A 56,098-nucleotide genomic window follows, 5' to 3' on the forward strand; every position below is an offset into this window, starting at 1 on the left:
CGATGGAAGTAGTGGACGTCGGAGCGCAGGTGGCTGGCCGCATCCAGTCCTTCGGAACCGACACGGAAGGCAAACCGGTTGATTACGGCTCGGTAGTCGAGCAAGGAGCGGTGTTGGCAAAAATAGACGACTCAGTCTATGGAGCCGACCTCGCCGTGGCCAAGGCGCAGCTCGAGCAGGCCGCCGCCGGGGAAATGAGCGCCGCCGCAAATCTCGAGCAGATAAAGGCAAAACGCGTTCAAGCCGATGCAGAATGGAGACGGTCGCAGGTGCTCTACGATTCCAAATTGATTGCTTGCGGGCCTGCAGGCGCGGGACTTGTTTTTTCAGATTTGCGCAATAAACTGTGGGTATGAAGAACGATGTTGTGCCGGTTCAAATACGCGGAATCCTGCCGGCGAACAGCGGGTGCGCGCTGTTTGTGGGCAATGACGAAAAGGTATTCGTCATTAACGTCGAGCCGAACATGGGCGCCATCATCGGCATGTTTCTGCGGGAAACCCCCAAAGAGCGCCCTCTGACGCATGACCTCATTCAAAGCATCTTTAAGGGCTTCAGCATCAATGTCGAGCGGGTCGTCATTACCGAATTGCGCAATTCCACGTATTTTGCGCGCCTCATCTTGCAGCAGCAAAACGAACTCGCTCGGAAGATCGTCGAAATCGACGCGCGCCCAAGCGATTGCCTGGCCCTGGCGACAGCGCAGAAGAAGCCGATTTACGTGGCCTCATCGCTCTTCGAGCAGGTCGAGGACATGAGCGAGGTGCTCGACCGCATCAATGAGAGCGGCAGCGCCGAGGCCGAGTAGGACATGCCTGCTGCCGTTGCCAGGAATACCGCTCCTTTCCTGCTGGTCTGCGGGGAGGATGAGTTTGCCGTCAAGCGGCGGGCCAAGGAGATTTACCTCGAGTGGACTCAGGAACTGGGAGGAATGGACCATGAAATCATCAACGGCACGGTCTCGAATAGCGGCGAGGCCCTGAAGGCCCTTGGCCGCCTGAGGGAATCCATCCAGACCCTGCCATTTTTCGGAAGCGCCAAAGTTATTTGGCTGCAGAATTGCAATTTCCTGGGTGACGAGCGGGCAGCCACCGCCCAGGCGGTGACCGAAGCCCTCAGTAGCCTGGCTCAGGAACTCAAGGAGTTCTCGTGGGAATCGGTTCGGCTGCTCGTCAGCGCCACGAAAACTGACAAACGGAAAGTGTTTTATAAAACCGCCGATAAAATCGGCAAGGTCGAGAGTTTCGCCGGGTGGTCTGTGGATGATCGGGACTGGGCCGAGCAGGCGGAGGTTTGGGCCAGGCGAGGGTTGCGAAGCCGTGGCAAGGAGGTTTCCGACGAAGCGCTAGCCGAATTGGTCAGCCGGGTCGGGCCCAATGCGCGCCAACTTGATAATGAAATCGAGAAAGTGGCGCTGTACGTGGGCGACCGCAAGGAGGTCAGACTAGAAGATGTAATGGACATCTGCACGCAGAACAAGACGGCCCGTGCCTTCGCGCTGGGTGACGCCCTGGGCGACCGGGATTTGCCTCGTTTGCTGCGCCGGCTGGACGAGGAGTTGTGGGAAGTAAAGCTGGACCCGCAAAAATCGGAGATCGGCCTTCTCTATGGACTGATCTCGAAAATTCGGGCGATGCTTCTACTCAAAGAAATGGTGCGCGAAGGTTGGGTGAAGCCCGATGTCGATTATGGCCGCTTCAAGGCTCAACTTGAACGGGTGCCGGCGGAGCAAATGCCGCAGGACCGGCGTCTCAATCCATTGTCTATCAATCCGTATGTGCTGTACAAGGCCCTGCCGCAGACCAAGCGCTACACCCAGGCGGAATTGGTGCGGGCAATGGAAGTTTTGTTGAACTGCAACCAACAGTTGGTTTCCAGCGGGCTCGATGAATCATTGGTGCTGCAACAGGCCTTGGTCCAGGTCGCAGGAAGCGGGCTTGTATGAGCACACCGTCAGCCCGAATGCTTGTGTTGGTGGGAGAGCGCTTTGCCTGCATTAAGATTCAGGGCCGGGCAAATTTTTCTTCCAGCATCGATTTCAGGACGCTGCTCAATGAGCTGCATCAAAAGGGCTACAATTATTTCGTGCTCGACCTTTCCGAGTGCCTGCTGATGGATAGCACCTTCCTAGGTGTGTTGGCCGGATTCGGTCTCAAAATGCGGACTGGACCGAAGGAAGCTTCGGTCCCGCAAATCGAGTTGATGAATCCCAATGCGCGGATTACGGAGTTGCTGGAAAACCTGGGTGTTCTTCACCTCTTTAGGGTTAATCAGGGCTCTTTGCCCAAGTGCGCCGAGGCCCCGGCCCCGGAAGCGGCCTCTTCCACCCGCGAAGAGGTCACGCGCGCCTGCCTCGAGGCCCATGAGATTTTGATGGCGATAAACCCCCAAAACATCTCAAAGTTCAAAGACCTCACCCAATTCCTGGCTGAGGACCTGAAGAAAATGAGCGCAGGCCGCCAGGAGGGGGCTTAATCGCACAATCGCAATTATGCGCGCTCAGGCAGCCATCGCGGATGGTCATGGCCGCTTCACCCTCGAAAGCATTGAGGTGGCAAACCCTGTCCAAGACGAGGTTCTCGTCGAAATCCGTGCAGCAGGGATTTGCCACACAGACCACGCGTCGTTGAACTGGAAGAGGCCCCTGGTGATGGGCCACGAAGGGGCCGGCGTGGTCCGGGCCGTGGGCCCTTTGGTTCGGCATGTCCGTTCCGGGGATGCCGTTGTCTTGAATTGGGCGGTTCCTTGTGGGGCCTGTTTCCAATGCCTGCGCGGCGAGGCCGTCTTATGCGAAGAGAGCAGACCCGCTTATGTGATGGAACAATCCAGCGCCCATGCCCATCCGGAAGGAACCTTTTGGAACGGAAGACCGGTCGAACGGTCCTTCAATCTCGGGACCCTCTCGAGCCTGGCCCTGGTGCGCGCCCCGGCCGTTACCTTGCTGCCACCCGATGTGCCCTTTACCTCGGCGTGCATCGTCGGTTGCGGTGTCATGACCGGTTTTGGCTCCGCAATTAATGTGGCCAAGATTGTGCCGGGGAGTTCAGTGGCTGTTATCGGCTGCGGCGGTGTGGGACTCAACATTATTCAGGCGGCGCGCTTGAGCGGCGCCGAGCGCATCGTGGCTATTGATTTGAGCCAATCCCGGCTCGACCAGGCCAAGCGCTTTGGCGCAACAGACACCCTGGTCGCCGGCTCATTGGATGCTCAATTCGAGGGGCTGACCCGGAAAGTCAAAGCGATGACAGGCGGGCGCGGCGTGGATTACGCATTCGAAGCGACCGCGGCGCCCGCGATGGCCTTTGCCCCGCTGCGCCTGGCGCGCAATGGCGGCATGGCCCTGCAGGTCAGCGGCATCAACGAGGCCGTCTCGGTGCCGATGCCCTGGTTTATGTGGAACAAAACCTACGTAACACCTCTCTATGGCAACTGCGTGCCGGGCCGCGATTTTCCGAAGATTTTCGAATATTACCGCAGGGGCCAGCTCAAGCTGGATGAGCTGATCACCCGGACCTATGCCCTCGAAAACCTGGCCGATGCCCTCGATGACATGATTGCGGGCCGCAACGCCAAGGGCGTTATCGAGTTCCGCTAGTGTGCCAACCGGTAGAACCGTTGTTGGACGGAGGGAACTATGGTTACGGTCACTTGTCCACCGCTGGTAACCTGGGTTCCAGTCGCCGGGCTCCACGAGACTGGCGGGGTCAGGCTGTCGGTATATTCAAGCTGATTCGTGGAGGTTGAATCCGGCCATGAAACCACAAGGCTGTTGTTGGCGCTGATGAGTTTAATTGGAGGGGGCAGCACGGTGAATTGAACAGCAGCCGACGTGGTCATTAGGCCCACATTATCTGTCGCCTGCGCCGTCAGGCTGTATTGTCCAGCACCCAGATTTGTCCAAACCAGGTCGTAAGGGGCCAAGGAGGCCTGTCCCAGACGGTTGGTCCCGTTCCAATAAGTGACCCCGCTGATCGCCCCATCGTCCGAAGCAAACACACGCAGCGTGAGGTTTGTAGGCGCCACAAAAACATCGTTATTGGCGGGGGATGTGATGGCGACGGTAGGCGGGGCATCCACGGTGACCGTGACGGAATTAGTGGCGGTAAGCCCGTGATTCTCGGTTGCCACAGCAGAGAGGATGTAAACACCAGGGTTCACATTGAACAGGCTGACTGAATAAGGCGGTGTGATCGCAGTCGCCAGCAAGGAGGAATTCTTATAAAAGTCCACATTTGTCACGGTGCCATCCAGGTCCGAAACCGCTGTCTGAATGGTGATGTTTGCCGGGGCCGCGAAAAGAGTGCTGTTGGTGGGAGCGGTGATGGTGACAGTGGGCGGTGCGTTGGTGCTCCAGGGGTAAAGTTGAGTTTGAGGAATAATGGCCAGAGCTGTCGAGGGGCTGGCCCAGGACAACGTAGCCGAAGCGCTGCCGCCATGTTCGTAGTAGGCCATGACGATATCGTAACGATGGCCTGCCGTTAGATTGATCGTGCCAGTCCAAGCCGTGGCGCCCTGATCCTGCCATTTATTGATGATATTCTGGCCGTTGACCCACAACCGGACGCCATCATCTGTGACTGTCTGAAATGTGTAGGTCTCAGAAAATTCTGGCTGAACTTTCCCTGACCAGACGGCAGTGAAATCGTCCACCGAGATGCTTGGGTCCGGGGAACCGCTCCCCCAATTAAAGTTAACCGTCGGGTCGATGCGCACCAGAGTCGGCGTTCCGTTGGTGGTCATGAGCTGATTGGACCAATACTGCCCCGTCAAACCGCTGCCGTGCCCAACCACCAGGCTGTCAATAAAAGTCGCGCTCGCAACGGGACTATCAACCAGGCCCGTTTTAGTAGCAAATGCCTTCACGGCCCCGGAGTTGGTGACAACAAATGGAGCCGTATAAAGGGTGGACTGCGCTGTCGGGGTCGAACCGTCCAGCGTGAAGTAGATGGAAGAGCCGGGCGTAGTGCTCGATAAGGTGACCGTCGCGGAATTGGTGAAAACACCACCATTAGGAGAAATACTGGGCGTGGCGACCCATCCGGCTGCCAGGCCAAAGGCGGCGACCTGATAAGCCGAGCCGACGTACACCTTCCCATTCACAACAGTAGGCACGGTAAATTTAACGGCGACGCCTAATTGGTCGCGGGCGCCCGCCATCGAGCTGTTGTAGAGTTCGGTTGCCAGATTGGCAGCGTTATAGGCATGAAGCACGCTGGAACCGCCGCTGTTATAGCCATCGGTTTGCAGCGCCCAAGCGATAGCATTACCGGTTCCGTTGGCCGAAATGACCGGCGTCGCCCCCGGAAAACCATAGCCATTGGACGCTTTCGACGTGGGGGTGCTCACCAGCAATCCGCCGGAGAACTGAAAGGCCTTCATCACATCGCCGCTCCCGAGATAATAAATCTGATTGTTAAAATAGGCAGGCGAACTCCACGTGCCATTGATTGCCCCGGAGACTTCCTGGACAATCTGGCTGTCATTGAGCGGATTGAAATGACCCATGTTGTCCCGGTCGAGCAGGTAAATGAGCCCTTGCTTTCCACAGCCCACCAGCAAGTGCGGATGCAAGGCGCCGCCCACTGAATCCGGCAGAACCAAATTGCCGCCTGAGCCCAGGTCAGTATCGCCGTTGTTCAGGTTGGTTTCGTTAAAAGGGGTGAAATAATCGACCATCTGAAGTCCGCTGCCGGTCGAGACTTTGACGAAGCTGTCGCCCAAACTGTAATTGTTCGGGTTCGCATAGTTTGTGTTGAAGGTGCCGTTGCCGGTTTCAAAGTAGATGTTGCCCGAACTGTCCACCGCCGGGCCATTGCCGCTCTGCCAAATGCCGGTTAAACCGCCATTGGGGCAGGTGTTATAGACGGCGACATTCTGCAGCGTCGATGCGCTATAACCCAGGACCCATCCATGATAAGGGCCGTTATCCCCATGAGAGGCAAAAGCAATGTAAACCACGCCATTGAGCAACAGAAGCGCCGGGCGGTTCATCTGCCGCAGGGCATTAAAATGAACGACACCACTTTGGTTGCCGTCGCCGGTGCCGGCCACCGAGGGCCCTGAAACGTAGGTATAATTCCCGTTAAAAATCGTATCGCCAATGACCGCCGGGCCTCCGAACTTCTCCGCGCCAGTCGTGATGTCGAGCGCGTGCAACCGCTGCACGTAATGCGAAGAGCCGCTGATAACCTCCTTGGTCTTGGCCACCACGTAAATTGTGCCGGTATTGGTATCGATGACCGGCGTGCTGGTAACGCCAACCTCGGGCACAATATCGCCGGTGTTGACATCACCGTTGGGAACTGAAGTGACGTTATTGCCGTTAGTGAAGCTGACCTGCCAGAGAGGGACCGAATTTGATCCGGCAGCGGTGTCGGCATCAAAGGCATAAACGCTGTCATGTTGCGTGGCCACGAAAATCACGTTGTGGGCGCCTTTGGCCGGAATGGCGACGCTCGGAACATAGAGCGGCTCGGCATAGACGTAACCGTCCACCGCGTGGGAAAAAAGCCGGCCAAAGGTGGTGGTATTGACGTTGGCTGGCGTGAGGGTTGTTTCGTTGGTGTTTTGCCCCCACCGGGCATTGTCGTAATGATAGGTCCAAACCGCCGCGGGGGCGGCAGAGGAACAAACAGGGGAGCTAACGGCGAGGATGGAAAAAATGAAAAAGCCGAGAGCACAACGAGGGATGGAACAGGGACACATCATGAGTCGCATACACCGATCACAGTAGTCGATTGACAATACTTTGGCAAGGAGCGCTGATTATTGAAATGATTTTGGTGAATGGGGTTCGGCGGAAGAACCTCTCAGGGCGATTGAAAAGCAGGAAAGACCCAAAAGAAGATAACGAGCCACATCCGCGAACACCCGGAATAGGTCATCGCGGTAACGCTGGCCTGCGCGCTGCCAGGCTCCTTGAATGGATTGAGTTTCCCAGGGACACCGCGAGGGAGCCGGCATAGGAGCCTGTGTCAAGCGGGAGAGATAAAAAATACCCACTTGAGTTTTGCTTGCGGTTTAAGCATTGCGCAGCATATTGGCATCAACGTGAATTGCACGGGGGCGCGCGACCCGGGCAGAATTTTTTGCAGATCGAAAGGATTAGCCGGTTATGAAGGTTCGAAAAAACGGGTCGCGCGTGTTGTGGTATGAAAGTTTCGGGTTTGGTTTGATCCTGCTGCTCTCTTGGCTGAATGAGGCGGTGGACTTGCCGCACTTGCTTATTGGCGGGGAGGCTCACATGTCCAAATGGCGGTCCGGTGCGATGGAGACCGTTCTCATTCTTCTGATCTGGGCCTTCGTGCATTCACTGACAAAGCGGCTGGTGGACCGCCTGCACTATCTGGAAGGCATGCTGCGCGTTTGCGCCTGGTGCCGCAAGGTCGGCTATGGCGAGAAATGGATGCGCCTGGAAGAGTATTTCGCCGAAGGCTTCCAAGTCCGCACGACCCATGGTGTTTGTCCTGAGTGCCTGAAAAAGCTGGAAGATGACACCAAAGAATTCCATCGCGCGCAACTTCAGGCTCAGCCGAAAGCTGGCTGAGAACGAGCCTCCCAGAGCTGCTCAATCGCTTGGAGCCGCTCCGCCACCGGCATTTTGTCAATTGGGATGACTCGCGCGGTTGAGAGGTGCATCCCACAACAAATATGCAAATGCCTGCCCCATCTGAAAGGAGCGCGGTTTTACGAGTGCGCATAGCTTAGCTGTCCCAGTTGGCTCAAGAGCACGGCGGTCTCCCTGAATTTCGAGGACAAAAATGCTTGTCCTTGCGGCTGGTGCGCGTTTTGGATTTCAGATTTTGACCATGGATCGGGTCCTTCTTTGCTTGGCTTCTTTTCTCGCTTCCGAAACAGAAGGCTGTATGGGGTCGTTGCTGCTGCGCTTTTAGGGCGGCACCTCCATTGAGCAACTCGATCAACCGAGGTTGGTTTGATGCGTGCATCGTGGGGAGGAGTGAAACCGGAGGTTACAAGGAGGGCTTGATGAATGCTGAAGAAAGATTTGGGTCCAGTTCTTCGACAAACGGCCATGCGCTTGAACTCGAGCGAGACGAGTCAAGCGGTGCGACGCCGCCCGAGCAGCAACCCGAGATAAGGATCGGAAAGGCGCCGGTCCCCGCCGAGATAGGCGGTCGAGCCACCACCATCGAGCTCTTCACGATGTCTTTGGGTGAAGAGGCCATTTATTTGGCGCCTCTCAAAACCTGGAGCCAGTTGGACATTTTCAAGTGGCGCGTTCAGGGAAAGCTCCCCGGCACGCCGCTCGGTTTGGAGATTGCTGCCGACCACGTAAAGATTGCTGATCAAATCGTAGCCATCAACGACTCGGATGGCTGTCAGAAATTGGAACGGGCTTTCAATGAGTGGCTGGCGCTCGAACGCCAGGCGCTGGAAACAGCCAAACAAAAGGCCCAAGCCACCGCAGCCCCGAATCCCTCGCCATCCGCAAAAGAGCACCCATTCCGGTTTCACGTCGAACTCGACAAGGCCGGCCAGCGGCACATCCAGTGCCTGGATGGCAAGGAGACCGTCGCGAGCGTCGCTGTCACGGTTCCCGGCCTCAACAGTCTGATCAACCAGGGTTTGATGCGCAAACCCGGCGCCTGGAAAATAGGCGCGCTGCGCGATTGGGTCGAACTGGACGGCGAGGTATTTCATCTTAAGGACGGTGGCGACGACGACGCGAGGCTCGAACAGGCGCTGAACGAGAGATACGTCCCCAAGGCGGACCCGGGCGCGGCGCCGGACGTGCTGGTTTTTGCCAACCCGGCCTCGCCGAGCGGCTTTGATATTGAATTCCCCGCTGTGGTGAGCGGGTTGGCGGACAATCGCAAACGGCATTTGGACCCCCAAGCGATGGAATTGCTTTCAGACCCTCGGCAATCCCGTGTTCTGCGAAAAGGGATTCTTGTGAAGCTGGCCCCGCCCAACCTGGTTTTTAAACAGCAGTTGTCCGATGGCACGGAACGTCCTTTGGATCAAGTCCCGGAGAACACGCTTTTGGTGACGGGCGCGGACGGACAGGGCAAGACCATCGATTTGAGTCAGCCCGTGAGCCACCTCGGGCTGGGTCCCACGGAGTTGACGGCGATTTTCAATCACCCCGCCATTAACCGCCGGGCCAGGTTGCGCGAACAGAGCCTGGGCGAATAGCGAGAGGAGATTTTCGTGAAACGTTGTCGGTGATAATATCGCCAGCGATTGGAGGCGAGACGCGCGAATTCGACCGCATTCAATATCCCGTTGCTATCCCGCGTTTGCTTTTGCCTGGACGCTTACTTCGCGGCGGGCAGGCGGGAGATGGCCCGCATGTATTGGGCGCGCTCGAAGGCGCTGGGGTCGGCGCAGTTTTTCTGGCTGAGGCTGCCTTTGAGTTGAGTGACCGATGTGTATTCATGCTCTTCCATCCAGGCGACCATGTCGCGTTCGATGACCCCAATTTGCCGCACGCCATGGCGGATGATGGCCGAGCAGAGCATCGTCACGTCCGCCCCTGCCATGAGCATCTTGAGGACATCCGAAGCGCGGTGGATGCCGCTGGTAGCGGCGAGGCTGGCCCGCAGTTTGCCGTAGAGCAAAGCAATCCAGCGCAGCGGCAGGCGCATGGCCATCGGTGTGCTCAGGAGAATGTTGGGTTTGATTTCCAGGGTTTCGAGGTCAATGTCAGGCTGATAAAACCGGTTGAAGAGCACCAAGCCATTAGCCCCTGCCTTGTCGAGACGCTTGGCCATATTGGCGAAGTTGGTGAAAAAGGGGCTGAGCTTGACCGCTACAGGGATACTCACGGCGGCCCTAACGGCTTTCACAATGGCGATGTAATTCTGCTCGATGCGGGTAGATGTCAATTCCACGTCGGTGGGGATATAGTAGATGTTCAGTTCGAGGGCATCGGCGCCCGCCTCCTGGACACCCTTGGCATACTCAGTCCATCCGCCGCCCGAGGAGCAATTCAGGCTGGCTATGACAGGAATGGCCACCGCCGCCTTGGCCTTGGAGATGTGCTTGAGGTATTCGTCTGGTCCGAGTCGGAACTCTTCCGGCTCCGGGAAATAAGTCAGGGCTTCCGGAGTGCTGAAGGTGCCCTGTTCGAGGTTCTTGGCTAGCTCGGCACTCTCCTGCCGGAGTTGTTCTTCAAAAAGCGAATAGAGGACAACCGCCGAGGCTCCGTTGTCTTCCATTTGTTTAATGGAGTCGATCTCCTCGGACAACGGAGAAGCGGCCAGAACGAGCGGGGTGCGCAGTTTGAGGCCGAGATAAGTAGTGGATAGGTCCATAGGTTTTATGGATGCTGATCGATGGATGCCTGGGGTTTGGATGCTGCCGCCGGAGCGGTGGCTGGTTTCAAATCACGCCCGGCCATGAATTGATAATGTTTCCAACGGCGGTCGGCATCGGCTTGAGCCTGGGTGAAGAGGCGCCGCGCATCCTCCGGTTTGCTCTTGGTGAGCATTTTGAATCGGTTCTCGGAGAGCAAATAGTCCTGCACCTTGGCCTTGGCAGCCGGTGAATCGAGCTGAAGCGGGTTTTCGCCGCGATCCGTTCTGCGGGGGTCGAAGCGGTAGAGCAGCCATTGGCCGGACTCGACGGCGAGTTTCTGCTGGCGCGCGCCGATGCCGGCATCCAGGGCGATGCCGTGGGCAATGCAATGGCTGTAAGCGATGATCAGCGAGGGACCGGGGTAAGACTCTGCTTCCAAGAATGCCTTGAGGGTATGTTCATCTTTATGCCCCATAGCAACGCTGGCCACGTAGATATGCCCGTATGTCATGGCAATTAGACCCAGGTCTTTCTTGCCGCCTGGTTTGCCGCCGGCGGCAAACTTCGCCACGGCGCCGCGTGGGGTCGATTTCGAGCATTGACCACCCGTATTCGAATAGACCTCGGTATCGAGCACCAGGACGTTCACATCCCTGCCGCTGGCCAGAACATGGTCCAGGCCGCCATAACCGATGTCATACGCCCAGCCGTCCCCGCCAATTATCCAAACACTTTTGCGTACAAGCTGGTCGGCCAGCGGTAGGAGCAATTTGGCTCCAGGCCCGTCGATGGTGTGGAGTTTTGCTTTCAGTGCGGCGACTCGCTCGCGTTGATCGTAAATGCCGGCCTCATCGGCCTGGATGGCCTCCAGGATGCCGGCCACCAGGTCTTGCCCGATTGTCCCCGCCAATTTCCGAAGAAGTTCACCGGCCATTTCCTTCTGCTTGTCGATAGAGACACGGAAACCGAGGCCGAACTCGGCATTATCCTCGAAGAGGGAATTGCACCAGGTCGGTCCCCTGCCCTGCGCATTTTTGGCATAAGGTGTCGTCGGCAAATTGCCGCCATAAATTGAAGAACAGCCGGTGGCATTGGCGATGACAGCGCGGTCGCCGAATAACTGGGTCAACAGCTTCAGATAAGGCGTCTCACCGCAGCCGGCGCAGGCCCCGGAGAACTCGAAGAGCGGTTGCATGACCTGTTGCTGGCGCAAGGTGGTGAGTTTGAGCTTGCGCCGATCGAACTCCGGCAGCCCGAGGAAGAAATCCCAATTCTCGCGCTCCTGCAGGCGCAATGGGGCTTGAGGGCGCATATTGATCGCCTTGAGTTTGCTCTCGGTCTTATTGCGAGCGGGACACACCTCGACGCACAAGGTGCAGCCGGTGCAGTCTTCCGCCGCAACTTGCAACGTCCACTTCATCCCCTTCCATTCCGGAGCGCGGGCATCGGTGGATTTAAAATCAGCCGGGGCTGTGGCCAGGTCTTTGGGTTCATAGACCTTGGCGCGGATGGTGGCATGGGGGCAGATGGCAACGCATTTCATGCATTGGATGCACACCACCGGGTCCCACACGGGAATCTCGAGGGCCAGATTGCGCTTTTCGTACTGCGCTGTAGCCGTGGGGAAAGTGCCGTCGCATGAAAAGGCGCTGACGGGCAGATCATCGCCGCGCCCGCCGGCCAAAGCGCCCAGCACCGTGCGGACATAAGGCGGCGCATTTTGAGTAACGCCCGGCAGAAGGGGCCCGGTCCCGTTGACCGAACTAGTGGGCGACACTTCGTGCAGATGGGCTAGTGTGTTATCCACCGCCTTGAGGTTCATTTGGACGACCTCCTCGCCCTTCCTGCCGTAGGTCTTGCGAATGGATTCTTTGATGGCGTCAATGGCCTCAGCCTTAGGCAGAACGCCTGAAAGCGCGAAGAAGCACACCTGCATGATGGTATTAATGCGCCCACCCATTCCGCTGTCGCGAGCCACGCGGGTGGCGTCAATGACATAGAGGCGGGCCTTGCGATCAATCAAGGTTTGCTGGACCGGGGTTGGCAATCGCGCCCAGACTTCGTCCTTGGAGAATGGCGTATTGAGCAGAAGAGTCCCGCCGGGGACAAGGTTCCTGGCCATTTCATAGCGTTCGAGGAACACCGGTTGATGGCAGGCAACGAAGTTGGCCTTGGTGATGAGGTAGGTGGAGCGAATCGGCTCGGGGCCAAAGCGCAGATGGGAGACAGTCATGGACCCGGATTTTTTCGAGTCATAGACGAAATACCCCTGGGCAAAGTTTGGAGTCTCTTCACCGATAATTTTTATCGAATTCTTGTTGGCGCCCACCGTCCCATCAGCGCCCAGGCCGTAGAACATCGCCCGGATGACGTGGTCCGGTTCGGTGGAAAAGTCCTCATCCCAGGGGAGGCTGGTATGAGACACGTCGTCGGTGATACCGACGGTGAAGTGGTTCTTGGGAGCCGCTTGCTTGAGGTTGTCGAAAACGGCCTTCACCATTGCGGGTGTAAATTCTTTCGAGGACAGGCCGTAGCGGCCACCAAAGACCTTCGGCAAACCCTTGAGCCGGCCCCAGCCACTGGCCTGGGCCTCGAACAACGCGGCGATGACATCCTGATAGAGCGGTTCGCCTGAGGCACCCGGCTCCTTGGTGCGGTCCAGCACCGCGATGGATTTAACGCTCGCCGGCAAAGATTCGACGAACCGTTTGCCGTCGAATGGCCGGTACAACCGGACTTTAACCAAACCGATTTTCTCGCCGCGTTTGGCGAGGTGCTCGACTGCCTCGTGAGCTGCTTCGCAACCGGAGCCCATCAGCACCAAAACGCGTTCGGCATCCGGCGCGCCAACATATTCGAAGAGTTCATAGTGCCGGCCCACGCGCGCGCCAAACTCCTTCATGACCTTCTCGGTGATGTCCGCGCAGGCGGCGTAGAATGGGTTGACGGTCTCGCGGGCCTGGAAAAAGGCATCCGGGTTTTGGGCCGTGCCGCGGAGCACTGGCCGGTCGGGAGTCATGGCGCGCCCGCGATGGGCAGCGATCAATTCGTCATCAATCAGGGCGGCTAAATCGTCCTTGGACAGAAGCTGAATCTTCGAGACCTCGTGTGAGGTGCGAAAGCCGTCAAAGAAATGAACGAAGGGAATGCGTGAGCGGAGCGAAGCGGCCTGGGAAATCAATGCGAAGTCCATTGTCTCTTGAACGGAGGCGGCGGCGAGCATGCCCCACCCAGTCGAGCGGCAGGCCATGACGTCGCTGTGATCGCCAAAGATCGAAAGGGCGTGGGTGGCCACCGTCCGGGCAGTTACGTGGAAAACCGTCGGCAGCAGTTCACCGGCAATTTTGAACATGTTGGGGATCATCAACAGCAGACCTTGGGAAGCGGTGAAGGTGGTGCTGAGGGTCCCGGTTTGCAGCGCGCCATGCACAGCCCCCACCGCGCCGCCTTCGCTTTGCATCTCGACAATAGCCGGGATGGTGTCCCAGAGATTGGTTTTGCCCTCGGAAGCCCATTGGTCGCACCACTCGGCGATAGGCGAGGAGGGGGTGATGGGATAAATTGCCATTACCTCATTGAGCTGATAGGCAACGTACGCAGCCGCTTCGTTCCCATCGAGGGTCTTGAAATGCGCCGGCGTGGCCTTGTGCCCCTTGCTATTAGGCTGGACGGCGGGTTCGGCACGACGTTTGTTGAGAACGGGTGAGGTCTTATTCATAGCCATTAAAGATAAGGTAATTGTGCGCCCGGTTGCTGGACCGGACTTCACCCTCTTTGGCAAAAGTTCACCCTATTTTGCGGGAGCCTGAACTTTTATTGTGTCACTCGATATCCGCCTCGATTGGTTCTGTTTCCGAGGCATTGAGGGCCTGTCGGTTGGCGCGCGCTTCCTTGGCTCTTTCCAGAGCGGCCCAGAGCCCGGAGCGGGTTATCAACCCGATAGGGCAATCGGGATTTTTACGCGTCACCACAGGCAGATTGCCGACATCTTTGGCCGCAAATCGCTTTAAGATGATAAACAGGTCTTCATCAGGATAAGCCGCGCTGGATTCAAGCAGCCGCAGGTCCTTGGCACGGACGGATTGTTGCTGTTGTTGTGGCAGCCGGTGTATGGCCAGCAGCGTGATGCGACCGGAGAGCTTATTCTCTTCGACCACCGGCAGGCTGGCTAAACCGTAATCGCCCATCAAAGTCATTGCTTCAGCCACGGGCGCATTGGCGTGGACATAAACCGGCAAGTGGATCATCACGTCAGCGGTCTTAACTCGCCGAAGGGCGATGGGCTCGAACTCATCGGCGTGGAACGGCGAGGCCAGGCGGTTATCGACCTGGGCGGAAAAAATCGTTCTCTTTCCCGAAAGAATGAACGCGGTGACCACGGCGAACATCGCCGGGGCTAACAGGCCATAGCCACCCGTCATCTCCGAAATCATGATGATGGTTGAAATCGGCGCTTTGGCTGACGCCGCAAAAAAGGCAATCATCCCGACAATTGCGTAAATGCCGGGATAAGGCACGACGGATGGGAAAAGGTACGCTGCTCCGTAACCGAAGGCGCCTCCGAACATTCCCCCCGTAACCACGCTCGGTCCGAAGACGCCGCCTGAATTGCCGGAGCCGAGAGTCAATGACGCCCCCACGATTTCGGCGATCGCCGCTCCAAGCAGCAATAAAGGCGGCAACATATGCACATTCTGAGAGATAGCAAATTGCGCCCAACCGTATCCCGTTCCAATTACCGACGGAAAGACGAGTCCGATGAGGCCCGTGCAACCGCCGCCAATGGCGGTCGCGACCCATAACGGGAAGCGTTTGAAAAACTTCTCAATGCGGAAAAAGACAGCAAACAAAAATCGAGCGAGCAGGGCGCAGCCGACTCCCAGGAGGGCAAAGAGGACCAGGGACAAGGGGTGGTCAAATTGAGTTGCTTGAATCGGCAGATCGAAAATGGGCTGAAACCCGGTAGCACCTCCAACAATCGTGTAACCGATGACGGACGCTATCAGACCTGGCACCAGCGCTTCGACTTCGAAATCTTCTTTATAAAAAATCTCCGCGGCAATAATCGCGCCCGCCAGCGGCGCTTTGAATATAGCGGCAATTCCGGCCCCCAATCCTGCAGCAAGGGCAAGGTTGCGTTCTCGCGCGGTGAGTTTAAGAGCGCCGGCAATACTGGCTCCGGTCGTGGCCCCGATCTGAGCGATTGGGCCTTCGCGTCCTGAAGTCAGCCCTCCGCCAATGGTGATGGCCGACGTAATCAGTTTAAAGAGGGAGATTTTAAAACTGAGTTTCTCGTTATTGTGAAATGCGCGAATTGCCGCATTCGTGCCAATGCCGGCAGTCTGGGGGGCGAATTTCCAAGTCAGCAGTCCCCCGACCAAACCGGCTGCTGTGGTCACCAGCGGGAGCAGCCACGGACGGCTCACATGAAACGTGTAATGGCTCACGGCGCCTTCCCCGCCGGGAAGCGGCGGCGTGTAGCCGACAATCGAGCCAAGAAGGGATTGAGTAATCAGGTGAATCGACCAACTTAATGCCAAGGCCCCCAGCCCGGCGCCGATGCCAATCAGGATTCCAATAAATCCCCATTTCCTCAGGAACGTGGCGCCCTGGCCAAGTTCCGGAATATGCTTAAACCAACGTTGTTCAATCATCCGCTTCGACATATCACCTGTAAAATCCGCAATGGCTGCCCAACTTTCGGCGTCACGGTAATTAAAGGAGGTCACCCCTGCACGGTAAATCAGGCTACAGCCGGCGCTTCGCCAAGTTCCGGCTGCTGGCTTTAGAACCTGTTTTAGTGTGTCATTGTCAGGCGCACAAAACGGATTCTTATAACAGCGTAGAGGATACGGTTTGGTGAGGAGGAAGCGCTGTTGGCCCGTTGGCCCTTGGCCTATTGACCATTGTGACGATGGCGTTGGGAAGGTATTCTCAGGGCTGTGAACGATGGGTCAAACGAGGATTCTTCAACCGCGCCGCCCGGCGTCAGAGGCCGAAGCCCGGTCTTTGTCACCACGCATTGGTCACTGGTGCTGACGGCGCGGGGCAACGATTCCACCCAGGCGGCTTTGGCACTGGCCAGCCTGTGCCAAACTTATTGGTATCCTCTGTACGCCTACGTGCGCCGCCGCGGTTACCCAACAGAGGATGCGCAGGATTTGACCCAGGAGTTTTTTGCGCGTCTGCTGGGGGAATGCTGGCTGACTCAGGCCGATCCCCAGCGCGGACGCTTTCGCACTTTCCTCTTGAGCGCCATGAGCCATTTCCTGGCCAATGAATGGGACAAGGCTCGCGCGCAAAAGCGCGGCGGCGGCGTTCAATTGGTTCCACTGCAGCTCGATGCGGCTGAAACACGTTACGGCAAGGAACCGGCCGACGCCTTCACTCCCGAGCAAGCCTATGAGCGGCGGTGGGCGGTGACCCTGCTGGATGAGGTGTTGGCGCGGCTCCAAAATGAGTGCGCCTCGGAAGGCGACTCCCAACTGTTTGAGACGCTCAAGCCGTGCCTGGCCGGTGAGAGCGGCCATCAACCTTACGCGGCTCTGGCCAGCAAACTGCGGCTTTCGGAGGGGGCAGTCAAAGTCGCGGTGCACCGGCTGCGCCAGCGGTTCCGAAAGCTGTTGCGGCAGGAAATTGCCAACACAGTCCTTAGGCCGGAAGAGGTGGATGAAGAGATGCACCATCTTTTTGCCGTGCTGGCAGGCCGATAATTCCGAAGCCCGAGAACGTTTTCCTGTAACCTCGTTGCCTGGTTTCTTAAGAACCAGGTAGAAAGGTCAAATATGGATACCTTGCGAATATGTCCGAGTTGCGGGAAACCGTTAGCCGCCGATGCGCCGCAAGGCATCTGCCCGGAGTGCCTGATGAAAGCGGGAATGGGCAGCACGGCCGGCGCGCCGGCCAGTGGCCGAGGGTTCGTGCCGCCAAGCGTGCATGATATTGCTCAACTGTTTCCTCAATTGGAGATTCTGGAAGTGATTGGGCACGGAGGGATGGGCGCCGTGTATAGAGCGCGCCAGCCGGGCCTGGACCGGCTCGTAGCGCTCAAGATCCTGCCGCCCCGCCCCGGAAACGACCTCGGATTTACGGATCGGTTTACCCGCGAGGCCCGCGCGCTGGCGAAGCTGAACCATCCCCACATCGTATCGGTTTATGATTTCGGCCAGGCAGCTGGTCTGCATTATTTCCTCATGGAGTACGTCGATGGGCCGAACCTGCGCCAGGTCGAGCAGTCCGGCAAGCTCACGCCCCGGCAAGCCCTCCAGATCATTCCACAAATCTGTGAGGCGCTCCAATTCGCGCATGATGAATGGATCGTCCACCGGGACATCAAACCCGAAAACGTTTTGTTGGATAAAAAGGGCCGGGTGAAAATTGCCGATTTCGGCCTGGCCATGATCATGAACCAGGCGCCACAGAATTTCAGGCTTACCGGCACACGAGATGTCATGGGCACGCCGCACTACATGGCGCCTGAACAAGTCGAGCATCCACAGGCAGTAGATCATCGCGCGGACATTTATTCTCTCGGCGTGGTCTTCTATGAAATGCTCACTGGGGAATTGCCACTGGGCCGTTTCGGACCGCCTTCTTCCCGGGGAGGGAATGTGAAGATTGACGTGCGACTGGTTGAAGGGCAGGGGAAGGTTTTCATAAAGGACCTTCGCCTCGAGGCGAACCGCCGCCTCTAATCCGTCTCTCCGACAACGTCACCCGTGTGGTCTTTCCGAAGCTCCAAAAACTCAAACGCATGAATACAATGAAATGCTCGCTCATCCTCCTGAGTTTGCTCGGCCCACTGATGGGAGCCGCTGCCGACCGCAAAACCGAAACCCTCAAGAGATTCTCGTCCTCAGACCGAACCATCTCCAAGGACCTGAAGTCCACTGAGGACCATGCGTGGCTTACAGACTGCCACAAGCCGCAGGTGATTCGGTTGTTCGAACTTGCCGACCCGGGAGTGGACCATTGCGTGGTGATCTATCGCGCCAAGATCAAAAGTGAAGCGCTGGACGGCCAGGCGTACCTGGAAATGTGGTGCCGTTTCGCAGGAAAAGGGGAGTTCTTTTCACGGGGCCTAATGCACCCAATCTCTGGCTCGAATGACTGGGCCTCGCACGAAACCCCTTTCTTTCTCAAAAAGGGAGAAAAGCCAGACCTGATCAAACTGAACCTTGTCGTTAAAGGCACAGGCAAGGTTTGGATAAAGGACGTGGAACTGCTTAAAGCGGCGGCGAAATGAGGCAGTTGCGGCTTAATGGTTCCTCTATAGTGGCTTGAACCCTGAGACCGAAAAAGGATGCGCTTCAGCTCTTAGCCGAGGATCAAGGGGAGTCTCTACTGGTTCACAGGCCATTTGCTCATGGGCACGAGCGATCCGTAAGGGTGCAACTCAGTCTTCTCGTCGCCAAAAAGAGACTCAGCAAAAGGCCCGATTTCTTTGGCGTCCAGTTGCCCCGCCGTCGAGTCCGGGGCAGCGGAGCGGAAATAGGCGATCTGGAACCAGTTTTTGATGAGCACCTTAAACTCCTGGATGCGGCTCATGGCCTCCTGGATAGTCTTGGTAGGACGAGAATCTTCGTTGCAACCCAGCGTCAGGGCGATGGCCATATCGACGGCCTGGCCGTAAATTGCGTCGTAACAAACGTCGTAAAAGCGCCCGCCGTACTCGACTACCTTGTGGTCGGTCCAGGCGTACACCGGCGCCAGTTTGTTGGTCTGAACATCGAACACATTGGGTTTTAGGCCGTGCACACCAGCCAGGGGGTGCATTGAATAAAAGCCGCCGTTCGAATTGGGGGCCCGTCGCGCATGCTCACCAGTCGGGCCGTTTGCCTCGGCGCCAGTCATCGCCTTTTCACCCACGTACACCTTGAGCTTAACGTCCGCCAGGCCGAAACCGTAGGGAGCTTTGGTCTCCAGCAACAGCTTGAAGGCGTTGGCCGCCGCTTGGCACTCGGCGTGGTACATGTCGCCATCGAGTATCGCGGCGGCCTTCTTGAGATCGCCGCAAGAGCGCGACGGAGTCCATTTCCAATTGAACGCCATGAGTTGTTCGTAGAATTCGTGGGTGATCTCCGGCAGGTGACCAGGGGACTTCCAGTTCTGCTGCTTGGCTTTGGCCATGACCGCCCCGCCGAGGGTCTTGCCCCACTGCGCGAGATCGGTCTCCACCGGTTTGAGGTTCTGCTGCAGGTTGCGATAGATGTTCATAGGTCAGCGCGCACCCGCAGTCTCCAGACCAACGGAAAGACGGTTACCTGCAGGATGGCTTTGGCGCGCCGAGGTCCTGAGCGCTTCGTCAATAAGGTAGAAAGGGTGCATGAGACGATTCTCATCAAAGGAGGTCCGGAAGTCAATTGTGCGCGCCGGTCGGCCTGCCGATAGTGTCTTAATTAAGACACTGCCCGCCGCTCAGGGTACAGGCGGTACCGTGCCAATAATCCCCTTCACGAGCTTCCCGGGCGAAGAGCTGCGCCGCGCCTTGCTCGAGGTTTGTGCAGATCCAGAAACAAACGTTGACTCCAGGTTTTACCGGGTTGTTTCTCCGTGAGGAGAACGGGATTTGTATGCGCAAAGCGAGTTGAGGCTGGGCAGACATTTGTTGTATGTCCGACACGCACCTTGACCGGCTTAAAACAGCAGTCGTTTGACGGCCTTGAAAACAGCTTCGTAGAAATTGCCGGCAAAGGGATGGGGACCGATAAATTTGACCGGGTTGCCGCCCCAGATGAAGGGGCGCAGGACCCAGCAAATCTGGCTGCCAAGAAACAGATTGCCAGCGAGCCAGGCAAACAGGACCTTCCAGGCCACCGCACGGCTCCCGGCCAGTTGACGCAGCAGGGGTAGTAACCGCACGTTTCCCAGGACCCCAGCGAAAGCGATAAACACGATCAACGTCAGTTGGAGCAAGGCATGCTCCGGCGCCCCGCCCTGGGTGGACGGGCCCCGCGCTGGAGTGTTCCAAACAATAAACAGACCAACCGGGCTGAACGCCCCGAGCACCAGGGCGGCATAGGCGAAGCTCACCAGCACCGCCGTCAGCGATTGCCGGAAGCTAATGAAAGATTACGATCCAAGTGTTTAGGCCGGCTTGCGAGCGGGCTTGCGAATGCGAAAAGGCTTGCGTCAGAAATCGCAACCCGAAGGCCGTGGCGATAAACCAGAACAGGAGGTCCAGCGCACCCATCCAGGCCACCGATTCGGTGGATTGCGAAAAAAGCCATGCCACCGGCGCGAAACCAATAAGCAAGATTGAAGTTAGGAGCAGCAGCCCGGCGACCAGGCCGCAGATCTCCGCCAGGCGCGCCTGCGAACCGCTCAAACAGGTGAAAATATACAGGCTGGGAAGACAGATCTGGGTGGATAACAGCAGGCCGATTGCGATCTTTACCGGCGCCGCCCAGAGCTGCGCACCCTGGGAAAAGGTGCCAACCACCAGTCCATAAATGAGGGTGCAACAGATTGCCGCGGCGCTCATCCCAACAATGAGACCACCCGGCCTGGCCTGGGCGACCTGATACATCACTCGCCGCGGCTGGCGCAGAATTGCCTCAACAGCGGCGAATGGACCCGAGATCGGGTCCCGCTCCTCGGGACGCGTGCCGAGCGGTTCGAGGCTTGCGCGCTGGGGCCCCTGAGTGTGAGGTGGAAGCTGAGGCGGAACGGCGTTGAGTTGGTCCATAACAATGTATTTTCCCGGTTAAAGAGTTTCACTTTGTATCACAAAGTAAATGACCTCGCCGCCTCCGTTTTGTTCAAAAAACTTCTTGCGGAGCTTGGTTTCAATGAAGCTCGACGGCTTGCCGGCCTGCCGGCCGCGCCTTTACAAGCCTGCAACTGCTAATTGCCAAGAGTCGGGCTTGAAAAAAAACGGCTCCCGGGCGCATCTCACTTCGCGCCGAGGAGGATTTCAGCGCGGAAATCGTGATCATCCGGTTCGCGGACCAGCTTAAAACCCACATTCCTGCTGACGTGATGCATGGCGTGGTTCTCGGCCAGCATACTGGCTGAAATCAGGTCGAGTTTTTCCGCGCGGCCAATCTGAACCAGGCGCTTGAGCAACTCTGTGCCCAGCCCCTGGTTTTGCCAGCGATCACTAATGACTAGCGCGAACTCGGCTTCATTAAGACCGCGGGCCTTGCTGAGGCGGCCAACGCCGAGGATTTCGATAGCTTTGGATTTGGGGTCGCGGTATTCGGCCACGAGAGCGATCTCGCGGTCATAATCGTTGAAGCACATCCGCGTGAGCCGCTCGTGGGCGATGCGCTGATCGAGTTTGAGCTGGCTGAAGTAGCGGTAATAGACGCTTTCTTCCGAGAGCGTCTCGTGGAATTTGACCAGAAACGGCTCGTCTTCAGGGCGGATAGGGCGGATGGTAACCTGGACGCCGCTCTTGAGTTTCCACGGAGTCACGTACTGGAGCGGGTAAGGCCGGATGGCAGGCCGCGGCAGCTTATCTTCCGTGATTTTGGAGCTATGGACCACGACCCGCGCATCAAGAGCCAGCAGGCGTTCAGGCGAAGCCAGCAGCGGGTTGATATCAATCTCGGCAATCCACGGCTGCTCGACGACAAGCTGGCTGAAACGGACCATCAATTCTTCGAGAGCAGCGAGGTTGACAGGCGCCCTGCCCCGCACGCCTTTGAGCGCCTCGAATATTTTGGTTTGCTCCATCATCCGCCGGGCTAGCGTGGCGTTGAGTGGCGGCAAGCCCAGGGAGCGGTCTTTAAAGACTTCCACAAGCTGCCCACCGGCACCGAAAAGAAGCACCGGACCGAATTGGGGGTCAGGGCTGCTGCCGATAATGAGTTCGTAGCCGTCCAAGGCGATCATCGGTTGAACGGTCACACCGAGGAAATGTTCTTTGCCAGCGCGCTGGGCGACGGCGCTCTCGATGCCCTTATAGGCGCGGCGCACCGCGGCGGCGTTGCGCAAATTGAGCTGGACGCCTCCCACATCCGTTTTATGCGTGATGGTCTCGGAGTAGAGCTTGAGCACGACCGGGTAGCCGATGTCATCTGCCAACCTGACGGCGCTCTCCTCGCTGCGCGCGATTCGCGTATCAACCGTCGGGATGCCGTAGGCGCTGAGGAGCTGTTTGGATTCGAATTCAGTGAGGATCGTGCGGCCTTCTTTGCGGACCGCCTGGATGATGGAATCGGCCTTCGAGCGCGCGACGGCGCCGGTCGATTGGTCCGCCATCAACGCGGGGGTTTCATAGAGCGAACGCAGGTTATATGTGTAACGCCACATATAATAAAAGGCGCGCGCGGCGGTATCCGGGTATTTATAGGTGGGGATGTTCGCAGCATTCAGGATGTCCTCGCCGGGTTCGACCTCCTTGCCGCCCATCCAGCAGGCGAGGAGCGGTTTGCCGGGCAGCTTGGCAAAAGGCTTGAGCTGCTCAGCCGTGGCGGTCGGGTCCGTCATGGCCTGCGGTGTCAGGATGACCAATAAGCCGTCGCTGCCCGGATCATCAGCGGCAATCTGGACCGCCTTTGCGTAGCGGTCCGGCCCGGCATCCCCCAGGATGTCGAGCGGGTTATTATGGCTCCAGGCAGCCGGCAGGAAGGAATTAAGTGCCTTCATGGTTTCAGCCGAAGGCTCGGAGAGCCGTCCGCCGCTGCTGATAAGCATGTCCGTGGCCAGAACGCCGGGGCCGCCGGCATTCGTGACAATCGTCAGACGCGGGCCATGGGGTCGGGGTTGTTTGGCAAGGACCTCAGCCATATGAAACAACTCGGCAATGGTTTGCACCCGCAACACACCCACCCGCCGGAAAGCGGCCTGGAGAACCTCGTCGCTGCCGGTTAGCGAGCCGGTGTGCGAAGCGGCGGCTTTGGCAGCGGCTTCGGTGCGACCCACCTTAATGACGATGATCGGTTTGGTCAGCGCCACTTCGCGGGCAGCAGACAAAAAGGCCCGGGCATCCCCGATGGATTCCATGTAGATGACGATGCTCTTGGTGTTCGGATCGTCTCCCAGGTAATAAATCAAGTCGCCCCAGTTCACATCCAGCATCGACCCAATGGAGACGAACGAGCTGAACCCGACATTTTCTCGAAGACTCCAGTCCAGGATGGCCGTGCAGAGGGCGCCTGATTGGCTGATGAATCCGACCGAGCCAGGCCGGGCAATGGTGCTGGCGAAAGTCGCATTGAGACCTTTGCATGGGACCATCACTCCCAGGCAATTGGGTCCGATCAGGCGCATTTTGCCTTTGCGCGCCTCTTCCATGACCTGACGTTCGAGTTCCGCGCCGGCAGGGCCGGTCTCCTTGAAGCCGGCCGAGATAATGATCGCGCCAGGGACGCCCGCAGCCACGCATTCGCGAATCAGCCCCGGCACCGTTACGGCTGGAGTCGTTATAACAGCCAAATCCACTTTTTCGGGGACCGAGGCAATGGTGGGATACGCCTTAACACACAATACACTCGAGCGTTTAGGGTTCACTGGATAGACTGTCCCTTCGAACCCGCCACGGCCCAGGTTCTGGAATACGGTCCGCCCAACGCTCCCGCGGGTCTCGGTCGCGCCAATGACCGCCACGACCTTCGGGGAAAAAATCGGGTCCAGCGGGTGAACGCGGACCTGGTGGAGGATGTCATGCGCCGGCTCAGCGCGTTGCTGACTCATAATATTTGTCTGCATGGTGATATGGCCGTATTAATTCTTCGAATACTGCCAATGTCGCGATAAAGCCCTTATCCGACTTCACCCGCTTTGGCAAAATCTCACCATCTTTTGCGTCCAGCGCAAGAAATAGGTTGAATCCTCGAAAACCGCGGAAAGCCTCGACAAGCCCCGGAGCAGTGCCCTAACATTTTTATGGAAAAATATTTTGCATTTTTTGAAGACGTTGGTAGAAAGAGCGCAGTCCGGTTTTCGGATTGATGGTACATTCTTGAATTTTGAGCAGGTTCCGCTTGGGCGCTTCTATTCCTCACGACCAAGTTCGCGGAGTCAGAGTGAGATCGTGTCGGAATGAACGCACCTGTAATTTTGGCCGCAGCCGGCGGCGCCAATAAGGCCGAATTGCTTTATGTGTGGGAGCAAGCCACACCGGAAGCCAAGGCCATTATTGTGTGCCTGCTCATCTTCTCCATCATCGCCTGGTCGGTGATGATAGCCAAGGCGCTGCAGATGCGCCGAGCCAAACGCCTCAACCAGTTCTTCAGCACCGAATACCGCACCCAAAAAAACGTTCTGGATGTCTATGACCGGCGGGTCCAGGCCGACGGGTGCCCGCTGTTTGTGGTTTATCACTCCGGCAGCATCGAGTTGGACGCCCGGCTTAAGAACGCGGACGGCAATGGACGCAAGAAGTACGTCTCGCTCAAAGGCATGGAGCACGTGAAGCGCTCGCTGGAAAACACGGTGGCCCAGGAATCACTTAAGTTGGAATCGGGCCTCATCCTGCTGGCCATCGCCGTCAGCGGAGCCCCGTTCCTGGGCCTGCTGGGCACCGTCTGGGGCGTAATGAGCACCTTCGGCCACATCGCGCAGCAGGGTAGCGCCACCATGGCCGCCATGGCCCCAGGCGTGGCAGCGGCCCTGATCACCACCGTTGCCGGCCTGTTGGTGGCTATCCCCTCGATGTTTGGATACAACTGGCTGGTTCACAATCTGCGCGTCCTGACGGTCGAGCTGGACAACTTTGCGCAAGACCTCGTTTCCAAAATGGAGACGGAGTATCTCGAGGAGTGAGGTTCTATGCGCCGCTTTTCCCAACGCAGTGCCCTGGTGACCTTGAGTGAGATCAATATCACGCCGCTGCTAGATTTGGCGTTCGTGCTGCTGATTATCTTTGTTATCACAACGCCGCTGCTCGAACAAAGCATCAACCTCAAGCTGCCCAAGGGGGGCGAGCCGGATAAAAAAATCGAGCGACGCGACATCCGTACCGTGGAAATCAGCACCCAGGGCCTTTACAGGCTTAATCGGCAACAAATGTCGCTTAGCCAAATCCAGGACATCCTTCAGAAAGATGCCAGAGGCAACCCGAACCTGGTGGTGTATCTGCGCGCGGACGAGATGGGCCGTTGGAAGGACGTGGCCGCCGTGCTCGATTTCTGCCAGAAGAACGGCATCCAAATGGCCGCCCGCACCGAACCGCCGGGAAAGCAGCGATGAGCCAAGGGATGTGCGCACCATGAACCGGCTCCAAAAGAAATGCGTAATTGTGTCTGCAGGGATGCACCTGTTGCTGGTCGTGGTTTTGTTCGTTGGCCCGGCGTTTCTCTCCTCGCCAAACAAGTCGGATGAGATGCCAATGCTGGATTTTATCCCGGTGAAGACCGTCGATGCGCTGGTTTCGGGCGGAGGGGACCCCAATGCCAACCCGCCACCTGCTGTTTCCCAGCCGCAGCCTCAGCCGCGCCCTGCCCCGCCCCAGCCGCAACCCAGACCGGAGCCGACTCCCCCTGAGCCCGTCAAACAACCAATTCAAGAGGAAAAGAACTCGGAGCCTGATTCGCTCAGCCTCAATGAGCATCCCCGGCACAAGGTGGAAATCAGCACGAAACTCGTCACACGCAAACCCGAGCGGAGAAGCGACAACACGGCCCGCGAGCAAGCCCGGCAATGGGCACAGGAGCGGCGGCATCTGGCTCGCGAAGTGGCTCAGGCGGCTGACAGCATCAGCAGCGAGGTCTCCGGCAGCACCAGGCTGGTTTTGAAAGGACCCGGTGGGGGCGGCGTCCCTTACGCCAATTTCAACCAGGCCGTCATGAGCGTCTATAAACGGGCCTGGAGTGGCACGGTGCCCAATGATTCGACCGATGAAGATGTCGCCGCCGAGGCCTCGGTTAAAATCGCCCGGGACGGCTCAGTCATTTCGGCCCGCATCACGCAATCCTCCGGCAAGCCCGGTGTGGACCACTCGGTGCAGGCCGTGTTGGAAAAGGTCAAATTCGCGGCGCCGCTGCCCGAGGATTCCAAAGAGGACCAGCGCACGGTGTCGATTACTTTCGAAGTGAACGCAAAACGAGGAATAGGATGAAGAAAATGAAATTTAAAACAAATGCCGCCGCAAAGGAAGACAACCAGCCGCAAAAGAACGCAGAGAACCCAAAGAAGGAGGGGAAAAGAAGGTTTCTTTGCGATCCTTGCGCTCTTTTGCGGCTAATCCGCCGGCCTTGCCTGGTGGCGTTTGCAGCGCTCGCCATTACAGGGGCTTTCGCTCAGATCAAAATCAGGGAAGAAATCATTCCAGGAAACACCCGGCCGATTTGGGTTTCCCTCAGTGGTTTCACGGGCGAAGCAGCGGAGGTGCTGCGGTTTGATCTTTATGTCCAAGGCTTCAACTTCACAAACACCCAGAGCGCGCAATACCTGATTTCTGGGCGGAACAATGGGAATCTGGAAGGCCGGGTTATGGATGCAATCAACAAAAACACCCTGGTCGCCAAGGCCTACTCGGGTTCTTCACTCCGGCGCCAGGCGCATGCCTTCGCGGAGGATTTTGTAAAGGCGCTCGACCGCAAAGGCCTTGGCGAGACGAAGATCGCCTTCAAAGGCCAAACTGGCCAGAATAGCGAGATTTATATAGCAGATTTCGACGGCCACAATGCCCAGGCCGTTACGCGCGATAACACCATTGTCGCCGCCCCATGCTGGGTGCCCGAGCGATTGGCCCTTTATTACACCTCCTACAAATTGGGCAACCCGGATATTTTCTACCACGACCTCACGACGGGCGCCCGGAGAACATTTGCCCGATATGGCGGCTCGAACATCAGCCCCGCCGCATCGCGCGATGGCAGAGTGGCGATGATCCTCAGCAAAGATGGCTGGACCGACCTCTATGTCTGTGACGCCGATGGCAGCGGTTTGAAACGCTTGACCAAGTCGCCCCAGGATGAATCGTCTCCCTGCTGGTCGCCCGACGGCCAATGGATTTGTTATGCCGCCAAAGATCACGAACACCGCGCCTTGCGCAAAATCTCCCCATCCGGCGGGGGTTCCCAACCCATTTCCACCAGCGGCATGCCCAGTCCGACCGAGCCGGATTGGTCGCCTGACGGCAAGCTCATTGCCTTCACGGCACAGTACCGCTCTGGTTTCGAAATTTGTGTGGTCTCCCCCTCGGGTGGAGACGCGACGGAACTTGTGGAAGGGGAAGACCCCTCGTGGGCGCCCAATTCGCGAACAGTCGCCTTCGCGCGGCGGCAGGGAGGCCATTACGTCCTCTCTCTGCTTGACGTGCCCACCAAACAGGTAAAGGATGTTGCCCGAATTTCGGGCCTTAGCTCACAATCACAACCGAGTTGGGCTAGATAGCCCAGTCCATTCGCATCGACAATGAAACTGACCAAGTTTACGAATCTTGCGGTGATGGGACTTATCCTCACCATCGCGCTGGCCGGCTGCCGAAAAAGACCGGAATACATGACCAACATCCCTGGCGCCAGGATGGGCCAGGTCGGAGAACCTGATACCGCCAAGCCCATCGGCTTGGAGGATAACAAACCTAAAGAAGCGACTGACGGCTTCCCCCTGGGACCGGGACATGAAGGCTGGAAAGAAGACGCGGAGGCCTTCAAAGCCGATACAGTGCATTTTGATTTCGACAGCTCGGTGGTCAAATCGGATGAAAAGCCCCACGTGGCGGCGGTAGCCGACCAACTCAAGGCCAATCCTTCCCAGGCCCTCAAAGTCGAGGGCCATTGCGACGAACGCGGCACGGAGGAATACAACCGCGCCCTGGGCGAGCGCCGGGCGCTGGCGTTGCGCGAGCAGCTTATCGGCCTGGGTATCGACCCGGCTCGGGTCGATACGATCAGCTATGGCAAAGACCGGCCTGAAGACCCCAGCCACGATGAAGCAGCCTGGAAAAAAAATCGCCGCGGGGTTTTCGTTTTATTGTCACCACAGCAACCCGTTTCTGCTGCACCTGCACAACCGTAGAATTTCAATTGCGCCCGCCCCGCGGGGCTTTCGCGCTTCACATTAACAAATCATTATGAAGCTCACCCGGTTCGCCAGTTTTCTTGCCTGCGCCGCATTGCTCTCTCTCATTTCCACCGGCTGCAAACATCATCCACCAGGAATCACGCCCCTGCCCGGAGAGGGAGTAACGGGCCAAAATCCGGGAGTGGGCCCTGGAGGAACGCTCGAGGCGCCCGGCAGCACTGACACTTCATCGGGAATCCCTTCCAACCCAGCCGGCGCTCACGATGGCTGGACACCGAACGCAGAGGTTTTCCAGGCCGACACGGTCCATTTCGCCTTTGACAGTTCCGTCATCCGCCCTGAGGACAGCCCGAAGCTTGCGGCTGTGGCCGATTACTTAAAAGCCAATCCTTCCGCAGCGGCTAAAATTGAGGGGCATTGCGATGAACGCGGCACCGAGGAGTATAATCGGGCGCTGGGCGAACGCCGGGCCCTGGCACTGCGCGAGGAGTTGGTCCGCCTGGGCATCGACCCCACCCGGGTCGATACAATCAGCTACGGCAAAGATCGCCCGGAAGACCCCGGCCACAACGAAGCCGCCTGGAGCAAGAATCGCCGCGGAGTCTTTATTCTGCTGACTCCGCCCAAGGGGACATAACATAAGTGTAATCGGTTAGTGACGGCGGGCGCTGCCGCCTGAAGGCGGCGTTCCGCACCGTCCGGAACGCCGGCTTCAGCCGGCGGCCTCGTCGTCACTGAGGCATTACACATAAGTACATAAGTTTTTTTTAGAGCTTTACTATTATTCTGCTCAGGCTTAAGGTTATTACAGCATGGTTTGCTCTAGTATGAATCTAATGTTTGGCATCTTCAATCTCGGCGGTGGCGAGATCATCCTCATCCTCGCCCTGGTTTTAATCCTGTTTGGCGCCAAGAAGCTGCCTGAGTTGGCAAAGGGGCTGGGAACCGGCATCAAAGAATTCAAGAAGGCCACTCGCGAGGTGACCGACGAGGTCTCGCACGCAATGGACGAGCCACCGCCTTCGCCCTCAAGACGCCTCCCCAGCGCCCCCGAAGCAACTTCCCAGACGACCGAGGCTGAACCGTCCCATACCGTTCCTCAATCTACCTCGAGTCCGAAGGCCTGAGTCGCTGAGCGGTTCTAGCCATGGTTGATGAACCCGAAGCGGAACTCCTAGACCAAGAGGAGCAAGAGGGCGGCCCAGTCAAATCGTTTCTCGAGCATCTCGAGGACCTCCGCTGGGTCTTGATCAAAAGTCTCGTCGCCGGCTGTGTGGCCATGCTGGGATGTCTGCTGGCCGGCAATTATGTCCTCGATGTCCTGAAATGGCCCTTGCACCGGGCCCCTGTTCCGCATCACGGCAAAACCCAAACTGTCCGCTTCACTTTCGGCAACAACCAGCTCGGCAGTCCGTTCCACCTCAGCACCAACGAACCGTTTGCCTCTCTGCTTGGCACCAATGCCTTTGTCCGCTTGGAGCTTGCTCCGGTCGTTCAGGGAACAAATTTCGTACTGGCGGTAGTTCCGCATCCGGAACCCGAAGAGGCCGTCCAGGAACGCTTGCCAATCGAGATTATTAACCTCAGCCCTGCCGGTTCGTTTATTGTCGCCACCAAAGTCGCTTTTTATGGCGGGATGGTGATTGCCGCCCCGTTCATTTTCTATTTTGTCTCTTCATTCGTTTTCCCGGCGCTCAAGATGCGCGAGAGAAAGTATGTCTATCGCGGCCTGTTTTTTGGCGTGGGCCTCTTTTTAACCGGCATACTCTTCTGCTATTTCGTTCTGATGCCGGTGGCGCTGGCCGCTTCGGCCCAATACGCGCAGTGGCTCGGCCTGGGCGTCAACCAGTGGCGAGCGGAAGATTATATCGGTTTTGTGTGCAAGTTTATGCTCGGAATGGGCTTGGGTTTCGAGCTGCCCGTCGTCGTATTGACCCTGGTTAAGATCGGGGTTTTGAACTACGCCATCCTCTCCAAAGCGCGGCGCTACGTTATCATTATCAACGTCACTTTGGGCGCCCTTCTAACCACGCCCGAGGTTATTACCCAGCTTCTCATGGCCCTGCCCCTGCAACTGCTTTACGAGGTGAGCGTGTGGATTGCCTGGTACTGGGAGCGGCAGGAAAAGAAGCGGCAGGAACAGGCCGAAGCGACCGCCGCCGCCAGGGCCTGAAAACCGGGTGATTTCCGCGTATTCCGCGTATTCCGCGGTTTAATCTGTTCTCCAGAGTGGCATGAATCCTCAGGCCGCGAAATGAATGCGCTTCTGGCTATGCGTTTCAGCTCTCAACCGAGGGTCACGGCATCGGAGGCAGCACAGTTCTCTTTTATCTGCGGTTATCCGAGTTATTATTTGCGGTTTCATCACCGAAAACTCTTTACAACTTCGCAAATCCCGCGTTACTGTTTGGTCAATAAACGAAATTGCGTTTAATGAAGAAATGTTTTATGCGTAACTCACTCCCCCTCCTGGCTGGTTTGGCCCTTGTGGCTGCCTTGGCCAGCGGCTGCGCCAATACAGAAAGAAAATTCGGGCGCGGTGTTAACAACATGTTGGAAGTTGTCCGTGGCGGCGAAATGCGACGGACCATGGAACAGACGGCCATCTTCGATGGACCGGATGTGGCTTATACGACCGGCTTTTTCCGCGGGCTCAACCGGACGCTGGCGCGGACCGGGATAGGCGTTTATGAGGTGGTGACCGCTCCCATTCCTCCCTATGACCCTGTTTTCACGGATTATTTCGCCCCGGGCTCGGTGTATCCGGATAATTACACGCCCGGCTTGCTCGAAGATTCCATGTTTGCGACCGACTCAAACCTGGGCTTCAGCGGCGGGGATGTGGCGCCCATTGTCCCGGGCAGCCGCTTCCGCATCTTCGATACGCACTGAGCTGTTTGCTCGATTTCCAGGGCGCCGGCATAGTTTGTGCCGGCGCTTTTTCTTTTGCGCACACTTTGGAGGCTCTTTAGTGTGAGCCCACTTTTGAAGACGCTCGAAAAGGCATCGCCGTGCAAGGTCAACCTGCTGCTCAATATTCTTGGCAAACGCCCAGATGGCTTTCACGAGCTGGAAACGGTGCTGCACCCCGTCCGCATCTTTGACCAGTTAAGTTTTCAGCGGGGCGGGGCCGGGATTCGATTAACCTGCGCTCAGCCCGGGTTGCCGACCGATTCGCGCAACCTGGTCTATCGGGCAGCGGCTCTGTTTTTCGATGCTGCGAAAATTAATGAAGGCGTGAGCATCCGCTTGGCTAAGCAAATCCCCCTGGCGGCCGGCCTGGGTGGTGGCAGCGGGAACGCGGCAATAACTCTTCTCAGCCTCAATGAGCTCTTTGGCCATCCGCTTGCCCAGGCTGACCTGGAGCGACTCGCCGCCTCTCTTGGCTCCGACATCCCCTTCTTTCTGCAGGATAAGCCGGCACTGGGCGCCGGGCGCGGGGAAAAAGTTCAACCCCTCGATTGGTTTGTGGCCCTGCGAAGCGCGGCATTTCTCCTGGTCCATCCCGGCTTCGGCATTGCTACTGCCTGGGCTTACAAAGAACTGAGCCGGTTCCCCACCGCTCTAAACGGACGCCCCGGGCGCGCTCAGCAGTTGATATCTCTGCTGCAAGGTGAAACCCTCCAAAGCGCAGGGGCGCAGCTTTACAACTCGCTCGAAGCCCCGGCGTTGGAAAAATATCCGCTTCTGTGGCTATTCCAGGAATTCCTTCGAGGACATGGAGTGGCCGGGACCCTGATGTCGGGCAGCGGTTCCACCGTATTCGCATTAGTCCAGAGCCTGAGCGCTGCTGAGGAATTGGCGGAACAGTTTAAAACCAGGTTCGGGAGCACCTACTGGATTCGATCTGTGGCGATTTAATTCGAGGCACAGGATTGGTTGGATTCTAATGGGCACAACTACTTCGGAGCTGAGGCCGATGCGCTTGGATTGCTAAAATGAAGGCTCGTTCGGCGTCCACATCCGAATATTACCCAAGGCAAAGAGGGCGTTTCTTCGTGCCTCCGCACTCTTATCCTCGGATGCTCTCAGGAGTACGGGAATGGCCGCTTTTGCTTCAGGACCTATGTCACCCAAGACCGTCGCAACGATGGGAGTATAACGGATTTTTCGGCGCGCGCGCCAGAGTCTTTAAGACTTCAAACACTTCAGCGCCATTGCGGTTTGGTACGTGAACTGGATGCCGCGGATTGTGTGGGCGGCCAAAAAGGCATGCTCTTCAGAGGCTCGCCTTAATTCATTAATGCCGGGGTGATTGGATGCGGGCGGGCTGGCCAAGCTTTTGGCGCGCCGCATCGAGCCGCTGGTCCCAATCTGCCCAACTGGCCGCCCATTCCGGGCCGGAGAACTTTGCTCGGGCGGCGGGCAATCGCGCTTCGAGGGCCTTGAGCTCTGTGCGCGCCTCGTTGCGATTGCCCCATTTGAGATAAGTCTCGATCAGGTCGAGGCAGTTCTCAGGGAAATCGGGCGCCAGTTGAACGGCGCGTAGGAGGTGCTCGCGCGCTTTCGTCCGGCTGCCGATGCTGATAAATGAGGGCGCATCACGGTACAGCAGACCCAGGCTCCGGTCGGGGCCTGCGTGGTCGAATTTTTCGTCCAGCTCGCGGGCCCGATTCCACTCGCGCTCCATTTCATCCAGCAACTTCAGCGCGCTAAGGCCTCGAGTGCGGGCCAGTTGCCCCAGGTTCAAACCGAGGTAATAATGTCCGGCAGCGGCAGTGGGGTCCAAGGCAATGGCCTGGCGGCTGGCTGCTATTCCCTGCTCGGCCAGGTCAGCGCGCTGTGCGCTGTTGGTTGAAAAATCGGCCAGGTCAAAACAAGCGCGGGCAAAGCGCCATCCGGCTTTGGCATTACGCGGCTGGGTTTTGTACTCGGATTTCGAGTGGCGAAAGGCCTCCTGCGCCTGGCTGGCCGGGTCTCCAGCCAACGCGCCTGCCAGAGCAATAAATGAAAAAATAACGGCTACCGCCGTAGCGCCGATTGGCAATTGGCTGTGCCGCCGACTGGCAATCGGCGGCTCTGTCACTACCCTGGCCGCAAGGGCTTCCACACCCGAATTAAATGTTGCGCATAAGATAAAGCAACCTATATTTGGGCTCTGTGAGATTAAATTGGAAAATTCTGCGGCTGGCCGCTCTGGCGCTGCTGTTGGCCACGGTCGCCGGATGCGGCGGCCTGACTGCCAGCAAGAGCATTTCGCCGGCCAGTTTCTTTCTCCCGGGATTTCTCCAGGCAGACCCCCCGCCTGCCCACCCCGAGAGCACCACCCCCGCAGATGAGCCAGGTACCATGGTTGCTCAATCCTAAGACTCATTCCCAAACCAAAATTATTCTAAAATTCGCTTATGCGATTTCCACTCGCATTGACGGTGAAGATTGCCCGTCACATCATTAAGCATAAAATCCGGCGCACACCCAAGTTCGCCCTGGTGCTCCAGCTCGAACCGCTGCACACCTGCAACCTCACTTGCACCGGCTGCGGACGCATCCGCGAGTACTCGACCAGCCTCAAGGATATGATGTCCCTCGAGGACTGCCTGGCGTCTGCCCAGGAATGCAATGCCCCCATGGTCTCTATTTGCGGCGGTGAACCGCTCATTTATCCAAAGATCAAGGAACTGGTTGCCGGCCTGCTGGACCAGGGCCGCATCGTCTATGTCTGCACCAATGGCATGTTCATGCGGCGCGAACTCAGAGATTACCTCGCCGGCATCTACTCGCCTTCACTCGAACCGACCCTCAAACGGCTCCTGGACGAGAAGCTGATTTCGGACAAAGAGGCCGAAACAATTCGCAAAGGCAAACAGGATGACCGCCCGGCTATCAAACCCAGTCAATGGATGTACTGGAACGTGCATGTCGATGGCCTGGAATACACTCACGATTTAATCGTCGAGCGCGAGGGCGTTTTTAAAGAATGCGTTCAAGCCATTAAGATGGCCAAGCTGCTCGGTTACCAGGTCGCTACCAACACAACCGTCTATAAGGAAACCGACATGCGGGAGATCGAGCAGATGTTCGAGTTCTTCTCCGCTCTCGAAGTCGATGGCCATACCATTTCTCCCGGCTACGAATACGATGCCGCCAAAAAGGACATGATCAAACGCCTCGGCAAAAACCCCGAGGAATTCTTTCTCACCCGGGCGATGACGGTCGAGAAGTTCGCGAACATCCTCGACTGGGGCAAGCGCTTCACCATCTTTGGCACAACGGTGTATCAGGAGTTTCTGGCGGGCAAACGCGACTTGACATGCACCGCCTGGGCCATTCCGACACGCAATATCAAAGGCTGGAAGGCCCCCTGTTATCTCATGACCGACGGCCATTACCCGCATTACCAGGAAATGCTCGACCAGGTCGATTGGGACAAGTACGGCGTGGTCAACGGTATCGCCCGCGACCAGCGTTGCGAGAATTGCATGGTCCATTGCGGCTACGACCCAAGCGGCGCCTTGGGCACCAATTATCAGCGCGGCGATCATTGGAAGAACATCAAGTACAACTTCTCCCCCAAACCCAAGCCGTACTACCAGGGACTCAAGGTCAATGCCTTTACCGGGTTTTCTGCCGGCAAAGGCCATCTGGCCGAGGCCAAAGCGGCTGTCAAAGCGGGGCTTTCCGGGGCTAAATCCGCCTTTCAGAACAACGGCAACAACTCCGGGTCCTGCGGGAGTGGCGATACCTCGCAACGAGACGAGGTGCTGGCGAAAATGCGCGAAGGCCGGCAGGTCGAAAAGTAAGCGCCTGGCAACCCCTTTGCGGCAAAGCCTGGATTTGACGCCAACGACACTGCTGATAATCTATTGAGGAGTCCCTAAAATGAACTACATCTTTAATCTGCCGATGCTTCTCCCTCTCCCCTTCCCAAGGGGAGAGGTCCGGGGAGAGGGGTCCCTCTGTATGGTCCATTCCACGGTCCTGCCAATAAGAACCTGATTCATGAGCACACTATTCCTTTCACCTCCGTCTTTTGACGGGTTCGATGGCGGGGCCGGCTCGCGCTACCAGGCGCGGCGCGAAGTCACCAGCTTCTGGTATCCTACTTGGCTCGCCCAACCTGCCGCGTTGGTGAACGATTCGCGTCTGATGGATTGTCCTCCGCACGACATCGGAATTCAGCGCTGCCTCGATGAGGCCAGGCATTACGATCATGTTATCATCCATACCTCGACGCCCTCTCTCAAGAACGACTCCAAAGTCGCCGAGGCCATCAAGCAGAACCGCCCTGAGACCTGCATCGGCTTCGTCGGGGCCCACGCCGCCGTGCTCCCAACGGAAACCTTAAAAGCATCGAAAGCCATCGACTGGGTTGGACGCAAGGAGTTTGATTACACTTGCAAAGAAGTCGCCGAGGGCCGCCCGCTCGAAACCGTCGCCGGGCTTTCCTATCGCGATCGGGAAGGCCGTATCAAACACAACCCCGAGCGTGAGATGATCGCCGATATGGACGCCCTGCCCTGGGTGGCGGATGTTTATAAGCGGAATCTCCAAATCGAGAAGTATTTTATCGGTTATTTGCTCCATCCTTACGTGAGCCTTTACACCGGGCGCGGCTGCCCTGCCCAATGCACCTTCTGCCTTTGGCCCCAGACCATCGGCGGACACAAATATCGTGTGCGCTCGCCCCAGAATGTGGCTGACGAGATGGCTTACATGAAGCGGCTGTTTCCGCAGGTAAAGGAATTCTTTTTTGATGACGATACCTTCACGGCAAACCTGCCCAGGGCCCGCGAGATAGCCAAAAAGCTCGCGCCACTCGGTTTGACGTGGTCCTGCAACAGCCGTGCCAATCTCGATTACGACACCATTAAATCGTTTAAGGACTCCGGGCTCCGTCTGTTCCTGGTCGGTTATGAAAGCGGCAACGAAGACATCCTCACGCGCATTAAGAAGGGCGTCACCATGGACGAGATGCGCCGCTTCACCAGGTCCTGCCACAAGGCCGGCGTGGTGGTTCATGGGACGTTCATTCTGGGTTTGCCTGTCGAAACGCGCCAGTCTATCGAGAACACCATCCGCTTCGCCCAGGAACTCGATGTCTTCAGCATCCAGGTCTCTCTTGCCGCTCCTTACCCGGGCACCGAGCTGTTCGAGATGGCCCGGCAGAATGGCTGGTTCGTTAAAAAGGATAAAACCGATCTCGTCGAGACCGACGGATTCCAGCAGAGCGCCCTCGAATACCCCGGCCTCGCGAAGGATGAAATCTTTGAGGCCGTGGACCGCTTTTATCGCGCCTATTATCTGCGGCCCAAACCGATCCTGCGCATCATCAAAACCATGCTTGAAGACAAGGACGTTTTTGTCCGCCGCTGCCGCGAAGGCTACGAGTTCTTCAAGAGCCTCAAGCAACGCCGCGAAGACCTCGAAGCCGCCCGCACTGCGCCTCCCACCGCCCAGCCTGCCCCCGCTGTTTAGCCAGAACACTCTGGCGATTGGCGATTGTCATTTTCATCACAGAGCCAACGCGCGGAACGCAAAGGGCTTGTACGCGCAGAATCATAACTTTACTGTAATTGTTGTGAAAAGTTCTCGTCAAACCTCTTTGCGCTCTCTTGCGGCTGAACTGTGCCTGTGGAATCTTCTTCATAACGCTCACTACGAAAAATCGATGAAGATCACGGACGGCGGGCTCGATGATCCGCGCGTGCAGAAGCTTCTCGCGCATCATCTCAATACCGCGCGCGGAGACGGGGCTCGGCAGCGCACACGCGCTTGATTTAAGCGGCTTGAGAAAACCAGACATTCACTTTTGGTCCGGATGGGACGGGGAGCGCGTTATGGCCATTGGCGCTTTGAAACGACTCTCGGAATCCCACGGCGAAATAAAATCAATGCACACCGAGCAGTCATACAGGCGGAAAGGCGCTGATAGCGCTATGCTGCGGCACATGGCCAGGGCGCGTCGAATGGGGGAATGGGGTTATCCCGCTTGAGCCTTGAGACGGGTTCGTGGCCGTATTTCACCCCGGCCCGTGAGTTCTACAAACGACATGGATTTGTGGAGTGTCCGCCTTTCGGCAGCTATGTTCCTGACGCGAACAGCGTGTTGATGACGCTGGAACTCCCGCCAGAGCCATGACATGCACCGACCCCTGTTCCGTAGGAACATCCGAGATCACAACTGTTACTCGGAAAAAACCGCCCCTTTCCAGCGGTACAAAAAAGAGCGACCCAGGCGCAGGCCGCTCTTTTGTCTTCCTAAACAGTCTTTCCTCCTTTAAGTCGATTTGTTCGAGCTGTTCCATTTTTATCATGCCAGGTTGGCAAGGGAATGGGGTAAACACCCCAATTCAAGAGGGCCCCACTCTAAATGACTGTGCCGTGGGGGACCACGCCGTTCTTGGGAATAATCACCACACCATCGCGGATGTAGTACAGCGGGTGATTGGTGTCCTTGGGACTCGCGCCTGGCGTGATCACACAGTTGTTCCCGACCCGCGCATTTTTGTCGATAATGGCATTCTCGATTCGGGTATTTTCGCCGATACCAACCGTTGGGGTTCCCTCCTCGCGGTGGCGCTGAACAGATTCGGCACTTTCATAGTAGTCGCTGCCCATCAGGATGGCGCGGTAGAGCCGGCTGCCGCGCCCGACCTGGCTGCGCAAGCCGAGAATGGTTTGGCTGATGTCAGCCTCATTGATGTGACAACCGTCCGAGACAAGGGATTGGTCGATGCGGCTGGCGTTGACCTTCGAGGAGGGCAGGAACCGGGGGCGGGTGAACACAGGCGAACCCATATCGAACATGTCGAACCGAGGCGCTGGGGAGGCCAATTCGAGACTGACATCGAAGTAATTGCGGATGGTGCCGATGTCCTCCCAAGCACCCTGAAAGACATAGCCCCGCACATGATGGCGGGTGAGCGCCTCGGGAATGACGTGTTTGCCAAAATCACGGCTGGTTTCTCCCAGCAACTCCAGCAGGGCAGCCCGGTTGAAAACATAAATCCCCATCGACGCCAGAAACAGCTCCTCGCCCGCTGGAATATCCAGGCGCAAGCGGGCCTCAGCCGAGAGCTGGAACTCATCCTGCACAGCACGGTCTTTGGGCTTTTCCACAAACCGGCTGATGCGGCCATCGGGTTCCGTGCGCATGATGCCAAAGCCGGGCACGTCTTTGCGAGGCACCGGGATGGTTGCGACGGTGACATCGGCGTTGCTGGCAACGTGCTCGCGCAACAAGGTTCGGTAATCCATGTGGTAGAGCTGGTCCCCGCTCAAGATGAGCATGTACTCGAATGGGTTGCTCTGGAAATGAATGAGATTCTTGCGCACGGCATCCGCTGTGCCCTGGTACCAGGTGGTGTCCGTGAGGGTCTGCTCGGCGGCCAGCAGCTCGACAAAACCGGACGAGAAGTGATCAAATTTATACGATTGCGAGATGTGCCGATGCAGCGAGGCCGAGTTGAACTGGGTGAGCAAAAAGATGCGAAGCAGGCCCGAGTTGATGCAATTGGAAATCGGGATATCCACCAAGCGGTACTTGCCGCCCAGCGGCACGGCCGGTTTGGCGCGGTCCTTGGTTAAAGGAAACAAGCGGGCGCCTTGTCCCCCGCCGAGAATCACTGCCAGCACGTTATGTGCGCCAAAGGGAAGGAATGGCTGCGGCGGAGGCATATCTCAGTGTTTCTCCTTCAAGGTAGCCGCAGCGAGCGCCTCATGAAGTGGGGCAAACTCCGCATGCCGAGCTCTGCGGGTATCAAGGTGGCGCAGGCATCCTCGCCGGGTTAACCGGTCGTCTCGCCCGGTTTTCCGGGTGGCCGGCCAGGACGCCTGGGTTATGGGCCGGTGCGGAGGGCAACTTACCCCAGTTGCAGTTTGGCGCGGCAGGCAGACATAAAGGGAGGCATGCGCTATCGCCCTGGTGAACCCCGCAACAATCCAAAACCGGCCCGCCGCTCCTCTCTGGCTTTGGTGGCCGTGGAGCGCCAGCAGCCGGCCATCGGTCCGCATTGGCCGCTGCTGCCCGCAGAACGCCGCCGCGTCGTCATCGAGCAGGTCCAGCCGGAAATTGACGCTGGCCGGTTCTCCGTGAAGCGGACGGTGGGCGAGAGCGTCGCCGTTGAGGCGGACATCTTCGCCGATGGCCACGACATCCTGTCGGCTGTCATTAAATTTCGTCATGCCGATGAATCGCACTGGTCGGAGTCGCCCATGAAACAGGGGCCAAACGATCGGTGGGGCGGCTCGTTTAACGTGAGCCAACCCGGTTTTTACATTTACACAATCGAGGGCTGGGTCAACCCCTTTCGCTCTTGGCAACGCGACCTGGAAAAGAAAATGGCGGCTGAGATGGATGTCTCGAGCGAGCTTCAAGCCGGTCTTGCCCTTATCGAGCAGGCCGGCCAAAGGGCCGATGGACGATACGGCCAGCAGTTCCGGGCGATTCTTGAATCGTTTGCGGAGCAGAGTCCTTTGCCGCTCCGGGCCAAGGCAGCCAAGGCATTAAACCCGGCCCTGGCCGACCTGGTGGATAAGTATTCGGACCGTCTTCACCGGGTCCGCTATGATCGGGAGTTACAGGTGCTCGTGGACCCGGTGCTGGCCCGCTGCGGCGCCTGGTATGAACTCTTCCCCCGCTCGTGCGCGCCGGAGCCAGGGCGGCACGGCACTCTTGCCGACTGCGCGGCCTGGCTTCCGCGCATTGCGTCCATGGGCTTTGATGTCGTTTATCTTCCGCCCATCCACCCCATTGGGCGCTCTTTCCGGAAAGGCAAAAACAACAGCGTTTCCGCCACGCCAGCAGACCCGGGCAGTCCGTGGGCCATAGGCAGCGAGGAAGGGGGTCACAAATCAATCCACCCCAAGCTGGGAACGCTCGATGATTTTCGGGCGCTGGTCCGCCAGGCGCGCGAGCACAAGCTGGCAATCGCGCTGGACATCGCCTTCCAATGTTCCCCGGACCATCCCTATGTCCGGGAACATCCGGAGTGGTTTCGCCACCGCCCGGACGGCTCGATTCAATACGCGGAAAATCCACCCAAAAAGTACCAGGACATTTACCCTTTGGATTTTGAAACGACCGATTGGCGGGCGCTCTGGAGCGAGTTGAAGAGCATCTTCGAGTTTTGGATGCAGCAGGGCGTGCGCGTTTTCCGGGTCGATAACCCGCACACCAAACCCTTCCGTTTTTGGGAATGGTGCCTGGGCGAACTCAAGCGGGGCGAGCCGGAGCTGGTCTTTTTATCGGAAGCATTCACGCGCCCCAAAGTCATGCGTTATCTGGCCAAGCTTGGCTTTTCGCAATCATACGATTACTTTCCGTGGCGCAACAGCAAACACGAGCTGACGGCTTACTTCACCGAGTTAAAACAGGCAGGACTGCGCGATTATTTCCGTCCCAATCTCTGGACCAATACGCCTGATATCCTGACGCAATACCTGCAGTATGGGGGGCGTCAGGCCTTTATCATCCGTTTCGTTCTGGCCGCCACGCTGGGGGCCAGCTACGGCATCTATGGACCACCTTTTGAGTTTTGTGAGAACCAGCCGCGCGAACCAGGCAGTGAGGAGTATTTGAATTCCGAAAAATACGAGATTCGTTACTGGGATTTGAATGCTGCCGGGACCTTGCAAGACTTGATTGCCAAAGTAAACCAGGTCCGTCGTGAGAACCCTGCGTTGCAAAGCAACGAACACCTGGAATTCCATGAGATTGATAACGAGCAACTGCTGGCTTACAGCAGGCACACCGCGGACCTGGAGGACATTATCCTAGTGGTGGTCAGTCTGGACCCGCACCATGTTCAGCGTGGCTGGATACGGCTGCCGCTAGACCTTTGGGGATTGGCTGGTGGCGGCACGTTCCAGGTCCACGAACTGCTCACCAACGAACGCTTCCTCTGGTCGGGAACACGCAATTATATCGAATTGAACCCCGAATTCGCCCCGGCGCATGTGTTCCGGTTGCGCCGCCATGTCCGAACGGAACAAGATTTCGACTATTTCCTCTGATGGCCACCCCACGTTTTATAATCTCTTCGCCCACGGGCCGCCGCTTTGGCGTATCCGCGCCTCGCTCGCCACGGGCCCGCTCCGCGCGGATTGGCCGCCGTGCCATCCCGCCCCCGCTTCCTAAAGACCCTTTATGGTATAAGGACGCCATCATTTACGAGGTCCATGTCCGCGCCTTTTTCGACAGCGATGCCGATGGGATTGGAGATTTTGGCGGGCTGACCGAACGGCTGGATTATTTGTCAGACCTGGGTATAACGGCCATCTGGCTGCTCCCGTTTTATCCTTCGCCGCTAAAAGATGACGGCTATGACATCGCGGATTATTACTCGATCAACCCCATCTACGGCACGCTGAAGGATTTCAAGACATTCCTGGCCGCCGCCCACCAGCGCAATCTGCGCGTCATCACCGAACTGGTCGTCAACCACACCTCCGACCAACACCCCTGGTTTCAACGCTCCCGCCGCGCCCCTCGCGGCAGCCTCTGGCGCAAGTTCTATGTCTGGAGCGATACGCCGGAGAAATACCGCGAGGCGCGGATTATCTTTCGCGATTTCGAACCCTCGAATTGGACATGGGACCCCGTGGCCCATGCCTATTTCTGGCACCGGTTCTATTCACACCAACCCGACCTGAATTTTGACAACCCACAAGTCCACCAGGAACTAACCCGGGTGCTGGATTTTTGGCTGGACCTCGGAGTGGATGGGCTGCGACTGGACGCGGTGCCCTATCTTTATGAAAGGGAAGGAACCTCCTGCGAGAACCTCGAGGAAACTCATCAATTCCTCAAAGTCCTGCGCCAGCATGTCGATGAGCGTTACGGCGACCGGATGCTGCTGGCTGAGGCGAACCAATGGCCGGAAGATGCTGTGTCTTACTTCGGCTCGGGCGCCGGCGATGAGACCCACATGGCCTTTCATTTCCCCCTTATGCCCCGCCTTTTCATGGCCGTGCGGATGGAAGACCGCGTTCCCATTGTCGATATCCTCGAACAAACCCCGCCGATTCCCCAGACCAGCCAATGGGCGCTGTTCCTGCGCAACCACGACGAATTGACTCTCGAGATGGTGACCGATGAAGAGCGCGATTACATGTATCGCGTCTATGCCGACGATGCCAAAGCGCGCATCAACCTGGGCATCCGCCGCCGCCTGGCGCCTCTCCTGGGCAATGATCGAAAGCGCATCGAACTGTTGCACCTCCTGCTCTTTTCCTTGCCCGGAACGCCTGTCCTTTATTACGGAGACGAAATCGCCATGGGCGACAATGTGTTCCTGGGGGATCGCAACGGCGTCCGCACACCGATGCAGTGGAGTTCGGACAAAAATGCCGGTTTTTCGCGGGCCAGCCCGCAAGCGCTGTACCTGCCCATCATCCTGGACCCCGAGTATCACTACGAGGCGGTCAATGTGGAAAATCAACAGCGCAATCCCAACTCGCTCTTTTGGTGGATGAAGCGGACATTGACCTTGCGGAAGCGTTTTAAGGCCTTTGGCCGGGGCTCCCTTAGTTTCCTGCAGCCGGAGAACCGCAAGGTTCTGGCCTTTGTGCGCAGCTATGAAAGCGAAAACCTGCTGGTGATAGCCAATCTGTCCCGATTTCCGCAGCCTGTCCAACTCGACCTCTCTGAATATCAGCATTCAATTCCGGTTGAACTCTTTGGCCACGCCGATTTCCCGCCGGTAACTGACAAGCCTTATTTCCTGACGTTCTCGCCGCATGCGGCTTACTGGTTTCTGCTAGAACCCCTGAGCAGCAGGCAGGCGCCGGCCCAAAGCAGCGCTCTGAACAGCCTGTTGGTGACCCCGCCACTCGAAGACCTCTTCGAGGGTGAAGGCCCACACCGGCTGGAATCTCATCTGGCGGAGTTCTTAAAGAACAAGCGCTGGTTTGGCGGCAAAGGGCGGCAGATAAAGTCCGTGCAAATTGGGGACAGCCTCGGCATTCCCGTGGGCTCCGGGCGCGCTTTTATTCTGCTGCTGACCATCGAGTATGTGGAGGGGGACCCGGAAGAATATGTGCTGCCAGCTCAGCTTGCCGGCCCAGCCGAAGCGGCCCAGGTTCAGGAACACTTGCCCGATGACATCATTGCGCGCTTGCGCTTTGATGATGGGAGCGGCGAAGGAGTCCTCTACGCGGCCGCCAGCAGCCCAGACTTTTGCAAGGCGTTGCTCGAAGCGATTGCGCGCCGTCGTTCGTTCGCCAGCGCCAATGGTGAACTCAAGGCAACCCCAACACCCGATTTGCGCCAGGAGGCCGCCAACGGCCTTGTGACGCTGGAACCCTCTTTCCGCAAGGCCGAGCAAAGCAATAGCTCGGTCGTCTTTGGCAATAAATTCTTCCTTAAGCTTTTCAGGCGCCTGGAATCCGGCGTTAACCCGGACCTGGAGATCGGACGCTTTTTAACCGAACGGAATTTTCCAAATCTACCGCCGGTGTCCGGCTGGCTGGAGTATCGCCGGCAAACCGGCGAGGAGTTTACCCTGGGAATCCTGACCCGTTTTCTTGCGCAAGCCCAGGACGCCTGGTCCTACACCCTCGATATGCTCAGCCGCTATTTCGAGCGCATTCGCACCGGTCCGGTCGAAACCGGGATTCAGCTCGAACTGGAAAATTCCGTGGTCGGGCTCGCGGAACGCCCGGTTCCCGAATCGGTGGTCGGGCTGATTGGGACCTACTTGGAGCTGGGGCGGTTGCTGGGCGAACGCACCGGCCAGTTGCACCTGGCATTGTCTTCAGAAACCCAGGACCGCAACTTTGCTCCGGAACCCTTCACACCGTTTTATCAACGCGCTTTATTCCAATCGATGCGCAATTTTGTTGTCCAGAGCTTGCGCCTGCTGCGCCGCGGGCTTCCCCGGCTTGCCGAGTCGGTGCGGGGCGAAGCTGAAAAGGTTCTCTGCCTGGAACCGGAAATCCTCCGGCGCCTCCGTGCTATTGTCCAGTCTCCCATCGCCAGCAAGCGGATTCGATGCCACGGCGATTTTCACCTGGGCCAGGTCCTCTACACCGGGAAAGACTTCATGTTTATTGATTTCGAAGGGGAACCCGCGCGCGCACTGGGCGAGCGCCGAATCAAGCGCTCTCCCCTGCGGGATGTGGCTGGGATGATCCGTTCTTTCCATTACGTTACCTACGCCGCTCTATTCAAACAACTCCAACTCGGCGCCCTGCAGGAGCAGGAACTCCCATCGATCGAGCCATGGAACAGCTTTTGGTATCGGTGGGTCAGCGCGGTGTACTTGAAGGCATATCTGGCAGTGCTCCAAGGCGCCGAACTGTTGCCAGAATCAAAAGATCAGTTGACGATTTTGCTCGAGGCGCATTTGCTGGAAAAGGCCGTGTATGAAGTGGGTTATGAACTCAGCCACCGTCCCGATTGGGTTAAAATCCCATTGCGCGGCATTCTCCAACTCCTCGAGCCGGTCCGCCCCGGTTAAAGGGGGTCTGCAACATGCGCTACAACCGGGAGATCGACAACACACAGAGGGACCCCTCTCCCCCGGCTCTCTCCCCTTCCGAAGAGGCCGAAGGGGAGAGGGAGAATTCTCGGCAGAGTCTCATCTTGAAAGCGATTTGCAATAGAGCCCTGCCCTGCCCTGCCCTGCGGCAACTGGCACGCGGGTATGGAATACATCTGTCCTATATCGATATGGCAGGCGCCCGCCATCACAGCTCGCCAGAAGCCCTTAAGGCTATTCTGGAACTCTTAGGCGCTCCCGCCGATACGGAGGACGATGTTCGCGACTCGCTCCACCTCCTCCAACAACGTCAATCACGTCAGTGCCTCCCGGAGGTGATCGTCGCCTGGGACGCCCGGCGGACCACTGTGCCGGTCCGATTGTCTGACGGTCTGGATGGCAGACGAGCTGAGTGCAAATTGGTTTTAGAAGATGGGCGTTGTAAGAAACTCCATCCGCATTCAAGCCGTTCTCCTCAAACCAGGACCGATGGCCAGACTGAGAAAGCTGCCGCCCAATCTCTGGTTTTGCCCAGTCTGCCGTTGGGTTATCACCGGCTCGAGTTGGAGGTCCGCGGACGCCACCATCAAACACTGGTGATTTGCGCGCCTGAAAAGGCATTTCCCGGCAGACTCACGCGGAAAATCTGGGGGGCTTTTGTGCCGATGTACGCCGTCCATTCCAGTCAAAGCTGGGGTGCAGGCAACCTCGCGGATTGGACGAAGCTGATGGAATGGACCGCCTCAGTCGGGGCGAATGTCCTGGGGACACTGCCGTTGCTGGCGGCCTTTCTTGGCCCTGAGCTGTGTGAACCCAGCCCCTACTCCCCTGCCAGCCGGCTCTTTTGGAACGAGTTTTATGTCGATATTCAGCAAGTACCCGAATTCTCCGCTTCACCCGCAGCGCAAAAGCTGTTTCGCTCCCGGCCCTTCCAGCAGCGCCTGCATTCGTTTCGCCAAAGTCCCTGGATCGATTACCGGGCCGAAATGGAGTCCAGGCGCCAGGCGCTTAAACGGATGGCAGAATTCTTTTTTCATCGCGATTCAAAGCGGCGCGGGCATTTTCAATCCTTCCTTAAAACGCGTCCGCGGCTGGAGGAGTACGCCCAATTCCAGGCTGCTACCGAGCAGACGGGCAAACCTTGGACCCGATGGGAAGGACGCATGCGCTATGGCAGGCTGCAGCCGGGCGACTACTCAGAATCGGCCCGGCAGTACCACCTCTATGCGCAATGGGTCGCGGATTGCCAAATCGCGGCCTTCAACCAGCGCTGCCGCCAGCGCGATATCCAGACCTATCTCGATCTCCCGCTCGGCGTGCACACTGCCGGTTACGATCTTTGGCGCGAACGTGATTCCTTCGCCTTTCCGGCTGCTGCCGGCGCCCCGCCCGATCTCTACTTCACCCAGGGCCAGAACTGGGGGTTTGCGCCTTTGCACCCCCAGCGCATTCGCCAGCGTCACTTCGGCTACGTTATCGAGTATCTGCGCTTCCAATTGCGTTGCGCTCGTGTGTTGCGCATCGATCATGTCATGGGCTTGCACCGCCTTTACTGGATACCGCCCGGCTTCCCAGCCAGTCTGGGCGCTTACGTTTCCAATCCCGCCGAGGAGTTGCTGGCCATCCTGTGCCTCGAATCCCACCGGCATCAGGCGCTCCTGGTGGGCGAGAACCTCGGCACCGTTCCCCCCGAGGTCAATAGCGCCATGGCCCGTCACCAATTACGCGAAACTTACGTCCTCCAGTACGAACAGCGACCCAATGCAGCCCACCCGCTTCGGCCTCCGCCTCCGTTCAGCCTCTGCAGCATCAACACCCACGACATGCCACCCTTTGCCGCACACTGGCGCGGCTTGGACATTGCCGATCGCTTTGAGTTGGGCCTCATCCCACGCCGTAAGCTCTCTACGGAATATAAAACCCGCACCCGCATGAATGCGGCGCTGGCAAAGTTTCTTGAACGCGCCGGCCTGCTGAAAACCGGCTCAAAGGATGGCGCCGCCGTATTGCGCGCCGCTCTGCGCTGGCTGGCGGCCAGTGAAGCGGAAGCTCTCTTGGTCAATCTGGAGGACCTCTGGGGTGAAGAGCGCCCGCAGAATGTCCCCGGCACCTCAATCGAGCTCCCCAACTGGCGGCGCAAAACAAAACTGTCCCTTGAGGAGATTCTGACTAACCCATCAATCCGCGATTTGCTTAGGAGCCTCGCAAGGAAGAGGACACATTGAAACCAAAGTTGACGATTTTGGACCTTGGGTTTTATACCGAGTCCATGATTCGTTTTTCGTTTTGCCATCCCCTGCCCTTTCGGATTTACTGCCTCGCATTACCAACACTGGAGTTGAAACTGAGATGAAAGCTGAAATTCACGGCGATACCCTTTGCGTCTCGTCAGTCAAAGAACTGGGCGCTGCCAATGCCAATGCCTTTCGGGACTGGGTCCGCAAGGCGGTGTCGGACCGCCAGAAAAACATCGACATCGATTTGTCGGAAACGACTTTCATCGACAGTTGCGGCCTGGGCGCCCTGGTCGCCCTGCACAAAACCGCTTGCAGCAAAAAGGGTCTCCTGCGCCTGTTGCGCCCTCAAACGGGCGTCCTGCAGATTATCGAACTAGCCCGGTTGGACCGCGTTTTTCAGGTAGTCAAGCAGTGAATGTATGGCCGGGCCGAAAGACGCAACCGCCGCTGCTCTGTTCCGTCTGAGTGTGCCTTGTGACCTTCGGCGGGTGCGGGGGGCCGTTCAGCAAACCCGCCGATTCCTCACCGAACAGGATTGCGCGGACAAGGAAATTATGGACTGCGAACTGGCCCTCACCGAGGCCTGCAACAACGCCGTTGAATATGCCTCACCTCAGGCCCGCTCCCAGCCGTTCCTTGTAGAAACCACCTGTTCGCCATGTGAAATCGAGATGCGGATTACCGATCAGACTCCGGGATTTGAGTGGCCCCAAACGCCCAACCTCCCAGGCCCGGAAAGCGAACACGGTCGCGGGCTCTACCTCATCCGCACCCTGATGGAGCATTCCGAATACATTCGGGGCACATCCTCGAACGTGCTGGTCCTGCGAAAACGCCGGTGCATCTGACTCCCTTTCAGGCGCACTACTTCTACGATTTCTGGCCCTTGCCGCCCTTCGCTCTCGATCCATTCCTCACTTCCAAATCGGTCACCAGGAGAAGATCAACGATGTTGAAAGAATCGTCTGGCTGAAAAACAATCACCGTTCTCCCGCTGGGAGCGGAGGCGAGCCACTCTCGGTGCGCTACCGCAACCTCCCGACCGTCAGCCAAGCGCATCACGAAAGGGTGGAATGGCTCCACAGTCGTAAAGTTGACGGATTTTTTCAATCGTCATTACAATTAAATAACACTGCCATCGCCCGTCGGCAACGCCCAAGCGGACGCGCACCGGGCTCCCGGCCGCAACTGAACATGGTTAGAACACCGTCACCCTTGTGATCTCTGCACGGCCTGCCGCCGAGTCGATGTGATATAAAACCTGGACCCGCCCGAAGTTGAACGCCTCTTCTCTGGAAACCTGCGGCAAATCTGGGCTCGGGAGCGGATGCAACCGAACCTCCTCCTCGACTTTCTCGACAGCGAGCCGTTCGATATCCTGCGCTGAGGGGAACATCTTACGCGCTCCCGCCGCGACGAGTTCGCGAGTCCCTTCAGCCCATGAAATTTCCCACGGCATAATTCTAACGATTAGCGCAGCTACGCCGGAACAATTGCGTCCAGCATGACCGACCGGGACCTCCCGGCGTTAGCTGCCGCGACTCGTTAAGCGACTGTCTCGACCTGAACAAATGTAAGCTCATAATCCGTGATTTGCTCGGCTGGCGAATCATCAAAGTGAACAGCGAATCGCTTGCCTGGAAACCGCCAGCTTCGTTGTTCCCGTCGCGCATCTCCGGGATAAGTTGGTCAAAATTGGTCATGGCCTTAGCCGCTTAACGAAAAAAGCTGAGCCACCGCCGAGTCGCGACGTGAACCGCGACAGCGGAACTGACCGCGCCAACGGCGGTTGGCTCCGGCGACTGGTTGAACGACTGCTTCATATCCTACATAAAACGATCCGACAAGCCATCGCGGAAGTCCTGCCGATGAAGCATCTTCGCGACACTCGCAAGCACGTGAACATGCTTCTGGAACTGGCCCGTCGGCACCAAAAACAAGAACACCAAATGGACTGGCTTACTGTCAAGGGCATCGAACTGGATTCCCTTTCGGGAGCGCCCGACTACCGCCACCACTTCAGATACCAATGTCGTGGACGCATGAGGAATGCCGATACCAAATCCGATACCCGTGCTCATTGACGACTCGCGCTTCCTGATACTCTCGGTGACTGAACCCCTATGCCGAGACTGAATCTTGCGAGTAGTCACGAGGTGACTTATCAACTCCTCAATAGCCTGCCAGCGGTCTTGCGCGTGTAGGTCAACTATATCCACTCCTGACCCGAAAAAGTCATCGGGAAACCCGTCGCCTAAGCCTCGTGCGGTTTTCTTGGGCGGTCGTGGTGGACCGCCAGCAGAAGCGGGCTGCGTCTTCGGAGTCTGGTCTGGTCGAGAATCACTCATCGCGCGCCAAGTCGCCTAACTCTGATTACGCGACTGCAGTTGCATTATCCCGCCAGGATTTTCCGTCGCCGCGTTTTTTTAACCGGTGCATTATCAGCCAAAAATACGCGATATGGAAAACGTAAGCAATCGGCGCGTCCACTGAATGGGACCCCTCAGCACCATGCCCAACCTGGATGGCTCTCGTCCATATCAGAAACGTTCTTGTGACACATCTGGCACATTTGCCCATCGCGACGAACAACCTTCAGCATGATATCCCGCGGAACATAGCGACCGAACCGGCGCAGTTCTCTCGTCTCTGTAAACGGCTCTTTATTGAAGAAAACAGGGCAAACGTGGCCAAAGACTCTGCACTCGATTTCGCCGGTGTCATATAGCTTAAGCTCCTCCCAGCGGGCAGGCCACCAAAACTCTAATTGATCGACTGCACACAGAATGTCGTACTCCGTTTTGAATTCCCCCCAGGACATCTGGATCAAGCGCGAGCGGTTTTTTCAAAAAGCGCCTTGAGTTGAGCGCGCGTCGTGAGCTTCAGCTTGCCCCTCGATTTCATCTTTTGAAAGCGTCGATCGGTCAGGCGGTCGATCTCTTCCAGTTGCGCGTCGCTCACTCCATATTCACTCCGGGCGCAGTTAGTGGACTCGACTTCCACCTTGCGAAGAGCGATGATGTGCGGACCTGAAATCAGGCCGATGCTTTCTCCGCGCACAGCGGCCTCAAGAAGGTTGCCCAGATTCTTCCTGGCCTGCGTAATCGTCAAGGCCTTTTGAGGGCACTGTCAACGACACGAGAAAGAGCCGAAGAAAGTCGCTCTCATAAACCGGGCTCTTACTTTGGCGGGATGAGTTTCTGGTATTCGGGGGTCTTGCGAAGGGCGGCGAAGCGATCATCTTCGCGGGCTTTGGCGACCAAATCGAGCGCAGCAGGATTGGTTTGGCGGCGTTTAACGCTCAGGTCAATGGCCTGAGCGAGGTCGGTCAAAGCTTCTTTATCCTTTCGCAGGTTGGCTTTAAAGGCGGCCAAATCGTACCAGGCCTCGGGGCTTTCGGGAGAGACCTTGACCAGCTTCTCGAGTGCGCGTTCCAGACCCGGCCAGTTGGCAGCCTGCCCGTAAAGCTGGGCGGCCTGGATTATGTACGCGGGCGCCACACCCGGGCTGGTAACGAGCGTTTCCAGGAGTTGGTCCGCCCGGCTGGTCTGCTGCATCTGGAAATAGGTTTTCGCCAGTTCAAGAACCACCGGGAAATTGCTGGGATGGGCGCGGATTTCGGCTTCCATGAGCGGCACCTGGGTTTGGGGCGCCGGGAGGCCGGCGTGCTGGGTTTGCTGAGTCTTATACTGCTCCAACTGGCTTAAAAGGCCGATAACTGCTGCGTTGTAAGGGTCCAGCTTGAGGCAGGTCTGTACGATGAGCAGGGCGTCATCCAGGCGGTTGAGTTGCAGGAGCAGATTCACATAGCGGAAGACTGCCTCGGGGCTGTAAGGGCAAAACGCAAAGGATTGGCGGAAGGTAAAATCGGCTTCCCTCAGGATGCTCTGGTATTCGGCGCTGGTTTTAGGCCGGTATTCAGGCGGGGCCTGGGTGAGGCGCCAGGCATAGATGCCGCCAATCGAGCTGCGCAGTTTAGAGAAGGCCTTTTGCGCATCATCGTCATGAACGAATTTACGGTCACCGGTGAACCCGTTCAAGTCATGACGCAGATATACCTTTTCGATCCAATCAGTGATCTGTTTGAGCGGTGTATCGTAATCGATGATGTCGCCGGTCAGGCGTTTGGAGTACTGTTTCCAAAACTCATGGTCGGTGCGCAGAACATCCTCCGTTAGCGACGGAAGCGGCTGGCGGTTAATCTTCATAATGATCCCGTAGGGAGTCAGGTGCGGATACATCCAGTCCAACGGGAAGCTTTCCTCGACATAGAACTCGTTTTTGGGGTTATGATCGAACATGACCTTAGTGAGCAGGCCATTGATGGCCATCACAGCGGTTTGGCCAGCGACAGTCACCCGGTTATCCACCACCCGCACGTCTTCGCCCTGGCGGATTTGTTTGGGCTCGTTCGGGAACTGCGTGTCATGTTGCAAGCGCCGCTGGGCATCGCTGAGGTATTCATTGAAGCAATGTTGGGAGTCCTCAGGCGAGGCGATGTAAATCTCGCGGTCGGGATAAACCCCGCCCAGGCTCTTGGCGATCTCCTTGGGATAAGCGGCTTCGAGCAAAAGCCGATTCAAGCGAACCCGGGTATGGCTCTGGGGATTCTGCTTAATAAAGTCGGCCAAGTACTCCGAAATCTGGACCTGCTTGAAACGGTCGGGCTCATAAAGCAGCTCGACTTTGGACAACTCGGCGATTTGCTTTGCCAGCTCGTCCTGTCTGCGGTGCAGGCTCTCCGAAGTGCTGCCTCCGGCGATCTGCTGGTCGATGTCACTCTTTTCCTGCAGCTTGGCAGCAAGGCTCTTTTTGACCTCCAAATCGCGATCCAGCAACACGTTTAAATCCCTTGCCAGGTCCTCGCCCAAAGCGGCGTCATTGCCTTGGCCTGCCAAGAGTTGGCGGGTCTCGGCGGCAAGGTTCTCGTAAATAAATTTTGACACGGTGTCCTGGTCCGGCCCCGGGCGCAGGCGCGCTGCAAATCCGCGCAGGTCGATGAAATCCTGCGCAGTAAACCACGAGGTAAAGGTGCGCCGGCGTTTTTCGACACGGTCGCCGTAATCCTCGAAGGCCGTGTCCAAGGGCGAGATCAGGCGCGCCAGAAAGTTAGTCTCATAATTCTGTTCTTTTTCTTTAGCGGACCGCAGCAAATCCTGGAAGAACGGGGGATCGATCTCTTTGCTGCGGTTGTATTGGGCGCGGATATAATCCAGGTATGTCCCGTCGGCCAAGGCATTCTGGGTGATGATATACACGTCACGCCGGTCGAACTTCTGGTCTTCTAGCGGTTGGCAATTGTGCGGCGTAAAGCTTTCACAGAAGATCATGTAGGTCGGACAAAAGCGGCCCGGGTCAGTCCCGCCATAGAGCACGGCGTCTTTGGCCATTTCCGGATAAAGCGGCTTGCCATTGGCGCCTTTGAATGGCGGGGTAAACATGTCGTGTCCGAACCAGTACCCGAACATGTGATCGTGTTGATTGCTCGGAAACCAGTGGGCGAGCACGGAATAGACCGGCATGGCGACAAACAAACTGAGCGTAATGAACAAAGGCCCGCGCTCGCGATAAAAGACCAGAGCCACAACGAACGCCAGCGGAATAGCAACCAGAAGCAAGCCACCATAAACGGGCAATCCGTACTGGTGCGGCGCAAAGGCGCGGGCAATCCAGTGAGGCAATTCCGCGAAGCTCTCCGGCTCGCCCGCCAGGCCGAAGAAGGTCCGGCCAACGGTCTCATAAAGGCCGAAGATGCCGGCAACAACTGCAACCACACCGCCTCCCAACCCCCAAAGACGAAACGTTTTGTAATGAGTGGCCATAAAGGCGGCTGTGAGCGCCAGCCCGTAGCCAATCAGCGCCGCAACGATCGTATGTGAATTGCAGAAGAAAACCTTGATGAGGTCCGCCGAAGCGCGGTCGGGCGTGGGGTTGAGCAGAATCATCAACAACACACCCAGGCACAGATAAATCCCGCTCAGCCCAATCAACCAGGCGCGCTCGCGGCGCTGCATCTTGAAGAAAAACAGGAACGGCACCAGGGCGATGAACATGTAAACCCATGTGTATTCAATGGCCACGCCGCTGATGAGCATCCAGACCTGACCCAAAAAGCGCAGCGGATCGGAAATGAGGTCGGTGGGGTTGGGCTGCTCGTACTGCCCGCGGCTCAGGGCATGGAAGAACCCTTCGACCGTGCGCGGGTATCCCCATTCCATGGGAGGATTGGTCATGCCCGAAACCGCCATGTACAGATAAAATGAAGCCCCCAGAATCCAAAGCAGGCCCATAATGCTGACGGTGAACCATTCGTGGCTCAGTCTCCAGGTCTTCCAAGCCAAATAGCCAAACCAAGCCGCCAAACCCAATGTGGCCAGAATAAAGAATGCGCACACGCCCGAATCGGCTTTGTGCAGCAACGCCATTTCGAATGAAACGAAGATGCCCAGCAAAAGAAAATCGCGCCCAAACTCGATTCCCTTGGTTTTGGTTTTCAACCCCAGCCAGATGCTGCCCGCCAAGGAAAGGAGCCCGACCCCATGGAAAATGATTTGCAACCCAGGTTTGGATAAATTGGCGAAGACCTGCTGGCCGACTACCCAGTAATAGACGTTGCCCAGCATGTACAGGACAAAATTTCCGAAAAACACATCGCGGCCCAGTCGTTGATTGCCAGCAGCGATCGCGACCTCCACCCCAATGGCCGCGACAATGAGGCTCTGGTGGGTGGTGAAACAGATTCCAAAAACAAACAGCGCCCAATAGACAAAACGGTATTGGTGTGGGGCGTAAAGCCATCGCAGCAGGCACACCAGCACAATGAGGAACCAAGGCACGCTGGTGACCGCAATGCGGTTCACCGCGATCGATTCCTTCCACATGAATCCATCAAAACCCATCAGCAGACCCGCTACCACTCCCGAGACCATGCAAATCGCGTTCTCCCATTTGCCAGTCATGCTCTTGAGTTCTTCGATGCTCTCCATGAACATGCTGCTGCCTCTCGAGACCAGCAGGCTCAACAGACCACAGGCGACCGCCCCGAGAAAAGCTTCCCCGAGGGCCACCCGCCAAGCCATGTTGCCCCAGGGGACAAGCGTGGTCCACAGCCAGCTATAGATGGTCCAAACCGGGTAGCCAGGCGGGTGCGGGATGCCGGCATAGAACGAGCCGGTGACCAACTCGCCGGAGTCCTCGAGGGTCAACTCAGGGGCGAGCGTGATAAAATACACGACCGCTACCACTGCGAAGGTAATCAGCAGGGTTAACCAGTCGATTCTACGGAACAAGGGCGCCACTGTTGGAAGCGGCGGTGGGGCGCCAGGTGGCTTGGGCAGCTTTGGGGCCGCCTGGCTCTCGCGCTCTGAATTCTTCGTCTTTGCCATGGCAATTTACTAAACAGACACCATACCCAACCGGATTTGTATAAAACCAGCGCTTTTTCGGGAAGCTGATGCTCGGCGGGCGGCAATGCCCCTGATTCGAGTTACTTATTGACCATTAACCCGAAGCCCCGTTCGGAAAAAGGCCCGAGACGCAAAGCATTATCTTAGATTTCAAGCATCGAGGCAAGCCACTTTCGCATGGCAGCCACTTTCGCATGGCCGCAAGCACCGGCGCTTCGTAGCGCCCGGCGCGTCGCTTGAAACGATGGTGCTCGACGGCTTGAATACCGAGCACGTTGGCGACACCTTCATCTGAACCGGCCATCTATCTGACCCGGGGGAAGTGCGACCTCGTATTGCCCGCCCTTGATGGTGGGGGTGCAAGGAATGCAAACGCTGAGAGCCCTTTCGGGATTCGGATGCTCTTGAGAGCCCACCATCATTGGCCGGAACTTCGAGCGCATCCCCAAGTCAATCCACCAGACCTCACCAGGCTTGGGCTGACTAATAAAACGACTCGATGGCCTTTGCTCTCAGTTCCCAGGGCGAGAACGGCGAATCTTGCGGCGTGGGGACCAATTTGGCTTTGGTGATGACAAGCAGAGTGCCTTCGCGTTCCGCGTAAACTGGCCTGTGCTTTGTCTTGTCGAGAATTGCTCCCGTTCTGGCCTTGAGTTCACTAGGTTTCAGAACCCTCATGGGCCAAAATCTAGTATGTTGACAATATAATAACGTTACATTAGCCTGGTTGGGATGAAACCCAACCAAATCCAATTGGGCTCCGGAGATCGACGCTTTTTAGAGGCTTTCCGGAGCAAAGGTCAGCACTCGGCTCGGGAGGTGACGCGCGCCCATATTTTATTGGCGGCGGAGGCGCGAGTGCCCGCGGCGCACATCCAACAAGTCCTCGGTGTAAGCCGGATGGTCATTTGGCGCACGCAATCGGCCTATGCTGAGAAGGGATTGGATTACGCCCTTTACGATGCGGCGCGTCCGGGCCAACCAGCCAAGTATGGCACCGACCAAGAAGCCGAAGTAGTAGCCCTGGCGCGCAGCCAACCGCCCGAAGGCGCCGTGCGTTGGACAGTCCGCTCGCTAACCATCGCGGCGCGGCACCGGCCCAAATTGGAAGGCATCAACCGGGAGAGCATCCGCCAAATTCTAAAAAAAACGTCTGTAAACCTTGGCGCAAAATGATGTGGTGCATCGGGCGAATCACCACCGGATACCGAGAGCGCATGTACGAGTTGCTGGGTCTGTATGCCAAGCCCTATGATGCCACCGAACCGGTGGTTTGCTTGGATGAAAAGAGTAAGCAACTGTTGCAGCAGACCCGTCCCCCAATTCCAGCAGCTCCGGGCCAAATTGCCAAAGAAGACTACGAATACAAACGGGCTGGTACACGGAACCTGTTTGTGGCGGTGGAACCCAAGGGCGGTCATCGCGAGGTGGAAGTGACTAAGCGGCGCACCAAACCCGATTTCGTGGCCTTCGTACAATTCCTGGCGCTGGAGGTCTATGCTCAGGCACGCAAAATCCATTTGGTCATGGATAATCTGAACACCCATTTTCGTGCGTCATTTGAGGAGACCATGGGGAGGGAAGCGGCAGCCGTGTTTCTGTCGCGGCTGGAGTTCCACTATACGCCCAAGCACGCCAGTTGGTTGAACATGGTCGAGATCGAGATCGGGATTCTGGACCGGCAATGCACAGGACGGCGAATCGGCGATGAAGCACAGTTGTGCTCCGAAGTGCTGGCCTGGGAGCAACGCCGGAATGAGGCGCAATCTCGGATTGAATGGAAGTTCACCCGCCAGGATGCCGACCGGAAACTAGCACGCCACTATGTAACGTAATTATATTGTCACGATACTAG

General features: G+C 57.5%; 45 protein-coding genes and 1 pseudogene. 31 read left to right on the forward strand and 15 right to left on the reverse strand.

The genetic code is table 11. The features are described from left to right. The 5 genes from VG146_17975 to VG146_17995 all read left to right on the forward strand — a co-directional run. Positions 1–356: hypothetical protein (locus VG146_17975; GenBank protein ID HEV2394243.1), on the forward strand; the 356-nt coding region annotated here is incomplete at its 5' end. After that, positions 353–808 (forward strand): bifunctional nuclease domain-containing protein, encoded by a 456-nt coding sequence (locus VG146_17980; protein HEV2394244.1) that lies wholly within the window; start codon positions 353–355, stop codon positions 806–808. The genes VG146_17975 and VG146_17980, both read left to right, overlap by 4 nt. A gap of 3 nt (positions 809–811) precedes the next feature. Continuing rightward, the gene (gene holA / locus VG146_17985) at positions 812–1,945 is read left to right on the forward strand and encodes a DNA polymerase III subunit delta (protein ID HEV2394245.1); all 1,134 of its coding nucleotides are present in this window, start codon (positions 812–814) and stop codon (positions 1,943–1,945) included. Further along, complete coding sequence (locus VG146_17990) at positions 1,942–2,475, forward strand: STAS domain-containing protein (protein ID HEV2394246.1); 534 nt, start codon at positions 1,942–1,944, stop codon at positions 2,473–2,475. The genes holA and VG146_17990 overlap by 4 nt, the downstream gene beginning before the upstream one ends. Positions 2,476–2,491: 16 nt before the next feature. Continuing rightward, positions 2,492–3,595, forward strand: coding sequence for an alcohol dehydrogenase catalytic domain-containing protein (locus VG146_17995; protein HEV2394247.1), 1,104 nt, complete (start codon positions 2,492–2,494; stop codon positions 3,593–3,595). On the opposite strand, the gene VG146_18000 is transcribed toward VG146_17995, so the two are convergent. Continuing rightward, entirely contained in the window at positions 3,592–6,717 is a 3,126-nt protein-coding gene (locus VG146_18000) for a PA14 domain-containing protein (protein ID HEV2394248.1), read from the reverse strand. The genes VG146_17995 and VG146_18000 overlap by 4 nt on opposite strands. 454 nt (positions 6,718–7,171) lie before the next feature. Between VG146_18000 and VG146_18005 the strand changes: the two genes are divergently transcribed. Together VG146_18005 and VG146_18010 are read left to right on the forward strand one after the other, a co-directional pair. After that, a complete protein-coding gene (locus VG146_18005) occupies positions 7,172–7,546 on the forward strand; it encodes a hypothetical protein (protein HEV2394249.1) in 375 nt (124 codons plus the stop codon). Between the two features lie 440 nt (positions 7,547–7,986). Beyond that, positions 7,987–9,156, forward strand: coding sequence for a hypothetical protein (locus tag VG146_18010; GenBank protein ID HEV2394250.1), 1,170 nt, complete (start codon positions 7,987–7,989; stop codon positions 9,154–9,156). 122 nt (positions 9,157–9,278) lie between these two features. Here VG146_18010 and VG146_18015 read toward each other — a convergent pair whose 3' ends face one another. The 3 genes from VG146_18015 to VG146_18025 form a co-directional block, all read right to left on the reverse strand. Beyond that, on the reverse strand, positions 9,279–10,277 hold the full coding sequence (locus VG146_18015) for a dihydroorotate dehydrogenase-like protein (GenBank protein ID HEV2394251.1): 999 nt from the start codon (positions 10,275–10,277) through the stop codon (positions 9,279–9,281). Positions 10,278–10,282: 5 nt separating this feature from the next. Beyond that, positions 10,283–13,978: a pyruvate:ferredoxin (flavodoxin) oxidoreductase gene (gene nifJ / locus VG146_18020; GenBank protein HEV2394252.1), complete on the reverse strand. Its 3,696-nt coding sequence runs from the start codon at positions 13,976–13,978 to the stop codon at positions 10,283–10,285. Between the two features lie 103 nt (positions 13,979–14,081). Continuing rightward, entirely contained in the window at positions 14,082–15,914 is a 1,833-nt protein-coding gene (locus tag VG146_18025) for a chloride channel protein (GenBank protein ID HEV2394253.1), read from the reverse strand. A 288-nt stretch (positions 15,915–16,202) separates the two neighbouring features. Between VG146_18025 and VG146_18030 the strand changes: the two genes are divergently transcribed. The 3 genes from VG146_18030 (at position 16,203) to VG146_18040 (ending at position 18,505) form a co-directional block, all read left to right on the forward strand. Beyond that, positions 16,203–16,973: a sigma-70 family RNA polymerase sigma factor gene (locus VG146_18030; protein HEV2394254.1), complete on the forward strand. Its 771-nt coding sequence runs from the start codon at positions 16,203–16,205 to the stop codon at positions 16,971–16,973. Between the two features lie 72 nt (positions 16,974–17,045). Next, positions 17,046–17,954 (forward strand): serine/threonine-protein kinase, encoded by a 909-nt coding sequence (locus VG146_18035; GenBank protein HEV2394255.1) that lies wholly within the window; start codon positions 17,046–17,048, stop codon positions 17,952–17,954. 59 nt (positions 17,955–18,013) lie between these two features. Beyond that, complete coding sequence (locus tag VG146_18040; protein ID HEV2394256.1) at positions 18,014–18,505, forward strand: hypothetical protein; 492 nt, start codon at positions 18,014–18,016, stop codon at positions 18,503–18,505. A 95-nt stretch (positions 18,506–18,600) separates the two neighbouring features. On the opposite strand, the gene VG146_18045 is transcribed toward VG146_18040, so the two are convergent. The 4 genes from VG146_18045 to VG146_18060 all read right to left on the reverse strand — a co-directional run bounded on the left by VG146_18045 (position 18,601) and on the right by VG146_18060 (position 23,901). Then, on the reverse strand, positions 18,601–19,476 hold the full coding sequence (locus VG146_18045) for a hypothetical protein (GenBank protein ID HEV2394257.1): 876 nt from the start codon (positions 19,474–19,476) through the stop codon (positions 18,601–18,603). A gap of 420 nt (positions 19,477–19,896) precedes the next feature. After that, the gene (locus VG146_18050) at positions 19,897–20,298 is read right to left on the reverse strand and encodes a hypothetical protein (GenBank protein HEV2394258.1); all 402 of its coding nucleotides are present in this window, start codon (positions 20,296–20,298) and stop codon (positions 19,897–19,899) included. Between the two features lie 22 nt (positions 20,299–20,320). Next, the gene (locus VG146_18055) at positions 20,321–20,947 is read right to left on the reverse strand and encodes a hypothetical protein (GenBank protein ID HEV2394259.1); all 627 of its coding nucleotides are present in this window, start codon (positions 20,945–20,947) and stop codon (positions 20,321–20,323) included. A gap of 206 nt (positions 20,948–21,153) precedes the next feature. Next, on the reverse strand, positions 21,154–23,901 hold the full coding sequence (locus VG146_18060) for a bifunctional acetate--CoA ligase family protein/GNAT family N-acetyltransferase (protein ID HEV2394260.1): 2,748 nt from the start codon (positions 23,899–23,901) through the stop codon (positions 21,154–21,156). Between the two features lie 348 nt (positions 23,902–24,249). Between VG146_18060 and VG146_18065 the strand changes: the two genes are divergently transcribed. From VG146_18065 to ispE, 10 genes are all read left to right on the forward strand, one after another. Then, complete coding sequence (locus tag VG146_18065) at positions 24,250–24,972, forward strand: MotA/TolQ/ExbB proton channel family protein (GenBank protein ID HEV2394261.1); 723 nt, start codon at positions 24,250–24,252, stop codon at positions 24,970–24,972. A gap of 6 nt (positions 24,973–24,978) precedes the next feature. Beyond that, on the forward strand, positions 24,979–25,398 hold the full coding sequence (locus VG146_18070; GenBank protein ID HEV2394262.1) for a biopolymer transporter ExbD: 420 nt from the start codon (positions 24,979–24,981) through the stop codon (positions 25,396–25,398). Positions 25,399–25,417: 19 nt separating this feature from the next. Beyond that, positions 25,418–26,266: a cell envelope integrity protein TolA gene (locus tag VG146_18075; GenBank protein HEV2394263.1), complete on the forward strand. Its 849-nt coding sequence runs from the start codon at positions 25,418–25,420 to the stop codon at positions 26,264–26,266. 5 nt (positions 26,267–26,271) lie between these two features. Next, entirely contained in the window at positions 26,272–27,546 is a 1,275-nt protein-coding gene (locus VG146_18080) for a hypothetical protein (protein ID HEV2394264.1), read from the forward strand. Positions 27,547–27,567: 21 nt separating this feature from the next. Then, on the forward strand, positions 27,568–28,173 hold the full coding sequence (locus VG146_18085) for an OmpA family protein (GenBank protein HEV2394265.1): 606 nt from the start codon (positions 27,568–27,570) through the stop codon (positions 28,171–28,173). Between the two features lie 55 nt (positions 28,174–28,228). Beyond that, a complete protein-coding gene (locus VG146_18090) occupies positions 28,229–28,816 on the forward strand; it encodes an OmpA family protein (GenBank protein ID HEV2394266.1) in 588 nt (195 codons plus the stop codon). Between the two features lie 190 nt (positions 28,817–29,006). After that, a complete protein-coding gene (gene tatA / locus VG146_18095; protein ID HEV2394267.1) occupies positions 29,007–29,306 on the forward strand; it encodes a twin-arginine translocase TatA/TatE family subunit in 300 nt (99 codons plus the stop codon). Positions 29,307–29,326: 20 nt separating this feature from the next. Next, positions 29,327–30,352, forward strand: coding sequence for a twin-arginine translocase subunit TatC (gene tatC / locus VG146_18100; protein HEV2394268.1), 1,026 nt, complete (start codon positions 29,327–29,329; stop codon positions 30,350–30,352). A 275-nt stretch (positions 30,353–30,627) separates the two neighbouring features. Beyond that, positions 30,628–31,071 (forward strand): exosortase system-associated protein, TIGR04073 family, encoded by a 444-nt coding sequence (locus tag VG146_18105; GenBank protein HEV2394269.1) that lies wholly within the window; start codon positions 30,628–30,630, stop codon positions 31,069–31,071. A gap of 81 nt (positions 31,072–31,152) precedes the next feature. Next, the gene (ispE, locus tag VG146_18110; protein HEV2394270.1) at positions 31,153–32,040 is read left to right on the forward strand and encodes a 4-(cytidine 5'-diphospho)-2-C-methyl-D-erythritol kinase; all 888 of its coding nucleotides are present in this window, start codon (positions 31,153–31,155) and stop codon (positions 32,038–32,040) included. A 379-nt stretch (positions 32,041–32,419) separates the two neighbouring features. Here ispE and VG146_18115 read toward each other — a convergent pair whose 3' ends face one another. Further along, a complete protein-coding gene (locus tag VG146_18115; protein ID HEV2394271.1) occupies positions 32,420–33,229 on the reverse strand; it encodes a hypothetical protein in 810 nt (269 codons plus the stop codon). Between the two features lie 50 nt (positions 33,230–33,279). Between VG146_18115 and VG146_18120 the strand changes: the two genes are divergently transcribed. The 5 genes from VG146_18120 to VG146_18140 all read left to right on the forward strand — a co-directional run bounded on the left by VG146_18120 (position 33,280) and on the right by VG146_18140 (position 37,112). Beyond that, positions 33,280–33,486, forward strand: coding sequence for a hypothetical protein (locus VG146_18120; GenBank protein HEV2394272.1), 207 nt, complete (start codon positions 33,280–33,282; stop codon positions 33,484–33,486). 38 nt (positions 33,487–33,524) lie between these two features. Further along, entirely contained in the window at positions 33,525–34,919 is a 1,395-nt protein-coding gene (locus tag VG146_18125) for a DUF3463 domain-containing protein (protein HEV2394273.1), read from the forward strand. Positions 34,920–35,118: 199 nt separating this feature from the next. Beyond that, positions 35,119–36,594 carry a hopanoid biosynthesis associated radical SAM protein HpnJ gene (gene hpnJ / locus VG146_18130; GenBank protein HEV2394274.1) on the forward strand — a complete coding sequence of 492 codons (1,476 nt, stop codon included), beginning with the start codon at positions 35,119–35,121 and terminating at the stop codon, positions 36,592–36,594. Between the two features lie 103 nt (positions 36,595–36,697). Then, positions 36,698–36,895 (forward strand): hypothetical protein, encoded by a 198-nt coding sequence (locus tag VG146_18135; protein HEV2394275.1) that lies wholly within the window; start codon positions 36,698–36,700, stop codon positions 36,893–36,895. A gap of 61 nt (positions 36,896–36,956) precedes the next feature. Continuing rightward, positions 36,957–37,112, forward strand: coding sequence for a hypothetical protein (locus VG146_18140; protein HEV2394276.1), 156 nt, complete (start codon positions 36,957–36,959; stop codon positions 37,110–37,112). 373 nt (positions 37,113–37,485) lie between these two features. Here VG146_18140 and VG146_18145 read toward each other — a convergent pair whose 3' ends face one another. Continuing rightward, positions 37,486–38,796, reverse strand: a complete 1,311-nt coding sequence (locus tag VG146_18145; protein HEV2394277.1) for a glucose-1-phosphate adenylyltransferase — start codon at positions 38,794–38,796, stop codon at positions 37,486–37,488. A 231-nt stretch (positions 38,797–39,027) separates the two neighbouring features. Here VG146_18145 and VG146_18150 point away from each other — a divergent pair, with 231 nt between their 5' ends. The 5 genes from VG146_18150 to VG146_18170 all read left to right on the forward strand — a co-directional run bounded on the left by VG146_18150 (position 39,028) and on the right by VG146_18170 (position 47,685). Continuing rightward, positions 39,028–41,133, forward strand: coding sequence for an alpha-1,4-glucan--maltose-1-phosphate maltosyltransferase (locus VG146_18150; GenBank protein HEV2394278.1), 2,106 nt, complete (start codon positions 39,028–39,030; stop codon positions 41,131–41,133). Then, positions 41,133–44,579, forward strand: coding sequence for a maltose alpha-D-glucosyltransferase (treS, locus tag VG146_18155; protein HEV2394279.1), 3,447 nt, complete (start codon positions 41,133–41,135; stop codon positions 44,577–44,579). Before VG146_18150 ends, treS begins: the two co-directional genes overlap by 1 nt. 14 nt (positions 44,580–44,593) lie before the next feature. Then, complete coding sequence (gene malQ / locus VG146_18160; protein ID HEV2394280.1) at positions 44,594–46,825, forward strand: 4-alpha-glucanotransferase; 2,232 nt, start codon at positions 44,594–44,596, stop codon at positions 46,823–46,825. A 124-nt stretch (positions 46,826–46,949) separates the two neighbouring features. Beyond that, the gene (locus tag VG146_18165) at positions 46,950–47,252 is read left to right on the forward strand and encodes an STAS domain-containing protein (protein ID HEV2394281.1); all 303 of its coding nucleotides are present in this window, start codon (positions 46,950–46,952) and stop codon (positions 47,250–47,252) included. Between the two features lie 4 nt (positions 47,253–47,256). Continuing rightward, positions 47,257–47,685 carry an ATP-binding protein gene (locus VG146_18170; GenBank protein HEV2394282.1) on the forward strand — a complete coding sequence of 143 codons (429 nt, stop codon included), beginning with the start codon at positions 47,257–47,259 and terminating at the stop codon, positions 47,683–47,685. 350 nt (positions 47,686–48,035) lie between these two features. Here VG146_18170 and VG146_18175 read toward each other — a convergent pair whose 3' ends face one another. From VG146_18175 to VG146_18195, 5 genes are all read right to left on the reverse strand, one after another. After that, positions 48,036–48,296, reverse strand: coding sequence for a hypothetical protein (locus VG146_18175; protein ID HEV2394283.1), 261 nt, complete (start codon positions 48,294–48,296; stop codon positions 48,036–48,038). 367 nt (positions 48,297–48,663) lie between these two features. Next, positions 48,664–49,185, reverse strand: a complete 522-nt coding sequence (locus tag VG146_18180) for a PTS sugar transporter subunit IIA (protein ID HEV2394284.1) — start codon at positions 49,183–49,185, stop codon at positions 48,664–48,666. Between the two features lie 478 nt (positions 49,186–49,663). Next, positions 49,664–49,948 (reverse strand): hypothetical protein, encoded by a 285-nt coding sequence (locus VG146_18185; GenBank protein ID HEV2394285.1) that lies wholly within the window; start codon positions 49,946–49,948, stop codon positions 49,664–49,666. Positions 49,949–50,016: 68 nt separating this feature from the next. Then, positions 50,017–54,222: a DUF2723 domain-containing protein gene (locus tag VG146_18190; GenBank protein ID HEV2394286.1), complete on the reverse strand. Its 4,206-nt coding sequence runs from the start codon at positions 54,220–54,222 to the stop codon at positions 50,017–50,019. 504 nt (positions 54,223–54,726) lie between these two features. Then, entirely contained in the window at positions 54,727–54,921 is a 195-nt protein-coding gene (locus VG146_18195) for a hypothetical protein (GenBank protein ID HEV2394287.1), read from the reverse strand. 54 nt (positions 54,922–54,975) lie between these two features. Between VG146_18195 and VG146_18200 the strand changes: the two are divergent. Continuing rightward, positions 54,976–56,078: pseudogene (locus VG146_18200) on the forward strand (IS630 family transposase). Positions 56,079–56,098 lie beyond the last annotated feature (20 nt).

Source organism: Verrucomicrobiia bacterium (genome assembly GCA_035946615.1).
Lineage (GTDB): Bacteria > Verrucomicrobiota > Verrucomicrobiia > Limisphaerales > UBA8199 > DASYZB01.

Bases quoted from the DNA above. Each gene is read 5' to 3' on its own strand.
- VG146_18190 (HEV2394286.1), bottom strand. From the start codon at position 54,222: ATGGCAAAGACGAAGAATTCAGAGCGCGAGAGCCAGGCGGCCCCAAAG.
- VG146_18025 (HEV2394253.1), bottom strand. From the start codon at position 15,914: ATGATTGAACAACGTTGGTTTAAGCATATTCCGGAACTTGGCCAGGGC.
- VG146_18180 (HEV2394284.1), bottom strand. From the start codon at position 49,185: ATGAGTGATTCTCGACCAGACCAGACTCCGAAGACGCAGCCCGCTTCT.
- VG146_18055 (HEV2394259.1), bottom strand. From the start codon at position 20,947: ATGGACCAACTCAACGCCGTTCCGCCTCAGCTTCCACCTCACACTCAG.
- VG146_18040 (HEV2394256.1), top strand. From the start codon at position 18,014: ATGAATACAATGAAATGCTCGCTCATCCTCCTGAGTTTGCTCGGCCCA.
- VG146_17990 (HEV2394246.1), top strand. From the start codon at position 1,942: ATGAGCACACCGTCAGCCCGAATGCTTGTGTTGGTGGGAGAGCGCTTT.
- VG146_18195 (HEV2394287.1), bottom strand. From the start codon at position 54,921: ATGAGGGTTCTGAAACCTAGTGAACTCAAGGCCAGAACGGGAGCAATT.
- VG146_18105 (HEV2394269.1), top strand. From the start codon at position 30,628: ATGCGTAACTCACTCCCCCTCCTGGCTGGTTTGGCCCTTGTGGCTGCC.
- malQ (HEV2394280.1), top strand. From the start codon at position 44,594: ATGCGCTACAACCGGGAGATCGACAACACACAGAGGGACCCCTCTCCC.
- VG146_18145 (HEV2394277.1), bottom strand. From the start codon at position 38,796: ATGCCTCCGCCGCAGCCATTCCTTCCCTTTGGCGCACATAACGTGCTG.
- VG146_18000 (HEV2394248.1), bottom strand. From the start codon at position 6,717: ATGCGACTCATGATGTGTCCCTGTTCCATCCCTCGTTGTGCTCTCGGC.
- VG146_18070 (HEV2394262.1), top strand. From the start codon at position 24,979: ATGCGCCGCTTTTCCCAACGCAGTGCCCTGGTGACCTTGAGTGAGATC.
- treS (HEV2394279.1), top strand. From the start codon at position 41,133: ATGGCCACCCCACGTTTTATAATCTCTTCGCCCACGGGCCGCCGCTTT.
- VG146_18060 (HEV2394260.1), bottom strand. From the start codon at position 23,901: ATGAGTCAGCAACGCGCTGAGCCGGCGCATGACATCCTCCACCAGGTC.
- VG146_17995 (HEV2394247.1), top strand. From the start codon at position 2,492: ATGCGCGCTCAGGCAGCCATCGCGGATGGTCATGGCCGCTTCACCCTC.
- VG146_18010 (HEV2394250.1), top strand. From the start codon at position 7,987: ATGAATGCTGAAGAAAGATTTGGGTCCAGTTCTTCGACAAACGGCCAT.
- VG146_18140 (HEV2394276.1), top strand. From the start codon at position 36,957: ATGGCCATTGGCGCTTTGAAACGACTCTCGGAATCCCACGGCGAAATA.
- VG146_17980 (HEV2394244.1), top strand. From the start codon at position 353: ATGAAGAACGATGTTGTGCCGGTTCAAATACGCGGAATCCTGCCGGCG.
- VG146_18170 (HEV2394282.1), top strand. From the start codon at position 47,257: ATGGCCGGGCCGAAAGACGCAACCGCCGCTGCTCTGTTCCGTCTGAGT.
- hpnJ (HEV2394274.1), top strand. From the start codon at position 35,119: ATGAGCACACTATTCCTTTCACCTCCGTCTTTTGACGGGTTCGATGGC.
- tatA (HEV2394267.1), top strand. From the start codon at position 29,007: ATGAATCTAATGTTTGGCATCTTCAATCTCGGCGGTGGCGAGATCATC.
- VG146_18150 (HEV2394278.1), top strand. From the start codon at position 39,028: ATGCGCTATCGCCCTGGTGAACCCCGCAACAATCCAAAACCGGCCCGC.
- VG146_18080 (HEV2394264.1), top strand. From the start codon at position 26,272: ATGAAATTTAAAACAAATGCCGCCGCAAAGGAAGACAACCAGCCGCAA.
- nifJ (HEV2394252.1), bottom strand. From the start codon at position 13,978: ATGAATAAGACCTCACCCGTTCTCAACAAACGTCGTGCCGAACCCGCC.
- holA (HEV2394245.1), top strand. From the start codon at position 812: ATGCCTGCTGCCGTTGCCAGGAATACCGCTCCTTTCCTGCTGGTCTGC.
- VG146_18075 (HEV2394263.1), top strand. From the start codon at position 25,418: ATGAACCGGCTCCAAAAGAAATGCGTAATTGTGTCTGCAGGGATGCAC.
- VG146_18090 (HEV2394266.1), top strand. From the start codon at position 28,229: ATGAAGCTCACCCGGTTCGCCAGTTTTCTTGCCTGCGCCGCATTGCTC.
- VG146_18125 (HEV2394273.1), top strand. From the start codon at position 33,525: ATGCGATTTCCACTCGCATTGACGGTGAAGATTGCCCGTCACATCATT.
- VG146_18065 (HEV2394261.1), top strand. From the start codon at position 24,250: ATGAACGCACCTGTAATTTTGGCCGCAGCCGGCGGCGCCAATAAGGCC.
- VG146_18165 (HEV2394281.1), top strand. From the start codon at position 46,950: ATGAAAGCTGAAATTCACGGCGATACCCTTTGCGTCTCGTCAGTCAAA.
- VG146_18035 (HEV2394255.1), top strand. From the start codon at position 17,046: ATGGATACCTTGCGAATATGTCCGAGTTGCGGGAAACCGTTAGCCGCC.
- tatC (HEV2394268.1), top strand. From the start codon at position 29,327: ATGGTTGATGAACCCGAAGCGGAACTCCTAGACCAAGAGGAGCAAGAG.
- VG146_18175 (HEV2394283.1), bottom strand. From the start codon at position 48,296: ATGCCGTGGGAAATTTCATGGGCTGAAGGGACTCGCGAACTCGTCGCG.
- VG146_18045 (HEV2394257.1), bottom strand. From the start codon at position 19,476: ATGAACATCTATCGCAACCTGCAGCAGAACCTCAAACCGGTGGAGACC.
- VG146_18085 (HEV2394265.1), top strand. From the start codon at position 27,568: ATGAAACTGACCAAGTTTACGAATCTTGCGGTGATGGGACTTATCCTC.
- VG146_18015 (HEV2394251.1), bottom strand. From the start codon at position 10,277: ATGGACCTATCCACTACTTATCTCGGCCTCAAACTGCGCACCCCGCTC.